This window comes from Ferrimonas sp. YIN67, assembly GCF_057219095.1.
This window is the reverse complement of sequence record NZ_JBXVVJ010000010.1, coordinates 1-56,477: the sequence shown is the minus strand read 5'-3', so window position 1 is coordinate 56,477 and position 56,477 is coordinate 1. Positions and strand designations below refer to the sequence as shown.

General features: G+C 54.8%; 57 protein-coding genes (1 of these 57 running past the window's edge). 48 read left to right on the top strand and 9 right to left on the bottom strand.

Going from position 1 to position 56,477, the window contains the following annotated elements; genetic code table 11:
- The 6 genes from AC2D8U_RS18190 to queE form a co-directional block, all read left to right on the top strand.
- Positions 1-670 carry the 3' portion of a polyprenyl-phosphate transporter gene (locus AC2D8U_RS18190; protein WP_484620497.1) on the top strand. Its footprint begins 266 nt before the window's first position, so the window shows 670 of its 936 coding nt (coding positions 267-936); its start codon lies off the left edge, out of view; it ends in the stop codon at positions 668-670.
- A gap of 505 nt (positions 671-1,175) precedes the next feature.
- Entirely contained in the window at positions 1,176-2,063 is an 888-nt protein-coding gene (locus AC2D8U_RS18185; RefSeq protein WP_484620496.1) for an aspartoacylase, read from the top strand.
- Between the two features lie 401 nt (positions 2,064-2,464).
- A complete protein-coding gene (gene htpX / locus AC2D8U_RS18180) occupies positions 2,465-3,337 on the top strand; it encodes a protease HtpX (protein ID WP_484620495.1) in 873 nt (290 codons plus the stop codon).
- A 165-nt stretch (positions 3,338-3,502) separates the two neighbouring features.
- A complete protein-coding gene (locus tag AC2D8U_RS18175; RefSeq protein WP_484620494.1) occupies positions 3,503-3,817 on the top strand; it encodes a cytochrome c3 family protein in 315 nt (104 codons plus the stop codon).
- A gap of 210 nt (positions 3,818-4,027) precedes the next feature.
- Positions 4,028-4,324 carry a cytochrome c3 family protein gene (locus AC2D8U_RS18170; RefSeq protein WP_484620493.1) on the top strand — a complete coding sequence of 99 codons (297 nt, stop codon included), beginning with the start codon at positions 4,028-4,030 and terminating at the stop codon, positions 4,322-4,324.
- 107 nt (positions 4,325-4,431) lie between these two features.
- The gene (gene queE / locus AC2D8U_RS18165) at positions 4,432-5,103 is read left to right on the top strand and encodes a 7-carboxy-7-deazaguanine synthase QueE (protein ID WP_484620492.1); all 672 of its coding nucleotides are present in this window, start codon (positions 4,432-4,434) and stop codon (positions 5,101-5,103) included.
- 37 nt (positions 5,104-5,140) lie between these two features.
- Here queE and queD read toward each other — a convergent pair whose 3' ends face one another.
- On the bottom strand, positions 5,141-5,506 hold the full coding sequence (queD, locus tag AC2D8U_RS18160) for a 6-carboxytetrahydropterin synthase QueD (RefSeq protein ID WP_484620491.1): 366 nt from the start codon (positions 5,504-5,506) through the stop codon (positions 5,141-5,143).
- Between the two features lie 209 nt (positions 5,507-5,715).
- Between queD and AC2D8U_RS18155 the strand changes: the two genes are divergently transcribed.
- The 5 genes from AC2D8U_RS18155 to AC2D8U_RS18135 all read left to right on the top strand — a co-directional run bounded on the left by AC2D8U_RS18155 (position 5,716) and on the right by AC2D8U_RS18135 (position 9,719).
- Positions 5,716-5,925 carry a hypothetical protein gene (locus AC2D8U_RS18155; protein ID WP_484620490.1) on the top strand — a complete coding sequence of 70 codons (210 nt, stop codon included), beginning with the start codon at positions 5,716-5,718 and terminating at the stop codon, positions 5,923-5,925.
- Positions 5,926-6,049: 124 nt separating this feature from the next.
- Entirely contained in the window at positions 6,050-6,958 is a 909-nt protein-coding gene (locus tag AC2D8U_RS18150; RefSeq protein ID WP_484620489.1) for a bifunctional methionine sulfoxide reductase B/A protein, read from the top strand.
- Between the two features lie 19 nt (positions 6,959-6,977).
- The gene (locus AC2D8U_RS18145) at positions 6,978-7,517 is read left to right on the top strand and encodes a heme NO-binding domain-containing protein (RefSeq protein WP_484620488.1); all 540 of its coding nucleotides are present in this window, start codon (positions 6,978-6,980) and stop codon (positions 7,515-7,517) included.
- The gene (locus AC2D8U_RS18140) at positions 7,518-9,227 is read left to right on the top strand and encodes an ATP-binding protein (RefSeq protein ID WP_484620487.1); all 1,710 of its coding nucleotides are present in this window, start codon (positions 7,518-7,520) and stop codon (positions 9,225-9,227) included.
- 54 nt (positions 9,228-9,281) lie between these two features.
- Positions 9,282-9,719: a low molecular weight protein-tyrosine-phosphatase gene (locus tag AC2D8U_RS18135; protein ID WP_484620595.1), complete on the top strand. Its 438-nt coding sequence runs from the start codon at positions 9,282-9,284 to the stop codon at positions 9,717-9,719.
- Positions 9,720-9,813: 94 nt separating this feature from the next.
- Here AC2D8U_RS18135 and rne read toward each other — a convergent pair whose 3' ends face one another.
- Positions 9,814-13,281, bottom strand: a complete 3,468-nt coding sequence (gene rne, locus AC2D8U_RS18130; protein WP_484620486.1) for a ribonuclease E — start codon at positions 13,279-13,281, stop codon at positions 9,814-9,816.
- A gap of 558 nt (positions 13,282-13,839) precedes the next feature.
- Here rne and rluC point away from each other — a divergent pair.
- Both rluC and AC2D8U_RS18120 read left to right on the top strand, forming a co-directional pair.
- Positions 13,840-14,814, top strand: a complete 975-nt coding sequence (gene rluC, locus AC2D8U_RS18125) for a 23S rRNA pseudouridine(955/2504/2580) synthase RluC (protein ID WP_484620485.1) — start codon at positions 13,840-13,842, stop codon at positions 14,812-14,814.
- A gap of 2 nt (positions 14,815-14,816) precedes the next feature.
- Entirely contained in the window at positions 14,817-15,467 is a 651-nt protein-coding gene (locus AC2D8U_RS18120) for an HAD family hydrolase (protein ID WP_484620484.1), read from the top strand.
- Between the two features lie 90 nt (positions 15,468-15,557).
- Here AC2D8U_RS18120 and AC2D8U_RS18115 read toward each other — a convergent pair whose 3' ends face one another.
- On the bottom strand, positions 15,558-16,160 hold the full coding sequence (locus AC2D8U_RS18115) for a Maf family protein (protein WP_484620483.1): 603 nt from the start codon (positions 16,158-16,160) through the stop codon (positions 15,558-15,560).
- Positions 16,161-16,363: 203 nt separating this feature from the next.
- On the opposite strand from AC2D8U_RS18115, the gene yceD reads away from it, so the two are divergent.
- The 8 genes from yceD to fabF all read left to right on the top strand — a co-directional run bounded on the left by yceD (position 16,364) and on the right by fabF (position 22,497).
- Entirely contained in the window at positions 16,364-16,894 is a 531-nt protein-coding gene (gene yceD / locus AC2D8U_RS18110; RefSeq protein WP_484620482.1) for a 23S rRNA accumulation protein YceD, read from the top strand.
- Positions 16,895-16,911: 17 nt separating this feature from the next.
- Positions 16,912-17,082, top strand: coding sequence for a 50S ribosomal protein L32 (rpmF, locus tag AC2D8U_RS18105; protein ID WP_484620481.1), 171 nt, complete (start codon positions 16,912-16,914; stop codon positions 17,080-17,082).
- A gap of 10 nt (positions 17,083-17,092) precedes the next feature.
- A complete protein-coding gene (plsX, locus tag AC2D8U_RS18100; protein ID WP_484620480.1) occupies positions 17,093-18,118 on the top strand; it encodes a phosphate acyltransferase PlsX in 1,026 nt (341 codons plus the stop codon).
- Between the two features lie 6 nt (positions 18,119-18,124).
- Positions 18,125-19,087 (top strand): beta-ketoacyl-ACP synthase III, encoded by a 963-nt coding sequence (locus AC2D8U_RS18095; protein ID WP_484620479.1) that lies wholly within the window; start codon positions 18,125-18,127, stop codon positions 19,085-19,087.
- 25 nt (positions 19,088-19,112) lie between these two features.
- Positions 19,113-20,033 (top strand): ACP S-malonyltransferase, encoded by a 921-nt coding sequence (gene fabD / locus AC2D8U_RS18090; protein ID WP_484620478.1) that lies wholly within the window; start codon positions 19,113-19,115, stop codon positions 20,031-20,033.
- A 19-nt stretch (positions 20,034-20,052) separates the two neighbouring features.
- Positions 20,053-20,799, top strand: a complete 747-nt coding sequence (gene fabG, locus AC2D8U_RS18085; protein WP_484620477.1) for a 3-oxoacyl-ACP reductase FabG — start codon at positions 20,053-20,055, stop codon at positions 20,797-20,799.
- Positions 20,800-20,961: 162 nt separating this feature from the next.
- Complete coding sequence (gene acpP / locus AC2D8U_RS18080; RefSeq protein WP_067657665.1) at positions 20,962-21,195, top strand: acyl carrier protein; 234 nt, start codon at positions 20,962-20,964, stop codon at positions 21,193-21,195.
- Positions 21,196-21,258: 63 nt separating this feature from the next.
- Positions 21,259-22,497 (top strand): beta-ketoacyl-ACP synthase II, encoded by a 1,239-nt coding sequence (fabF, locus tag AC2D8U_RS18075; RefSeq protein ID WP_484620476.1) that lies wholly within the window; start codon positions 21,259-21,261, stop codon positions 22,495-22,497.
- Positions 22,498-22,581: 84 nt separating this feature from the next.
- On the opposite strand, the gene AC2D8U_RS18070 is transcribed toward fabF, so the two are convergent.
- Positions 22,582-23,196: a thiol:disulfide interchange protein DsbA/DsbL gene (locus AC2D8U_RS18070; protein WP_484620475.1), complete on the bottom strand. Its 615-nt coding sequence runs from the start codon at positions 23,194-23,196 to the stop codon at positions 22,582-22,584.
- Positions 23,197-23,596: 400 nt separating this feature from the next.
- On the opposite strand from AC2D8U_RS18070, the gene AC2D8U_RS18065 reads away from it, so the two are divergent.
- From AC2D8U_RS18065 to AC2D8U_RS18055, 3 genes are all read left to right on the top strand, one after another.
- Positions 23,597-25,669, top strand: a complete 2,073-nt coding sequence (locus AC2D8U_RS18065; RefSeq protein WP_484620474.1) for an LruC domain-containing protein — start codon at positions 23,597-23,599, stop codon at positions 25,667-25,669.
- Between the two features lie 5 nt (positions 25,670-25,674).
- Positions 25,675-26,124 carry a hypothetical protein gene (locus AC2D8U_RS18060; RefSeq protein ID WP_484620473.1) on the top strand — a complete coding sequence of 150 codons (450 nt, stop codon included), beginning with the start codon at positions 25,675-25,677 and terminating at the stop codon, positions 26,122-26,124.
- A 78-nt stretch (positions 26,125-26,202) separates the two neighbouring features.
- Positions 26,203-27,072 carry an NAD(P)-dependent oxidoreductase gene (locus tag AC2D8U_RS18055; RefSeq protein WP_484620472.1) on the top strand — a complete coding sequence of 290 codons (870 nt, stop codon included), beginning with the start codon at positions 26,203-26,205 and terminating at the stop codon, positions 27,070-27,072.
- 60 nt (positions 27,073-27,132) lie between these two features.
- Here the strand turns inward: AC2D8U_RS18055 and cdd are convergent, their stop codons facing one another.
- The 3 genes from cdd to AC2D8U_RS18040 all read right to left on the bottom strand — a co-directional run bounded on the left by cdd (position 27,133) and on the right by AC2D8U_RS18040 (position 30,222).
- The gene (cdd, locus tag AC2D8U_RS18050) at positions 27,133-28,020 is read right to left on the bottom strand and encodes a cytidine deaminase (RefSeq protein ID WP_484620471.1); all 888 of its coding nucleotides are present in this window, start codon (positions 28,018-28,020) and stop codon (positions 27,133-27,135) included.
- A gap of 101 nt (positions 28,021-28,121) precedes the next feature.
- On the bottom strand, positions 28,122-29,531 hold the full coding sequence (gene sbcB / locus AC2D8U_RS18045; protein ID WP_484620470.1) for an exodeoxyribonuclease I: 1,410 nt from the start codon (positions 29,529-29,531) through the stop codon (positions 28,122-28,124).
- A 79-nt stretch (positions 29,532-29,610) separates the two neighbouring features.
- A complete protein-coding gene (locus tag AC2D8U_RS18040; RefSeq protein ID WP_484620469.1) occupies positions 29,611-30,222 on the bottom strand; it encodes a TetR/AcrR family transcriptional regulator in 612 nt (203 codons plus the stop codon).
- Positions 30,223-30,357: 135 nt separating this feature from the next.
- Here AC2D8U_RS18040 and AC2D8U_RS18035 point away from each other — a divergent pair, with 135 nt between their 5' ends.
- Together AC2D8U_RS18035 and ylqF are read left to right on the top strand one after the other, a co-directional pair.
- Entirely contained in the window at positions 30,358-31,878 is a 1,521-nt protein-coding gene (locus AC2D8U_RS18035) for an acyl-CoA carboxylase subunit beta (RefSeq protein WP_484620468.1), read from the top strand.
- Between the two features lie 58 nt (positions 31,879-31,936).
- Positions 31,937-32,866 (top strand): ribosome biogenesis GTPase YlqF, encoded by a 930-nt coding sequence (gene ylqF, locus AC2D8U_RS18030; protein ID WP_484620467.1) that lies wholly within the window; start codon positions 31,937-31,939, stop codon positions 32,864-32,866.
- Between the two features lie 68 nt (positions 32,867-32,934).
- Here ylqF and AC2D8U_RS18025 read toward each other — a convergent pair whose 3' ends face one another.
- A complete protein-coding gene (locus tag AC2D8U_RS18025; RefSeq protein WP_484620594.1) occupies positions 32,935-33,429 on the bottom strand; it encodes a GNAT family N-acetyltransferase in 495 nt (164 codons plus the stop codon).
- Positions 33,430-33,496: 67 nt separating this feature from the next.
- Positions 33,497-33,979, bottom strand: a complete 483-nt coding sequence (gene msrA / locus AC2D8U_RS18020; RefSeq protein WP_484620466.1) for a peptide-methionine (S)-S-oxide reductase MsrA — start codon at positions 33,977-33,979, stop codon at positions 33,497-33,499.
- A gap of 196 nt (positions 33,980-34,175) precedes the next feature.
- Here msrA and astE point away from each other — a divergent pair, with 196 nt between their 5' ends.
- From astE to AC2D8U_RS17910, 22 genes are all read left to right on the top strand, one after another.
- Complete coding sequence (gene astE / locus AC2D8U_RS18015; RefSeq protein WP_484620465.1) at positions 34,176-35,177, top strand: succinylglutamate desuccinylase; 1,002 nt, start codon at positions 34,176-34,178, stop codon at positions 35,175-35,177.
- Positions 35,178-35,358: 181 nt separating this feature from the next.
- Positions 35,359-36,540 carry a thiamine pyrophosphate-dependent dehydrogenase E1 component subunit alpha gene (locus AC2D8U_RS18010; RefSeq protein ID WP_484620464.1) on the top strand — a complete coding sequence of 394 codons (1,182 nt, stop codon included), beginning with the start codon at positions 35,359-35,361 and terminating at the stop codon, positions 36,538-36,540.
- A gap of 2 nt (positions 36,541-36,542) precedes the next feature.
- Positions 36,543-37,520, top strand: a complete 978-nt coding sequence (locus tag AC2D8U_RS18005) for an alpha-ketoacid dehydrogenase subunit beta (protein WP_484620463.1) — start codon at positions 36,543-36,545, stop codon at positions 37,518-37,520.
- Positions 37,521-37,529: 9 nt separating this feature from the next.
- Complete coding sequence (locus tag AC2D8U_RS18000; RefSeq protein ID WP_484620462.1) at positions 37,530-39,011, top strand: dihydrolipoyllysine-residue acetyltransferase; 1,482 nt, start codon at positions 37,530-37,532, stop codon at positions 39,009-39,011.
- Between the two features lie 97 nt (positions 39,012-39,108).
- The gene (locus tag AC2D8U_RS17995; RefSeq protein WP_484620461.1) at positions 39,109-39,318 is read left to right on the top strand and encodes a hypothetical protein; all 210 of its coding nucleotides are present in this window, start codon (positions 39,109-39,111) and stop codon (positions 39,316-39,318) included.
- Between the two features lie 131 nt (positions 39,319-39,449).
- Positions 39,450-40,922, top strand: coding sequence for a L,D-transpeptidase family protein (locus AC2D8U_RS17990; protein WP_484620460.1), 1,473 nt, complete (start codon positions 39,450-39,452; stop codon positions 40,920-40,922).
- 376 nt (positions 40,923-41,298) lie between these two features.
- Complete coding sequence (locus tag AC2D8U_RS17985; RefSeq protein ID WP_484620459.1) at positions 41,299-41,487, top strand: Flp family type IVb pilin; 189 nt, start codon at positions 41,299-41,301, stop codon at positions 41,485-41,487.
- A 135-nt stretch (positions 41,488-41,622) separates the two neighbouring features.
- Complete coding sequence (locus tag AC2D8U_RS17980; protein ID WP_484620458.1) at positions 41,623-42,156, top strand: A24 family peptidase; 534 nt, start codon at positions 41,623-41,625, stop codon at positions 42,154-42,156.
- 13 nt (positions 42,157-42,169) lie between these two features.
- Complete coding sequence (locus AC2D8U_RS17975; protein WP_484620457.1) at positions 42,170-43,483, top strand: P-loop NTPase family protein; 1,314 nt, start codon at positions 42,170-42,172, stop codon at positions 43,481-43,483.
- A gap of 60 nt (positions 43,484-43,543) precedes the next feature.
- Positions 43,544-44,395, top strand: a complete 852-nt coding sequence (gene cpaB / locus AC2D8U_RS17970; protein ID WP_484620456.1) for a Flp pilus assembly protein CpaB — start codon at positions 43,544-43,546, stop codon at positions 44,393-44,395.
- Positions 44,395-45,867: a type II and III secretion system protein family protein gene (locus AC2D8U_RS17965; protein ID WP_484620455.1), complete on the top strand. Its 1,473-nt coding sequence runs from the start codon at positions 44,395-44,397 to the stop codon at positions 45,865-45,867. Before cpaB ends, AC2D8U_RS17965 begins: the two co-directional genes overlap by 1 nt.
- A 10-nt stretch (positions 45,868-45,877) precedes the next feature.
- Entirely contained in the window at positions 45,878-46,153 is a 276-nt protein-coding gene (locus tag AC2D8U_RS17960) for a hypothetical protein (RefSeq protein WP_484620454.1), read from the top strand.
- Between the two features lie 29 nt (positions 46,154-46,182).
- On the top strand, positions 46,183-47,550 hold the full coding sequence (locus tag AC2D8U_RS17955; RefSeq protein WP_484620453.1) for a TadE/TadG family type IV pilus assembly protein: 1,368 nt from the start codon (positions 46,183-46,185) through the stop codon (positions 47,548-47,550).
- On the top strand, positions 47,547-48,008 hold the full coding sequence (locus AC2D8U_RS17950) for a TadE/TadG family type IV pilus assembly protein (RefSeq protein WP_484620452.1): 462 nt from the start codon (positions 47,547-47,549) through the stop codon (positions 48,006-48,008). Before AC2D8U_RS17955 ends, AC2D8U_RS17950 begins: the two co-directional genes overlap by 4 nt.
- Entirely contained in the window at positions 48,005-48,502 is a 498-nt protein-coding gene (locus tag AC2D8U_RS17945) for a TadE/TadG family type IV pilus assembly protein (RefSeq protein ID WP_484620451.1), read from the top strand. Before AC2D8U_RS17950 ends, AC2D8U_RS17945 begins: the two co-directional genes overlap by 4 nt.
- A 15-nt stretch (positions 48,503-48,517) precedes the next feature.
- Positions 48,518-49,777 (top strand): CpaE/TadZ family protein, encoded by a 1,260-nt coding sequence (locus AC2D8U_RS17940; RefSeq protein ID WP_484620450.1) that lies wholly within the window; start codon positions 48,518-48,520, stop codon positions 49,775-49,777.
- Between the two features lie 15 nt (positions 49,778-49,792).
- Positions 49,793-51,121 (top strand): TadA family conjugal transfer-associated ATPase, encoded by a 1,329-nt coding sequence (locus AC2D8U_RS17935; protein ID WP_484620449.1) that lies wholly within the window; start codon positions 49,793-49,795, stop codon positions 51,119-51,121.
- 9 nt (positions 51,122-51,130) lie between these two features.
- The gene (locus AC2D8U_RS17930; protein ID WP_484620448.1) at positions 51,131-52,105 is read left to right on the top strand and encodes a type II secretion system F family protein; all 975 of its coding nucleotides are present in this window, start codon (positions 51,131-51,133) and stop codon (positions 52,103-52,105) included.
- Between the two features lie 2 nt (positions 52,106-52,107).
- On the top strand, positions 52,108-53,067 hold the full coding sequence (locus AC2D8U_RS17925; protein WP_484620447.1) for a type II secretion system F family protein: 960 nt from the start codon (positions 52,108-52,110) through the stop codon (positions 53,065-53,067).
- Positions 53,068-53,080: 13 nt separating this feature from the next.
- The gene (locus AC2D8U_RS17920) at positions 53,081-54,127 is read left to right on the top strand and encodes a tetratricopeptide repeat protein (protein WP_484620446.1); all 1,047 of its coding nucleotides are present in this window, start codon (positions 53,081-53,083) and stop codon (positions 54,125-54,127) included.
- Positions 54,128-54,225: 98 nt separating this feature from the next.
- On the top strand, positions 54,226-55,290 hold the full coding sequence (gene nadA / locus AC2D8U_RS17915; RefSeq protein ID WP_484620593.1) for a quinolinate synthase NadA: 1,065 nt from the start codon (positions 54,226-54,228) through the stop codon (positions 55,288-55,290).
- A gap of 69 nt (positions 55,291-55,359) precedes the next feature.
- On the top strand, positions 55,360-56,157 hold the full coding sequence (locus AC2D8U_RS17910; RefSeq protein WP_484620445.1) for a CHAD domain-containing protein: 798 nt from the start codon (positions 55,360-55,362) through the stop codon (positions 56,155-56,157).
- The last annotated feature ends 320 nt before the right edge of the window (positions 56,158-56,477 follow it).

The following is a 56,477-nucleotide window of genomic DNA, read 5'->3' as shown; positions in this document are numbered from 1 at the left end:
CTACCTTCTGGAGGCCCACCCCATCCCTTTGTGGAGCTTTTTCTTTGGCCTTATTACCATCTCATTGATCCATATCGCACGGCAGATCCCAGAGCATGACTTGGGCACGGCCGGTGCTGCCATTGTAGGATTTCTTTTGGCTTGGCTGCTGACGGTCAGCCATCCCCTGGCCCTGGAGCCGACGACAGTAAATATCTTGCTGGCGGGTATGCTGGCGATCTGTGCCATGATCCTGCCGGGGATCTCCGGCAGTTTTATTCTGCTGTTGCTGGGGATGTATGGTCCGGTGATCGGGGCCGTTAAGGGATTTGACCTGTCTATCCTGGCTGTCTTTGCTTGTGGCTGTGTATTGGGCCTGTTGAGCTTTTCCCATCTGCTCTCCTTCCTCTTGTCACGTTTTCGTTCCCTGACTCTGGCGTTTCTGTGCGGCCTGATGCTGGGTACACTTAATAAGGTCTGGCCTTGGAAGGTGGCTTTGACCACACGGATAGACTCCAAGGGGGTGACAGTTCCTTTGACTGAGCAGGCGTTAACCCCCTGGGGCTTTGAATCGGTCAGTGGTGAATCGGCTCAGATCATGGTGGCTCTGGCGGCGATGCTGCTCGGAGTTGGTCTGGTGTGGGGTCTGGAGCGTTACGCCGGTCAGGAGCGGAAAGCGGACGAGGCATAAGCGCTTGGGTGGATCATTAGTGAAGTAGATCAGCCCTCCCTCAGGGGACCTAGACTGAGCCGACAGCGCACGCGAAGATAAGGCGCATTGCTTCAGTTATGCCAATGACCTTTGGTGTTGATGAGGGCTAGTTGACGGCTTTATCCGTGATCGTCGCGCGCCTCTTTGCCGGGCTTTGGTTAGAGTCGGCGGTGATCATAAGGCCCACAAAAGGGAACTTTTGTGCCACGATGAGCTTGTTAGCTCAATGCTGGCACAGCCATCTGCCCTGTCCTTTTTATCAGGGGAGAGGTTGAACAAAAAAAGCGCAGCCATGAGAGGCTGCTGCGACGGGAAAGGAATGAGTTATCCACAGAGTTGCTACCAGATTTTGTGGGTAACCTTTTTACATGCCAAGTTTTGGCTTTTGCTTGAAATATCGACAGTTAGCCAAGTCGAACTTGTGCTCGGTCTGCATGGTAAGTCAAAATGCACGACTAAATAATCACGTTAAGGGAATGAATCCATGGCTCTGAGCAAGGTCGCCATCGTGGGGGGCACCCATGGCAACGAATTTTCAGGGATCCAATTGGTGAAACAGTGGCGGCTCAATCCGGAATCATTGTGTCGTCCAGGATTGTCCGTATCCACCGTTTGGGCCAACCCCAACGCCAATCAAGCGAATCGTCGTTATCTGGAACTGGATCTGAATCGACAATTTGAACCTGCCCGCTTAGCGGATCCTGAACTTCGTGAATATGAAGCCTTACTGGCCAAGTCGCTGGATCGTCAATTGGGTCCCAAACGGGATCCCAAAACCGATCTGGTGATCGATCTACACAATACGACCAGTAATATGGGCCCAACACTGATCCTGCTGGATGCGAGTCTCTGGTCGCGCCAGTTGGCCGCCTATGTGAAGGCGCGGATGGATGAGGCCGTGATCCTGCTCGAAGATGCCAAACCTCAGCAGGAGTGGGGGTACCTTTGTAGTGTTGGTAAGCGGGGGGTGATGGTGGAGGTGGGGCCTCAACCTCAGTCCGTGCTGCGTCAGGATGTACTGGAGCAGATGGAGAGAATGGTCGCTCTGATCCTGGACTATACCGCTTTGGAACTAGCGGGAGATCTGCCTCAGTTGCCAGAAAGAGTGGAAGCCTATCGTTACCTGGAAACAGTGCGTCTGCCACTGGATCCCCAGGGCAGGCCACTGGCCATGGTTCATCAGCGTTTAGAAGGTGCTGACTTTGAGCTCTTGCATCCGGGTGAGCCTATTTTCCAGTATTTCGATGGTGAGGTGGGATGTTTTGACGGTGAGGAGCCAGTCTACCCGCACTTTATCAACGAAGCGGCGTATTACGACAGCCATAATGCCTTCTCGACGGCACAGAAGGTGATCCTGTCGAGCCGCGACTGATGGATTAAGAGAACGATTCGTTATTTATATATAGCGAAGAGATCTGATGGCACAACATCTGGTAGTTGTTGTCTTGAATAAGTGACATATACTGAGTTTGCGTGTTGTTCGGATCCCAGTTCCGACCTATAAAAAGCTGCCTTCCCAGGGCGGCTTTTTTATCGCTCTAGTTACCGCAGGAAGAGGTGCTGTGCCTCAACAGGGATGTAGCTTGGTTGTTTCCTGATGTTGCGCGCCGTCACTCCGTGTTCAACGTTCTGATACGATTGGCTGTTTGTTCTTCCTCCTGAAATATCTTCATACAGAAGTTCACCTTTTGCATCTTGAAAATGGATCGGGTCGCCCCGATGATCTGTGACATAGCAGCGTCTTGGCGCTGTGGTGCTAATTTAGGAGAAGAAATGAAGCGCATCTTTCTGTTTATTCTGACCAACCTGGCTGTCATGGTGGTGTTCTGGGTTGTCTTGTCCATCCTGTTCTCTGTGTTTGGGGTTCAATATCACAGTGTGACCGGTTATGCCATGGTCGCCGTGGTGGTTGGCATGAGCGGCTCCTTCATCTCCCTGGCCATCTCTAAATGGTCGGCTAAAAAGTCCATGGGTCTGCAGGTGATCGAGCAGCCGCGCGATGAAACCGAAGCCTGGTTGATGGACACCGTGGCCCGTCAGGCCCAGCAGGCAGGGATCAAGATGCCGGAAGTGGCCATCTACTCTGCGCCGGAGATGAATGCGTTCGCAACCGGGCCAAGTAAAAACAACTCCCTGGTGGCGGTCTCCACTGGCCTGATGTACGGCATGAACCGTGACGAAGTGGAAGCGGTGTTGGCTCACGAGGTCAGCCACGTAGCCAATGGCGATATGGTGACCATGGCGCTGATCCAGGGCGTGGTGAACACCTTTGTGATCTTCCTGGCGAAGATGATCGCCGGTCTGGTCAGCGGTGCCCTGAGCAACGACGAAGAGGGCGAAAACTACGGTGGCATGACCTTCTTTGTGGTGGATCTGATCCTGCAGATCGTCTTTGGTATGCTGGCTTCCCTCATCGTCATGTACTTCTCTCGTCAGCGTGAGTTCAAGGCCGATGCGGGCGGTGCGGCCCTGGCGGGTCGTGAAAAGATGATTGCGGCACTCGAGCGTCTGCGTCACGGTCACGAGAGCAGCATGCCGCAAAACATGGCGGCATTTGGGATCAGCGGTAAGAAATCCATGTCTGAACTGCTGATGACCCACCCGCCGCTTGAGCAGCGCATCGATACCCTGCGTCGCGGGGCGTAAATCTGTCGAAAGTGACGTAAGGGCGGCCCGAGGGCCGCCCTTTTTGATCTTGCTTAAGATAGGACAGGGTGAAAGGCGCTAGAAATTGAGAAGTGTCTCAGGGTGAGCTAGTTTTGTGAGATTGTTTGCAAAAATGGCGCTGTTGCCGGAGCGGGAGAGTAAGTGATGAAGAAGTGGTGGTTAGTGGTATTGGGGTTGAGTCTACCTCTGGGGGCCGGGGCCGCCGACCTGTTGGCGGACATGCACGCAGATATGGCGGGGTGTGAGTCCTGCCACGAAGAGGGGGCGCCTTCGAGTGATTTTGCCTATGAGAATGAGCAGTGTGCCACGTGTCATGGTGGTATGGCCGACCTGGATGGTGATCATCATGCGGTCCATGACGGCATGTTGATGTGCTCAGATTGTCACAATGTTCATGATATGGAGGTGGGCCAGGCACCTGGCTGTGATGATTGCCATGATGATGGCCGAACGCCCTAAAGGGGTTACTCTGAGCCGGCCGTTTGCGCCGGCTTTTTTGAATCTGGTTCCGCAAACGCTTAAAAATTATCGGTTTAGCCAAGAAACTGAGATCCAAGCAACGGTTTATACTTAGCCATCCTGATAGAGTTCGCGCAGCCCCCGGTGTCTTAGGTTAGCACTTGAGCAGTCCTGTACTGAGCCGGGGTTCATATGTGTGAGGATGAGAATATGTTCAAAAAATTGCTGGTAGCCGTTTTCGGTATCGGTATGGCCTTTGGTGCCGCCGCTTCTATCGCTGACAACCACGCCGACATGGCCGGTTGTGAGTCCTGCCACGCAGACGGTATGCCGTCTGCCGATCTGGCCCACGAAGTTGAGCAGTGTGCTGCGTGTCACGGTGGTATGACCGATATGGACACACCGCACCCACAGCACGACGGCATGCTGAACTGTAACGACTGCCACGTTGCGCACGAGCAGGAGTCCGGTGCTGACGCCAACGCGAGCTGCGACACTTGTCACTAAGACAGGCTGTTTGATAAAACGCCGGCCTTTGGGCCGGCGTTTTTGTCTCTGGTGATTTTCATTCGGGTCCGGTCTGTCTAAAATGGTGCCGTCTTTACGGAGTAGCAATGCAGTATCCAGTTAACGAGATCTTTGAAACCCTGCAGGGGGAAGGCGTCCATACTGGCGTGCCGGCGGTATTCCTGCGTTTGCAGGGGTGCCCAGTGGGATGCGCCTGGTGCGACACTAAACATACTTGGTCGTGTAACGAATCCGATCGGGTCGAACCTGATCAGGTGATCGGGCTCTCTGGTGACAAGGTGCAGTGGAGCGACTGGCCCTTAGCTCGGTTGGTCGAACACCTAACGGGGGGGACCTACCATGCCCGTCATCTGGTGATCACGGGCGGTGAGCCGTGCCTGTATGATCTGCGTGCTTTGACTCAGGCGATGGAGGAGCAGGGTTGGCAGTGCCAAATTGAAACGTCTGGCTGTTTTGAGATCCGGACCTCATCGGCTTGCTGGGTGACGGTTTCGCCGAAAGAGGGAATGAAGGGGGGACTGGATCTGTGCCCTCAGGCACTGGAGCGGGCCGATGAGATTAAGTATCCGGTGGCGACCCAGGTTCACATCGATAATTTGCACGCCTTGCTTTCGGGCTTACCCGATAATCCAAAGCGGGTGGTGGCGCTACAACCGATCAGTCAACGGCCCAGAGCCACTGCACTATGCATTGAGCAGTGTATCCGCAATAACTGGCGGTTATCCGCGCAGGTGCATAAATACCTGGCCATCGATTAACGGCTGAGAGGACAGCCCTTGGGCTGCCCTTTCGCGATCAGGCATCACCGGTAAAACGGCAACCGGATGTGCAGGTTTCCATGATCTCAACCGCGCTGAGTTGAGGGAGATCCGGTTTCAGTTCGGTCCAGATCCAGCGGGCCAACACTTCACTGGTGGGGTTCTCCAGTCCGGGAATGTCGTTGAGATAGTGGTGATCGAGGCGCTCCCAGATGGGTTTAAATACGGCCTTAAGATCACTGAAGTCCATGATCCAACCGGTGCGGGGATCCACCTCTCCGCTGATCGCGATACGAACCTTGAAGGAGTGCCCGTGCAAGCGTCCACATTTGTGCCCCGTCGGGACGTGGGGCAATTTATGGGCGGCTTCGAAGTAAAACTCTTTGTAGATCTCAGTGGCCATGGCCTTTACCTCATGAATATTCAGCGCGGCAGTGTGCCACGGTGTCAGGCCCCTGACAATCTTTGCATCAGCCCTCCTATAATCGCACTCGAAGGCTATTCGATTCGGAAAAACAATGGTATTTTCCGTTTTATAAACGATTGGACCGAGCTGACATGATCCGGTAGAAATGATGGGTCTGTCCCTATCACCCTATGCAGGAGAAAAATGTGAAAAAAACGCTATTGGCCTTGGTAACCTTTGTACTTGTTGGTTGTGGCGGCCCGGAAGCCATCTGGGTACACGACAGCAAAGATACGCAGGGCTTTATGACGGATAGGGACTTCTGTAATCGACGCATCGATCCGGCCGAGGCCGGTTTTAACGAGCGCTTTGATCGCTGCATGGGCCAGTTTGGCTGGCGGAAGGAAGCGAAGTAATAACAAAGGGGCCGCAAGGCCCCTTTGTTATCTTGGGACTAACGACCTGCGACGGATACTGCTCTAACTTGTCCGCAATCCATTCTCATTGCTATCTTGGCACTATCCCTATCAGGAGATTGCCATGAAAGTCCTCCCCCTGAATCAAGAAGAACAACGTGTGTTGGAGCAGCAGGCAACGGAAAAGCCTTTCTCCGGACGTTTTCTCTACCTGGATAGCCCCGGGCACTATCGGTGCCGTCGCTGCCAGGCACTCCTCTATCGGTCTGAAGACAAGTTTGACAGTGGATGTGGTTGGCCGGCTTTTGATGATGCCATGGAGGGGGCGATCCGTTGTCGGCAGGATCCGGATGGTCGCCGCACCGAGATTGTGTGTGCTGCCTGTAATGGGCACCTGGGGCATCTATTCGAAGGGGAGCGGTTAACGCCGAAAAATGTGCGGCATTGTGTTAATGCCTTGGCCATGGACTTTTTACCCAACTCCCAGGAAAAAGTGGCGACGGCAATATTTGGCGGGGGATGTTTCTGGTGCCTCGAAGCCTTGTTTCAAAGGGTCAGGGGAGTGAGGAAGGTCTGCAGTGGCTATTGTGGTGGTACGGCGGAACAGGCCGACTATGCCAGCGTCTGTCGGGGTGACAGTGGCCATATTGAAGTGATCCGGCTGGAATATGAGCCAAGCATCATCAGTTTTGGCCAACTGTTGGAGTTGTTTTTCGACTGCCATGATCCGACCAGTGAAGACCAGCAGGGTGCTGACAGGGGAAGCCAGTATCGCAGTGTGGTGTTTTGCCAGGATGATGATCAGCTACAACAGGTACGGGCTTACAAAGCCCGGCTAACGGCTTCGGGCCAGTACCTGGGTCCTTTGGTGACGGAGATCCGTCAAGCCTCAACTTTTTATCCGGCAGAGCCGGGCCATCGGGACTACTTTAACCAAAACAGCGAGCAACCCTATTGTGCTTTGAACATCAAACCAAAGTTGATAAAGCTGGCAGGGAAGTATTCGGATCGTATCGATATATCCAAATTATAAACGGGCAGAGGAAGCAGGTATGAAAGGAATGATCTACACCGAGTTTCTTGATCTGGTCGATAGGCAGTTTGGTCTGGAGATCACCGAGGCGATGTTGGAACAGGCGCACCCGGCCAGTGGTGGCGCCTACACGGCGGTTGGTGATTATCCTCATAAAGAGATCATCGGCCTGGTTGCGGTTTTATCCGATTTGGTTCAGGTGCCGGAAGAGGACTTGCAATTGGCGTTTGGCAAGGTTCTGTTTTCTCGCCTGGTGGCATCTCATAATCTGGATTTGGCGAACTACAGAGGGGTGTTTGATTTTTTGCACCAGGTGGAATCCGATATCCATCGTCATGTCCGCAAACTGTATGATAAAGCCGCTCCCCCAACTCTGGAGTTTGATGAGCATACTGCAGAGCGCCTTGTGATGCGCTATTTGAGTCACCGTGGTATGTACGCTGTGGCCCATGGACTGATCCTGGGTTGCGTGGCTCAGTTTGGTGAGTCGCTTACGGTACAGTGTGAGCTGTTGGCACCGGATGGCACAGAAGCCCGTTTCGTACTGGAGCGTGACTAAATGGGGATAGATTGGCAGCGGCGCTGTGAACGTGAGCGCCAGGCCCGCCTTTCTGCAGAGCAGATGCTAGAGGTACGCAGTGAGCAGTTGTATGAGGCCAATCGAGCCCTGATCCGAGCGAATGAACAACAAAGCTCTTTGCTGGCCGATCAGTCTACGGAGTTAGCCCGTAGACGCTTTTATGAAGGAACCTTGAACCGGATCTATACCCTGTTGCTGGACAGTTCCTTCCGCCAGGCCCGTCAGGCCATATTAAATCTGCGTGACGTGATGCTGGAGGTGTTGTCCAGTGGGCAAGTCTGGATCTATTGGCAAGGTGAGTGGCTAGGACGAGATCAAGCGCATTCCGATCCCTGGCGGGAGCAGGAGTGGCAAACTCTTAGTTGCGGCGACCCCGAAGTGCATAATAACGGAATGCACAGCGGTGTCTGGATAGCGGATCAGAAGCAGAAACTTGCCCTGGTGATCCTAAGCGAGAAAGAGGAAAACTGGGGTGAGGTCGAGGCCTGGTACCTGCACAGCATTTTGGCCTGTCTGAGGGGCTATCAGACAAACGTTCGGGCTTTTTACAAGATGCAACAGGCGGAAAGGGAGACCAAGCGGATGGCTCAGATCCGCTACCGTTTCCTGGCATCGGTGACCCATGAGCTTCGCACGCCCCTCAATGGCATGTTGGCCGGTACAGAATTGTTGCTCGCGAGCGAGTTATCGACAGAGCAGAAGCAACTGCTTGAGATCATCGACCGGTCGGGCCAGGGATTGCTTGCATTGATCAACGATGTACTGGATTACGCCAAGATTGAAGAGGGGCGTTTTTCCCTCTGCCCCAGCCCGACACGGGTCGACCAGTTGTTACAAGACTGTCTGACGACCGTTGAGGCTACCGCCCAGGAGAAGGCGTTGGCCTTGACGTTTGATTGGCAGGGACCCCGGCCTCTCTGGCTGGAGGTCGATCCGGTACGTTTGCGTCAGCTGTTACTCAATCTACTGGGCAATGCCATTAAGTTCACCGACGAAGGGGAGGTCAGGCTTGAGGGACGGTGGGAGCAAGGCGCTTTAAAACTGGTGGTCAGCGACAGCGGCTGCGGCATGGCACCCTCCCTGATCAGCCAGATCTTCAAGCCATTTTCGCAGGCCGAGACGGCCCAGCACCGAGGCACGGGTTTGGGCTTGGCGATTTGCCATCATCTGTGTGAGGCGATGGACAGTGATATTGAGGTGGTGTCAGAGCCAGGCACAGGCACCGAGTTTCGCTTAACTATCCCCCTTCAGCCCTGCGTGGCAAATGATCACGGTCAGCCCACAGCTGTGCCGGAAGCGCGCCATGGTCACATTCTTTTGGTCGAAGATACTCAGGCAAACCAAGTGGTTGCCAAACTGATGTTGGAGCAGGCCGGTTATGAGATCACCCTGGCGAATAATGGTGAAGAGGCACTAGAATTGTGCCGGAGCGTGAGGTTTGATCTCATCTTAATGGATTGCCGTATGCCAGTGATGGATGGATTCAGCTGTACCCGTCGTCTACGTAAGCTGGATTATCCTGCGCCCATCCTGGCTTTGACAGCCACTACGACGGATGAAGCGATGCGCCAATGTCGCTTGGCTGGGATGGACGATGTCTTGCATAAGCCCTTTCAAAAGCGTGGCCTATTGGCGAAAATCGATCATTGGATGCAAAAGGGGAGCTTCCCCAGTCAAATACAGGAGTAAAGGGTGCAATCGGATCATCAACTTCGTCACGTTCGTTCAATTCTTTTAGTCTGCATGGGCAATATCTGCCGTTCACCGACCGCGGAGGCGGTGTTTCGCCACAAGGCAAAGGCGATGGGGCTCGACGTGTTGATTGACTCGGCGGGAACCATAGATTATCACGTCGGAAAAGGGCCCGATCCACGTTCACAACAGGCAGGTCGACGTCGAGGCTACTCGTTTAAGGGGATCCAGGCTCGACAGTTCCATCGCCGAGACTTTGCTGTTTTTGATCTGATCTTGGCTGCGGACCATCAAAACCTGGCAGATTTGAGAGCTCAGGCAAAAAGTGATGAGGAGCGGGCCAAGTTGGGGTTGATCCTGCAGTGGTCTGATAGAGAGGAGTTGGAAGTGCCCGATCCCTACTATGGCGGCGAGCAAGGCTTCGAAATCGTGCTGGATCTGATCGAAACATCGGCTGAGCAGTTACTGCAAAAGATCCGTGGTTACTAACAGGCGCTGACCATTTTGGCTTTGGATCTCCAAAGGTGACAGAGAATATAAAAAAGGCCACCCGATAGGGTGGCCTTTTTTGCGTCTCTCGCGATTATTCGGTAGGACGGGTCATGTTGGCGTTGACCATGCTGCTGTAGCGGTTTTTGGCAAAGTCATTGCGCTCTGCTTCAACTTCAGCGACCTTGACCTCAGCCAGAGGCTTGAGCTCAGCGCTCTCCTTAGGCGTGGTCATCTCGGACTGGGCACCGCGGCTCAGATCAACCAGGCCACTGCGGCCTGAATCAACCTTGGCCTCTTCGACCTTGGCTTCAACCTGAGTCTCTTCGACCTTGGCTTCTTCTACCTTGGCTTCAACCTGAGTTTCTTCGACCTTGGCTTCGACCTGAGTCTCTTCGACCTTGGCTTCAACCTGAGCCTCTTCGACCTTGGCTTCAACCTGAGTCTCTTCTACCTGAGCCGCTTCGACTTTGGCTTCAACCTTGGCTTCAACCTGAGTCTCTTCGGTCTTGGCTTCTACCTGAGCCGCTTCGACTTTGGCTTCGACCTGAGTCTCTTCGACCTTGGCTTCAACCTGAGTCTCTTCGGTCTTGGCTTCGACCTGAGTCTCTTCGACCTTGGCTTCGACTTTGGCTTCGACCTGAGTCTCTTCGACCTTGGCTTCGACCTGAGCCGCTTCGATCTTGGCTTCGACCTGAGTCTCTTCGATCTTGGCTTCGACCTGAGTCGCTTCGATCTTGGCTTCAACCTGAGTCGCTTCGACCTTGGCTTCGACCTGAGTCTCTTCTACCTGAGTCTCTTCGACCTTGGCTTCAACCTGAGTCTCTTCGACCTTGGCTTCGACCTGAGCCGCTTCGATCTTGGCTTCTTCGACCTGGGTGGCGGGGGCCTGAACCTCTTTCACCTCATCTGCTGGCAGGTCGATCTGCAGCTGTACTTCCTGCTGAGCTTCAGCTTCAGGGTAGCGGGCGTTGATCGGATCCTGATCGTTCTCTTGAGCCACTGGCTTGTCGAACTGAGACTCTCCGTCGCGGTGCATGCGACGACGACGCTGACCAGCGGCGCGCAGGTGGCGCGGGCTGCGACGGGAGCGACGGTGAGCCTGACGCTCATTATCGGTCAGAGTCAGATCGTCCCCTTTAACCGGCTGAGCCATTTGCTCTTTGCTCTGAACCTCGGCTTCGACCTCAGCGAATGCTGAAACCGATTGCACGGACTGCATCGGCTCGGCTGGAGCAGTCTCTGGAGCCGCGACGGTATCGATCTTAGTCTGACCAGACTTGTCCAAGCGAACAGAGCGCTCAAGCTGGCGACGATTGCGGCGCTCACGCTTAGGCTTCTCAACTTGCTCGTCGGCTACCTGTGGTTGCTCCTCACGGGGCTGTTTGGCTTGACGCTCTTCGCGACGGCTTTCTTCGCGCTCAGTGCGACGATTGTCGTCACGACTGATTTCTTCACGCTGAGGGCGACGATTGTCATCACGACGGCCCTCTTCACGCTCGTTACGGCGGCTGTCATCACGACGGCTTTCCTGGCGTTCGCCACGACGGCCTTCGCCTCGCTGTGCATTGCGGCGCCCTTCCTCTTTACGCTGTTCGCCCTGCTCGCTCTTGGCTTCATCGGTACGATCACGGCGGTCACGACGCTGACGACGGCGTTCTTTGTTCGCTTCCAGTTGTTGCTCTTTCTCGGCATCATCACGCTTTTCATTGCGTTGACGTCCGCGGCGGTTGCGATCACTGCGCTCTTGGCGTTCGCCACGTCGGCGATTTTGGGAGCGGCGACCCTTAGGTTCAGGCTTAACCTCCTCTTCACTGCTAAACAGCCCCTTGATGGCGCTGGCTAGACGGCTTAGCAGGCCGGACTCTTTGGCTTTAGGTTCAGTTTTGGTTTTGCGTTCCTGACTGCTTTGGCGGCCATCTTTCTTCGCCGGGGCAGTCTCTTTTTTCAGCGTCGCTTTGCTTTCTGCTGCGGCAGGGGAGGCCAAACCGCTCAGTGCAGGCTTATCGCCTAGCTGACGCTCCAGCTTGCGCGGTTCGTAGAGTTTGGCTTCCGGGCGCTCGACTAGGCTGTAGCTAACCTCTGCGATGGTGTCATCTTTGCGGTGGCGCTCTACCTTATAGGCCGGTGTTTCCATGTGCGGATGGGGGATCACATACACTTCGACCTTGTGGCGCTGCTCGATGATACGGATCGCTTTACGCTTCTCGTTCAACAGGTAGGCGGCGACATCGACGGGCACTTGGGCTTCGATCTGGGAGGTGTTCTCTTTGATCGCTTCCTCTTCCATCAGACGCAGGATGGACAGGGCTAAAGATTCGGTGCCACGGATGGTGCCCTGACCGCTACAACGGGGACACAGGTTGGCCGCAGATTCTCCCAATGAAGGGCGCAGGCGCTGACGGGACATCTCCAGCAGACCGAAACGGGAGATCCGACCGATCTGCACGCGAGCACGGTCCTGGCGTACGGCATCACGAAGGCGATTTTCCACTTCACGCTGGTGGCGCACCGGGCCCATATCGATGTAGTCGATCACGACCAGGCCACCCAAATCGCGCAGGCGCAACTGGCGGGCGATCTCGTCAGCCGCTTCCAGGTTGGTTTGCAGTGCCGTTTCTTCGATATCGCCACCCTTGGTTGCACGGGCGGAGTTGATGTCGATGGCGGTCAGCGCTTCGGTCGGATCGATCACGATGGAGCCGCCGGAAGGCAGGCGCACTTCCCGTTGGAAGGCGGACTCAATCTGAGTTTCAATCTGATAATGAGTAAAGAGCGGTACTTCACTCTGGTACAGCTTCAGTTTGGATACCGCGTCCGGGCGAACCAGGGAGATATGCTCTTTGGCCTGCTCGAAAATACGTTGGTGATCGATCAGGATCTCACCGATGTCGCTGCGCAGATAGTCGCGAATGGCGCGGACAATCACGTTGGATTCCTGGTGGATCAGGAAGGGTGCCTGACGGGATTCTGCGGCTTGCTTAATGGAATCCCAGTGATGCAGCAGCACATTGAGATCTTCTGCCAGCTCCTCGGCGGCTTTGCCGACCCCGGCAGTACGGACAATCAGGCCCATACCTTGAGGCACGGTCAGCTTGGACAGTGCGTCTTTAAGTTCGCTGCGCTCATCCCCTTCGATACGACGGGAGATCCCACCGGCCCGAGGGTTGTTGGGCATCAAGACCAAGTAGGAGCCCGCCAGGCTGATAAAAGTGGTCAGGGCCGCGCCTTTGGTGCCGCGCTCCTCTTTGTCCACCTGAACGATCACTTCCTGACCCTCTTTGATCGCTTCCTTGATGGTAGGGCGGCCTTTCTGGGTCGGATTGATGAAGTATTCGCGGGCGATCTCTTTCAGCGGCAGGAAACCATGGCGATCGGCGCCATAGTCAACGAAGGCGGCTTCGAGGGAGGGCTCTACTCGGGTGATTTTCCCCTTGTAGATGTTGGCTTTTTTCTGTTCGTGACCTGGGCTTTCGATATCCAGATCGTACAAGCGCTGGCCATCGACCAGTGCAACACGCAACTCTTCGGATTGAGTTGCGTTAATCAGCATTCTTTTCATTGGGTGACTGAGTCCATTTTCGGTCACCGCACAGGTATGACGGTTGTGACTCCCGCGCCCCACAAGCGCTCACAGCCTCACGGCTGGTACGGGGGGAGGGAAGGCTGATGGCGAAAACGCCATACGCAAGAGCAGGCTGCTGCAGGCTAGCTGCAGATGTTCTATTGCCTGGTAGGCCTCATTGTCTGGTGTGGTATCACACCACCAGGTCGCCCGAGGGCGCCCTGGTAAAAATTCTCAAGCCGGAGTTTTTGCCGGCAAACCTGTAACGGTAACAATTACCTTAAGTACGTTAATTGGGGGGAGGGTTCGTCAATGACCTATGTTGTCTGGATCGGGCCGCAATAGGGTCGAGCTGCGGGCTTATCGACCTGACGAAGAAGTGCGAGACACTCACTAAAACTGCGTAGCTGTCTGGCGTTCCCTTGCCCCGTCGAATGGCAGCAAGGCGCGTAAACGCGTTTGCTGACCGGTTCGATGCGACAAGGATAGCAATAATGAAATATACGGGCAATCGGCTTTCGACTTCATTTGGGCTGTTTGGCGATAGCGGGTACAATGTTTGCCATGAAAGTATCCGATCCTCAAACATCCGCCAAAGTTCAGTGGGTGGACATTACCGACGACCACGCCGGCCAACGCATCGACAATTTTCTGATCACCTTCTTGAAAGGCGTGCCTAAAAGCCTGATCTACCGCTTGTTGCGTAAAGGCGAAGTGCGGGTCAACAAAAAACGAATCAAACCGGAATATAAGCTGTGTGATGGGGATCAGATCCGCATCGCACCGGTTCGGGTCGCCGAGCCTAAGCCTGATGCCCTCCCCAGCGCCAAACTCAACAAGGTCGCGGCACTGGAAAACCATATCGTGTATGAAGATAAGGTGATGATGGTGATCAACAAACCCTCGGGGATCGCGGTCCACGGGGGAAGCGGTGTCAACTTCGGGGTGATTGAGGCGCTAAGGGCGCTAAGGCCCCAGGAGCGTAGTCTTGAGCTGGTGCACCGACTCGATCGGGCCACCTCCGGCCTATTGATGATCGCCAAGAAGCGCTCGGCACTGCGCCACCTGCAGGATCAGTTGCGGGCCAAGACCATGCGCAAGCAGTACCTGGCGCTGGTTAAGGGGAACTGGACGGCGAAGCGTCGGGCTGTGCAGGCGCCGTTGCTGAAACTCGAGCAGACCACGGGGATCCGCGCCGTGGTGGTCTCCGATAAAGGCAAGCCATCGGAAACCCGTTTTCGCATCATGCAAAATTTCGCCGAAGCGACGCTGGTGGAGGCCAGTCCCATAACTGGGCGCACCCACCAGATCCGGGTTCACACTCAACACGCCGGCCACCCTATTGCCTGTGATGAACGCTATGGCGATCAGGAGTTCGATCAGCGGATGAGCAAGGCTGGCCTCGATCGGCTGTTCTTGCATGCATTCCGTCTCAAGTTTACCCACCCGGTGGAGGAGACCACCATAGAGCTGGAGGCACCTTTGGAGCCTAAGTTGATCAAGGTATTGAAAGGATTAAAAGGAGCTTAAGGATGTCGACACACTATGGACTGGTGATCTTTGATTGGGATGGCACCGTGATGGATACGGTAGGCCGTATCGTTGAGAGCTGGCAGGCCGCCTCCCGTCAGATGGCACTGCCGGTGGCCTCCGTCAACACCATCCGAAGCCTGATTGGCTTGTCGATGGAAGCCTGTATTGAACGGGTGGCACCTCAGATCAGCGAGGCCGACAAGCTTCGTTTTCGGGACAGCTACCGCAATCACTATCTGGCAAGTGAGGCGGTTCCGGCCCCTCTGTTTGAGGGTGTCCCTGAGTTGCTGGATCAGATCCGCAGCCGGGGTCATACCCTGGCGGTCGCCACAGGAAAGGCCCGTCACGGCCTTGAACGGGTACTCGACAGCTCCGGGCTACGGCCTTTCTTTCCTTACACGCGCTGTGCCAGTGACACGGCTTCCAAGCCTCACCCCGATATGGTGCTGGAATTATGCCAGGAGGCGGGGGTATCACCCGAGCGCACCTTGGTGGTGGGTGATGCCTGGTTCGATATGGAGATGGCCCGGCGGGCCGGGGCCGATGCCATAGGCGTCAGCTACGGTGCGGGGGAGCGAGAGGCACTGCTGACGGCATCGCCGCGGGCGGTGATCGATCGTCCCCTGGAACTGCTCGATTGGCTTGATTGAGCCTTTATCACCTCCCGCACCCCGGGGCTAATCCTTGATGAGCCTCGGGGTGACCTGGTGGTAGCCCCGGGGCTGTGCTGAGGTTTGCCGCTATGACTTGGGCCTTTGGCTGAGCAGTACGTCGATCCCCTCTTCGGCCAACATCTCCCCTAGGGTGATCAATGGCAGACCAATCAGGGTGTTGGGATCTCGTCCCTCGAGGCGGTCAAACAGCATGATCCCCAACCCTTCGCTCTTAAAGCTTCCCGCACAGTTGTATGGGGTTTCCGCCAGGAGATAGCCCTCTATCTGGGCATCGCTCAGTGCTTTGAAATGCACCTGGAAGGGTTCGACCCGGGTTTGCGCCACGCCGCTGTCACTATTAACCAGGCTCAGCCCGGTATAAAAGGTGACGGCTTTACCCGCGGCGGCGCGCAGTTGGGCCACTGCCTTGTCATGGCTACCGGGTTTGCCGAGGATCTGACCGTCGACTACGGCCACTTGATCTGAACCAATGACCAAAGCGTTGGCATGTCGTGCGGCGACGGCCCGGGCCTTAGCTTCGGCCAGTCGAGCGACCAGGGCCTGTGGTGTTTCGTCGGCTTGCGGCGTTTCATCCACCTGGGGTTTATCACAGTCAAAGCTCAGGCCGAGCTTGGTCAGGATCTCACGGCGAAAGGGCGAGGTAGAGCCAAGGATAAGCTGCTTATGCATAGTAAAAAAACAGTTGAGTTGAGGTTGGCTGCAAAGGTTAACAAAGCGCATTGACAGCACCAAGCCAAAGACGTAAAAAGCCCCGTCTTGTGGATCCTTTCTGCAAGCTTGCGCTATGATCGTCAAACCGGCTTCAGCCGGGGCTTTGTGGGGGCCAAATTTGTTTTGACTCCCGTAGGCACACCCGATAATATGCGCGGCCTATGCAGAAAGTACGAATACCGGTTACGCTGAATCCAGCCCGATCCGCCCAACGTCAACTTCGTTATGATGGAAACATTCCGGCGAAGGTGATGAAGCGTGTCAATGGAGCCAGTGCCGGCGACTGCAAGGAAGTTGATGTTTCCGTGGAATGCGGCGTCGATGTTCAGGGGATAGTCTACCTCAAGGGGAAGGCTGTGACGGAGCTCACTCTGACATGTCAACGTTGTATGGAAGTTTATCAGCATCCTGTCGCGGTTGAATTCGCATTCAGCCCTGTGACTGATGATTCACAGATAGATGAGCTCCCGGATGCTTATGAGCCAGTCGAACTCGACGAAAATGGTGAGGTGCATCTACAACAACTGATCGAAGACGAGATCTTGCTGGCGTTTCCTATCGTGGCTGGCCACGATACTGACGACTGCACTATGGCGTCCCGAGATGTGGTTGTGGGTGAAATTAACACCAAACCTGCTGATGAGCGTCCGAAGAACCCGTTCGCGGTGTTAGAAACTCTTAAGCGAAATTAAACTAGGAGATTGGGGCCATGGCCGTACAGAAAAGCAAAGTAACCCGTTCCCGTCGTGGTATGCGTCGTTCTCACGATGCACTGACCAACGTACAGCTGTCTGTTGACGCGACTTCCGGTGAGAAGCACCTGCGTCACCACATTACTGCTGACGGTTTCTACCGTGGCAAGAAGGTAATCAACCTGTAAGGTTACCAGCTTGTCTAATCTAACCCTTGCGTTAGATGCAATGGGGGGCGATCATGGCCCCCATGTCACAGTGCCTGCAGCTTTGCAGGCACTGTCGCATTATCCCCACCTAAACATCATACTGGTTGGCGATCGTATCGCGGTTGGTGAGCAGCTTCACCAGCACAACGCATCTGACAATCCTCGCCTCCAACTGCTCCATGCCGAGCAGGTGGTTCCCATGTCTGAACGCCCCATTCAGGCATTGCGCACTCGTCGGCAAAGCTCGATGCGGCTGGCACTTGATCTGGTGCGAGACGGCCAGGCTGACGCCTGTGTCAGTGCTGGCAATACCGGTGCTCTCATGGCGATGGCGAAGGTGGTGATCCGAACCCTCCCTGGTATTGACCGACCAGCTCTGGTCGCACGTCTGCCCACCCTGACTGAACATCCTGTCTATCTCCTGGATCTTGGCGCCAATGTGGTGTGTGATTCCGAAACCCTGTTCCAGTTTGCCGTGATGGGCTCGGTACTGGCCGAGTGTGTTGGCCAACGCCCTCAGCCACGCTTGGCACTGCTCAACGTCGGGGCGGAGGAGATCAAGGGCAATGACCAGGTTCAACAGGCTGCACAACTGTTGCAAGCGACGCCCCAACTGAACTATCGAGGTTTTATCGAGGGTGATGGGATCTTCACTGGGGCGGTTGATGTGATTGTCTGCGATGGTTTTGTTGGAAATGCCACGCTCAAAGCTTCTGAGGGGATCGCCCGCTTGTTGGTGCAGCAGCTTAAACTGGGGATCGAAGGCAGTCTTCTGGCTCGCGCCCTGGCCTGGTTGTTGAAAGGGCGGTTGCGTCGCCTTAACCGTCAGATGAACCCCGACCAGTATAATGGTGCCAGTCTGTTAGGATTGCGCGGTATTGTGGTCAAGAGTCATGGCAACGCCGATACTGGCGCTTTCTATCGCGCAATTGAAGAAGCGATGGTCGAAGCACAGCGGCAGGTGCCACGGCGGATCAAGGACCGGCTCGAGTCGGTATTAATGGATAAGTCTTAGTCTTCTATGCATACAAAAATTTTGGGCACCGGCAGTTATCTGCCTCCCCTGGTGCGCACCAATGCCGATCTGGAACGCATGGTCGACACCAGCGATGAATGGATCTTGGAGCGTACCGGTATTCGTGAGCGCCGGATCGCGGCTGCCGATGAATCGGTCAGCACCATGGGCCATCAGGCCGCGCTCAAGGCGCTGGAAGCCGCAGAGATCGATGCCGAACAGCTCGATATGATCATTGTCGGTACCACCAGTGCTGAGAATGTCTTCCCGGCGGCCGCCTGTGAGATCCAGGCCCTGCTGGGGGTGAATGGGATCCCAGCCTTCGATGTGTCGGCGGCCTGCAGTGGATTTCTGTTTGCCCTCTCGGTGGCCGATCAGTTTGTCAAATCCGGCCAGTGTCGCAACATCATGGTGATAGGTGCCGATGCGCTGACTCGTCAGTGTGATCCGGATGATCGTACGACCATCATCCTGTTTGGTGATGGTGCCGGTGCCGCCGTGGTTGGTGCCAGCCAGGAGCCAGGGATCCTCTCTACGCATATCCACAGCGATGGCCGTCAGGGCGATCTGCTGAAAACTGCGATGCCTAGCCGCAGTAAATGCCCCGAGCCCCGTCAGGATGATTACCTGGTGATGAAAGGCAATGAGGTGTTCCGCCATGCCGTGACCCGATTGTCACAGGTGGTAGGAGAAGCTCTGGAAGCCAATAATATGGCCAAGAGTGACATTGACTGGCTGGTGCCCCATAACGCCAACTACCGTATTTTGAAAGCCACGGCCAAGAAGCTGGAGATGCCCATGGAGCAGGTGATCCTGACCCTGGAGCATCATGGCAACACCTCGGCTGCATCCGTGCCAATCGCCCTGGATATCGCTGTGCGTGATGGCCGGATCCAGCGTGGACATACCCTGTTGCTGGAGGCCTTTGGTGCCGGCTTCGCCTGGGGTGCCGCCGTGGTGAAATACTGAATTCTCCGTTTCAAGGAATTAGATCATGAGCAAAACCGCATTTGTCTTCCCGGGTCAGGGCAGCCAATCCGTTGGCATGTTGGCCGATCTGGCCGGTGAATACCCTGTAGTGCAGGAGACCTTTGCCGAGGCGTCTGACGCCCTGGGTTTCGATCTTTGGCAGATGGTGCAGGAAGGTCCTGCTGAAGTGCTGAACGAGACCCACAACACCCAGCCTGCGCTGCTGACCGCCTCTGTGGCGATCTGGCGAGCCTACCGCCAAAACGGCGGCGCGGCACCGGCCGTTTTGGCCGGTCACAGCCTGGGCGAGTACTCGGCCCTGGTCTGTGCCGGCGTGATCGATTTCAAAGCCGCCGTTAAACTGGTCGCTTTGCGTGGTCAACTGATGCAGGAAGCGGTTCCTGCTGGTGTCGGTGCGATGGCCGCGATCATTGGCCTGGATGATGATGCCATTGCCAAAGCCTGCGCCGACAGTGCCCAAGGCCAGGTGGTCTCTCCGGTGAACTTTAACAGCCCGGGCCAGGTGGTGATTGCTGGGCACAAAGAGGCCGTAGAGCGCGCTGGTGCCGCCTGTAAGGAAGCCGGTGCCAAGCGGGCACTGCCTCTGCCCGTCAGTGTACCGTCCCACTGTGAGCTGATGAAACCGGCGGCTGAAAAGCTGGCGTTGGCACTGCAGGAAATTGAGTTTAACGCACCAGAAATTGCTGTGATCAACAACGTGGATGTGGCCAAGGCCGAGTCCAGCGATGCGATCAAAGAGGCTTTGGTACGCCAGCTGTACTGCCCTGTACGCTGGACAGAAACTGTCGAGGCCATGGCGGCGGACGGCGTTGAAAATCTGCTGGAGTGCGGTCCGGGTAAAGTCCTGACCGGTCTGGCAAAACGGATTAACAAGTCCCTGTCTGCGGCCGCCGTGAATACACCGGCTGCTCTGCAGTCAGCCTAACCATTTAGGGAGAAGGAATATGGGCGTAGCCCTGGATTTAACTGGTAAAGTCGCTTTGGTCACCGGCGCCAGCCGTGGGATCGGTCGTGCCATCGCTGAGCAGTTGGTTGCTGCCGGTGCTAAAGTCGTGGGAACCGCGACCAGCGAACGCGGTGCTGCTGCCATCGCCGAGTATCTCGGTGAGCAGGGGACTGGCCTGGTTTTGAACGTGACTGAGCAGGCCTCGGTTGATGCACTGTTTGCCTCCATCAAGGAGCAGTACGGTGATATCGATATCCTGGTGAACAATGCCGGGATCACCCGCGATAACCTGATGATGCGTATGAAGGAAGATGAGTGGTCCGATATTATCGATACCAACCTGACCTCCGTGTTCCGCACATCCAAGGCGGTGTTGCGTGCCATGATGAAGAAACGTCATGGCCGGATCGTCAATATCGGCTCCGTGGTCGGTACCATGGGTAACGCTGGTCAGGCTAACTATTCGGCAGCGAAAGCCGGTTTGTTGGGCTTTACTAAGTCTTTGGCCAAAGAAGTGGCCAGCCGTGGGATCACCGTCAATGCAGTGGCCCCTGGTTTCATTCAAACTGACATGACCGATGAGCTCACCGATGAGCAAAAAGCGGGGATCATGGGCCAGGTTCCAGCAGGACGTTTGGGCCAGGCACAGGAGATCGCCGACGCCGTGCTGTTTTTGGCGTCTGATCGCGCCGGTTACATTACCGGTGAAACCTTACATGTGAATGGCGGCATGGTAATGGCGTAAGCCAAACCTGCGGCTAAAGGCGGTGAAATTGGTTCGATAAGTGACGATTACGTTTATATTTTCGTGGTTTGACCACAAAGCTAAATGCTTGCATTGTCACTGGAATCGAATACACTAACCGCAAATCAACGCATCTGCGTACTTGAACAGGAAAGTAATAACATGAGCAACATCGAAGAACGCGTAAAGAAGATCATCGTTGAACAGCTGGGCGTTAAGGAAGAAGACGTTAAAGCTGAAGCCTCTTTCGTTGATGATCTGGGTGCCGACTCCCTGGACACCGTTGAGCTGGTTATGGCTCTGGAAGAAGAGTTCGACACTGAGATCCCAGACGAAGAAGCAGAGAAGATCACTACCGTTCAGGCTGCGATCGACTACGTTCAGGCTAACCAGTAAGCCGAACCGATTCATTTAAAACAGGCGGCCTTGGCCGCCTGTTTTGTATTTGGAGGTTATACCGTGACCAAACGTCGCATCGTAGTTACCGGCCTCGGGGCAGTGACCCCGGTGGGTAACGATATTGAAACTACCTGGAATAACCTATTGGCCGGGCAAAGTGGGATCACGCCGATCACCCATTTTGACGCCAGCGAATTTGCCGTGCGTTTTTCCGGGTCGGTGAAGGACTTCGATGTTGAGGCCTACCTGCCCAAGAAAGAAGCCCGTAAGATGGATCTGTTTATCCAGTACGGCCTGGCGGCCTCCATCCAGGCGATCAAGGACTCTGGCCTGACCATCGATGAGCAAAATGCCCACCGTATTGGTGCCGCCATCGGTGCCGGGATCGGCGGCCTGCCCCTGATCGAGGCTAACTACGCTCAGTACCAGAAGTCCGGTCCGCGTCGGATCTCACCTTTCTTTATTCCCTCCACCATCATCAATATGGTGGCCGGTCATCTGTCCATCATGTATGGATTCACCGGACCGAACATTGCCATCACCACGGCATGTACCACGGGTGTGCATAACATTGGCCATGCCGCACGGATGATTGCCTATGGTGATGCGGACGTGATGATTGCCGGTGGCTCTGAAATGGCGACCACGGCTCTGGGTGTGGGGGGTTTTGCCTCCGCCAAGGCCCTATCGACCCGTAACGATGATCCACAGAAAGCTTCTCGTCCCTGGGACAAGGATCGGGACGGCTTTGTCATTGGCGACGGTGCCGGCATGATCGTACTGGAAGAGTATGAGCATGCGAAGGCGCGTGGTGCCAAGATCTACGCCGAGTTGGCCGGTTTTGGCATGAGTGGCGATGCTTACCATATGACTTCGCCACCGGAAGATGGTCGGGGCGGTGCTGCGGCCATGCGTAATGCGATCAATGATGCGGGCATTGCTCCTGAGTCTGTGGGTTACATTAACGCCCACGGGACCTCGACCCCTGCGGGTGATATCGCCGAAGTGAATGGCGTGAAGGGCTTGTTTGGCGAACATGCCTACAAGTTGATCATGGGCTCCACCAAGTCCATGACCGGACACCTGCTGGGTGCTGCCGGATCGGTTGAAGCCATCTTCACCATCCTGGCGCTGCACAACCAGGAAGTCCCACCGACCATCAACCTGGAGAACCCCAGCGAAGGGTGCGATCTGGACTTCAACACGGGCGGCGCCCGCAAGGTTGAACTGGATTACGCCCTTTGTAACTCCTTTGGCTTTGGTGGTACCAACGGCTCTTTGCTGTTTAAACGCAGCTAAGAGGCGTTGGGCAAAAAAACGGCACCCAGTAGGGTGCCGTTTTTGTTTTCTTCTCGCCCGGGGCCACAGGGATCGAGTTCCGGCTTACTCAGCTTGCCTGCCCATCGCCAGGTAGTTCAACAGGGCCGTCAGAGCCTCCTCTGAATCGATCTCTTCCAGGTTGACCCGGTAGCGGCCATTCACCATCAGTGCCGGTACGCCACGGATCTGGGCATCTTCTCTGAGCTGCTGTTGCTGGCTGAGGCTAGCCTGGATCTCGGGATGGCGAGAGAGTCTCTGGTACTGTTGAACCGGGAGATCTAGCCCTTTGATCAGCTCAAGGAGCTCAGTGGGCTCAGAGAAACTCATCCGCTTTTCATGGATGGCATCAAACAGGGCATGCTTGATCTGATCTGTTTGTTGGAGCTTGTCGGCTACGATGAGGGCAGTGGTGAGCTGCGGGCCCTGAGGGCCGATAAAGTCGACGTGGATCTGCTCGAATTGGACCCCTTGCTGCAATCCCGCCTTGATCGTTGGCAGGCCCTTTTCAAATTCGTAGCAGTGGCCGCAATAGAGCGAAAAGAACTGGGTCACTGTCGGCACTGCAGTGGGCTGGGCCCCCTCGATCACTGAATAATGGGTCCCTTCGGCGTAGTGGACTGGCCCCTGCTCACAGGCCATCAGCAAGCAGCTTAGGGTGATCAAAAAGAACGATTTCATTCTGTTAGCCGGTTTTGGATTCATTGAATCAAAGTTGGCACTGCTTTGACAAAATTGCCAATGGAACGGCTCGCCAAAATAGCTCTTCTTAAGTCGGCTCCATTTTCAAGGGCGCCTTTGGCGCAGCAGCTGCGTTGTGCTCTTAAGATCCGGGAGCGGTCCTAAAAGCCCGGCTCCCCAAGCCTGGGCACATTCACAGTTTGTCGGGTGGCGCACCATTCGGAGCGATGATTTAGCCGAGGTTCAATGCTGCGGAGTTGCCAAACGCCGGAATGATCAGGACTTTTGCATTTCGCAATAAGTTAGGAGGGCTCATAAAAAAATAGCTTTTAAACAAGGTCTTATAGTTTGGCGCAAAGTTTGCTTTAGGCAGAAACCTATTGCAGAGGAGAAGCCCTCTATGCGCCACTACGTCTTGTTGCTCAGCCTGCTGCCCGGAACGCTTTGGGCGTTACCTTTCGAAGAGTGCCCCACGGAAGCGTTTCTATTTCAGGATCCGACCACATTGGTCTACGGAGTGGATCTGGTTACGGGGTCGTCTGAGCTGTTGGCGCCCAGTACCGGGATCAGTGGGACGATCAATGCCGTCGGATTCAATGAAACCGACCGTTATATCTACGGATTTAGCAAAGTTCGCCTGGATGTGGTGCAGATTGGCAGTGATCTTCAGGCGACTCCCCAAGGGGTGAGCGGCCTACCTGCCGGGGTCCACTTCTTTGTTGGGGATGTTGCCGGGGACACCTACTGGATCTACAAAAAGAACCTCGGGCTCTTTGCCATTCCTCTGTCCGGAGCGGGGCGAATGCAGGCGACCCAGTTGCAGGGGGCCGATCAAAGCCTCAATCTCACCGACTTTGCCTTCCATCCTGGCGATGGCATGCTCTATGCGCTGGATAACAGCACGGGGATCCTGCACCGCATCGATATTGTTGACGGCAGTGCCACGGCGGTTGCCAATGCGGGGATCACGGGCACTTTTGGCGCTGGCTACTTTGAAAAGTCTGGGTATTTTTATGTGTCCCGTAATCAGGACGGGCAGATCTATCGTCTGGATCTGCGGGATCCCAACAATATCCCCGATGGGGCCACCTTGTTTGCCTACGGGCCGAGTTCGGGTCAAAACGATGGTGCCCGTTGTGCAAGCGCGCCAGTGGTCGCCAGCAATACGGACTTTGGCGACGCCCCGGACAGCTATGGTACGACCCTGGCCAATAATGGGGCACGGCATGCCTTGAGTGACTCGGGACCTCGTCTGGGCAGCCTGGTGGATGCGGACAATGACGGCTACTTGGCGCCCTTTAGCGATGACAGCACGCAGTCGGATGATGAAGACGGGGTAATGGTGATGACCTCGCTGCAAAGCGGTCAGGATGCGTTGCTGTTGATCACGGTATCCGGTCAGGGCGGCTACTTGCAGGGGTTCTTTGACTGGGATCGTGACGGGCAGTTTGCGCCAGAGGGAGAGCAGGCGTTGACCGACCGTTACCTGGATCCTGGCGAGCACCGGATATTGATCCGGGTGCCGGACGATGTGTCTCAAGGCAGCAGTTATGCACGCTTTCGGATCAGCTCAGTCACTGGGATCGGTCCCAATGGCGGTGCCGGGGATGGCGAGGTGGAAGATCATCCCATCGAGTTGTCCCAGATCCCCTTGACCTACAGCTACTACCCGTCTGCCAGCAGTTGGGCCACCTTGGCCTTTGAGGATCATTGGCCCCATCAGGCGGATTACGACATGAATGATCTGGTGATGGCGATCCGCACGACGGAAGTTCGCAGCAACGGCAGCCTGATCCGTATCGATCTCAGTGGGGTGTTGCTGGCAGCCGGTGCCGACTACCACAATGGTTTTGCCTGGCACCTTCCTGGCATGCCCAGGGCGTCGATCGACGCGGACAGGATCAAGTTAAGGATCAATGGAGTCGATTCCGTCGCGACCGGCTCGTTGGAGTCGGGACGCAGTGAGGCGATCGTTCGGATCTTTGACGATGCACATGGCTTGCTTGAGGCCCCTTGTCGGTACTACCGAACGCAGGCGGGGTGTGACGATGGGCTGCAATATCAGTTTGAACTGAGTCTGCCCGTAACTCAGGTGCCCGGCACTCTTCCTCCCATGCCCTATAACCCTTTCCTGTTTGCTTCAGAGAACACTTTCCGAAAGGGCTTTTCGCAGCCGCCGGGTCGCGGTCTGGAGATCCATCTGGCCGATCATCCTCCGACGGAAGGCGCGGATCTTGGGATCTTTGGTACCGAGCAGGATCGCAGCCAGCTCGGCGGTAGCACCTATCGAAACGATAATAATTTGCCTTGGGGGCTGTTGATCCCCCAGGGCTGGAGTTGGCCACAGGAGTTTGTCGATCTGCTCCAGGCTTATCCGGATTTTGCCCCCTATGTGGAGAGCGACGGCACCCTTAAGAGGGACTGGTATCAGCGCGAAAATGCCGTGACCACGCAACTGTTTGATCAGGAGTGATGATGATGAAATCTAAAACAGGCTTGTGCCGCTTAGGGCTGATGATCTGGGCACTGCTCCTTTGTGGTTGTGGCGGCGGTGGTGGCGAGGATGTCGGGCCTTCAGCTGAAACGAGTGCTGAGCAACCGGCTCCCCTTGAGTCGCCGAGCCGAAGCATGGCGGAGCTGATCGCATCCCCGGAGATGGACTTTAACGAGGACCGGCTGGTGGACGTTTCGGTTCGATACGCCGGTGAAGGCACGGTCTGGCTATTTCCCCAGGGGAAGTTGGAACGGCCGCAACGGGATGCGCCCCTGGCGTTTGGGGCCCTGGTTGATGGGGGGTTCTCGGTGCAACTCCGGCTCTCGGATCAGACCAGCCGGGTGGTGATGGAGATCTGGTTTGCCGATCCCGGGCTTGAGCCCTTGCAGCAGACGTTTTCCCTGATGGACAGCACTTTGGTCTGGCAGCCCTGAAGGCGCAAGGCCGGGCTGGTATCTGCCGCCATGATCAATGACAATACTGCAACGCATTGATAGTGGGAAATAAAGTGTATGAGCAAGGTCGCTTTTATAGGTCTTGGGGTCATGGGTTACCCCATGGCTGGTCATCTCCTGGCAGCGGGTCATGATGTCTGTGTCTTTAACCGCACGACGGCCAAGGCGCTGCAATGGACCGAACACTATGGCGGACGCAGCGCACAAACCCCGGCCTTGGCCGCGGCCGGCGCCGACTTAGTGTTTGTCTGTGTCGGTAACGACGATGATCTGCGAGCCGTGGTGCTGGGCGAGGAGGGGGCCTTGGCCGGAATGGCCGCGGGTTCGGTGCTGGTGGATCACACGACCGCCTCGGCCGATGTGGCCCGTGAATTGGCCTTGATCGCCGCGCAGCAGGGGAAGCACTTTCTCGATGCGCCCGTATCTGGCGGTCAGGCCGGTGCGGAAAACGGTGCCCTGACCGTGATGGTCGGTGGTGAGCCCGAGGTGTTTGAACGGGCCAAACCTGTGATCGACAGTTATGCGCGGAGCGTGGCACTGATGGGCGCGGTAGGCAGCGGCCAACTGTGCAAGATGGTGAATCAGATCTGCGTTGCCGGCGTGGTGCAGGGATTGGCAGAAGGCTTGAGCTTTGCCCAGAAGGCGGGACTCGACGGAGAGAAGGTGGTCGAGGTGATCAGTAAAGGGGCCGCCCAATCCTGGCAGATGGAGAACCGCTCTCACACCATGCTGCAGGGCGAGTATGATTTTGGTTTTGCGGTGGACTGGATGCGTAAGGATCTGGCCATCGCCCTGGAGCAGGCGCGTCGCAATGGTGCGTCCTTACCAATGACAGCCCTGGTTGACCAGTTTTACCAGGAGGTACAGGCCTTGGGCGGCGCTCGCTGGGACACCTCATCGTTGATGGCGCGGCTGACCCGGCGTTAAGCCAGTGCCTTGTTCTTGCCAAAGTGACCAAGCCCATCGTGATGATGGGCTTTTTCATGCCTACAGACTGATCACGTCCAGCTCAACCTGACTCACTGAGCCCAAGGCCGCGATGGAGGCGTGGCGCTGATCGAGCTGAGCCCCGGCTTTTTGGCACAGCAGGGCACGTGCGATCTGGTTAAAAGGCACCCGGGCCAGGGCCATGGCGCTTAACGCCATCTGCATCGGCGGCAGGCTGGGGTTGAAGGCGGCATTTTCGGCGTAGCGTCCGGCAAAGGTGCGACCATCTTTGCTCTGCAGGACGATGGCCGACGGGCTATGGGAATAGGGGGCGTAACTGGCGTTGGCGTGTTGCACGGCAAGGCTTAGCAATGGATCTGCCTCCGACCCTGGTTGGGGCAATCCATGATCCATGGGGGCCATCAAACCGGTTTCCACTCCGAGATCGGCGGGACCGAAGGCATAGGGCAGGTAATGGGACAGTGCCTGACTGCCCTGTTCCGGCAACACCACGTGGAGTTGATCCGCAAACTGCAGCTCGTTCATAAATTGGCGGCAGTGGCCACAAGGGGAGGCGTTGATCACCATGGCCGCCAGACCGGTTTCACCGGACAACCAGGCATTGCTGATGGCAGATTGTTCCGCATGAACGGAGTGAAACAGGGTTTGTCCTGCCAGCTCCAGGTTGGCACCCAAGTAGAGGGCACCGGAGCGACCTTCGGCAATGGCGCCCACATGAAAATGGGAGATGGGGGCCACGGACAGGCTGGCGGCCAGGGGCAGCAGGGCCATCACCAGTTCCTGCTCAGCCATGCCAGTAGTGTGTTGCAGTTGCTGACGCTGGTCGGCCCGGATCACGCCGTGAAACTCGGGGGTAAGCAGGGGGCTCACGGCAGCTGCCAGCGGCGCGGGCAGTTGTTCAAGAGCCGATTTTAGATCGTGTGTCATAGGAAGATCCCGTACAAAGCCTGAGCCAAAGTGTAGGGCTTTGCGCCGCGAGTGAGTGTGCGTCAGCTCACGGCGTTGAGTCAGCAGTGACTGCATCTGACTCAGAGGCTCTGTAAATAGTGTCCCAGGGCCGTCAGCAGCCGGGTTTTGGTTTCATCGGAACTGTTGTGCTCAATCAGCTGTTCCAGCTTATACAGATATTCGGGGTTGTTTAAGGCGCTGCGGCAGTGATCTTGCCATTTGTGCTGCTCCGTTTCGCTCAGGGTATGAGGATAGTTTCGTGCTCGGTAGAGGAAGTAGAGAGGCGCCAGACGAGGATCGCTGAACTGGGGAGCCAGGGCCGCCAAGTGCTCCGGTGCCGTGGTTCGGACAAGCTCCATTTGGGCTCGGTCGGCATCGCTGAAGAAGCCGCCGTACAGTTGTTGATCCACCGGGCGGTCAGTTTCAGGCGGTGCCGAATCGGCAAACAGGCCGTGGAGTTTTTCCCGGATCGTCTTGTGGTGCTGCTTGAGCAGGCGGTAATGCTCACGGCATTGAGGCTTATCCAGGCCCAGGCGCTGGGCATTGGCGTCATCCAGGGTACTGGCTGGAGCAATAAAGGGGCTGCGATTGAGGTGCACCAGCTTCACTGGGACCCTGGGCTCTCCGTCGGGTCGTTCACTGGCTTTGAGGTAGAGCTTTTCTCTGAGGGTCTGGATATCCCATTCGAGCAGTGGGGTGGGATCCAGGGTCATGTCGACACAGGCGACGGCATTTTTGTTCTCCGGATGCCACGCCATGGGCAGTACCAGTGCCGCACAGCCTCTGGCTGCGGGAAAACGGGAGCTGATATGCAGCAGAGGCTTGAGTGCCAGGATATCGATCTGTTGGGCGACCGCCTGCTTGCGACGCAGGGAAAAAGCCCACTGATACAGCTTAGGCTGCTTCTCTTTGATCAACTTGGCCAGGGCGATGGTGGCCTTGACGTCGGAGACGGCATCATGGGCGCTGTCGTGACCGATCCCGTTGGCAGCGGTCAGGTGCTCAAGCTTAAAACTGGGCACGCCCTCTTCCCGCTCTGGCCACTCGATCCCTTCCGGCCGCAGTGCATAGCAGGCCCGAACCAGATCGATGATATCCCAGCGGCTGTTGCCGTTTTGCCACTCGCGGCCGTAGGGATCGAAGAAGTTCCGATAGAGGCTGTAGCGGGTCACTTCGTCATCGAAGCGAATGGAGTTGTAGCCGACGCTGCAGGTGCCGGGGCGAGCCATCTGCTGATGAACCTTGGCGATGAATTCCGCCTCGACGCTGCCTAGCCGGTTGGCTTTTTGCGGCGTGATCCCGGTGACAAAGATCGCTTCAGGCTGGGGCAGGTAGTCGGTGGGCAGTTGGCAGAAGAATTCGACCGGCTCCTCGATGATATTCAGCTCGAGATCGGTGCGGATCCCGGCAAACTGGGCAGGCCGATCGGCGGCCGGATCGGCCCCCCAAGTTTCATAGTCGTGCCACAACAGGCTCTGATCTTGCTTCATCGTGTGTTCGAATAGAGGATAAAGACCAATTGTAACAGATGTTTGATCCCGTCGGCCTGCCTGCTCGAATGAAAGTCGGTCAGGATACTGGGGTTTCTTCTGACGAGGCACCGGTGTGGCGGCCGAGATCCTCCACATAATCATCCAGGATCGTCATCACTCGCTTGCGGTGATAGTTCTTGGGATCAAACAGGATCCTCATGCTCAATCCCAGCAACAGGTTGAGCATGGCTTCGGCGGCCACCTGGGCATTGAGATCAGGGCGCAGGTGACCCTGAGCCTTCTGTTCGTTGATGATGTACTCCAGAGTATCCTGCGCATACCCCATGGACTCGGCCAATTCGCCCTTGAGTTTAGGCTGGACCATGGTACGCCCCCAAAAGGAGATCCGGACCCACCACTCGGTTCGTCGGATCGCATCCAACGGCAGGGTGGCTTCCAGCGCTTTACGCAAAGAACGATTGCGCAGCAGGGCAAAGCGCTCCGCCGCACGTTGGTCGACATGAGAGAGGGCGGCCCGCATCAACTGATCTTTATTGTCAAAGTAATGCCCAACCAGACCGGGGGTAAAGCCTGCCTCCACCGCAACATCCTTCAGGGTGGTGTTCTCCAATCCCCGTTGGGCGATAACATTGGCTGCGGTGGCGGCGAGGATCTGCCGACGAGCATCGTGGTCTACAACTTTTGGCATCGGGTTTCCTTACCGAACTGTCTTTCCCATCATTTTATGCATTTATCTCAATAAATCAGCTTTTTCTGCTAGGCGTGATATTTGACAGTGTCGCAAGGTTTTTTTATTGTTTGGTTATTCAATAAAGGGGGCGTTATGGATAACCAAGGGATCACCCAGGAGTGGCAGGCAACCATGGCTCAGTGGCAGAGCCGGCAGCAGGCTGCGAAGGCCATGGGCGGAGAGCGGAAACTGGAGCAGCAGCGCAGGAACGGAAGGCAGGATGCCCGTCAGCGTATTGCTGCCCTGGTGGATCCAGGCAGTTTTCGCGAGTTCGGTACCTTGGTGGGAGGAATATCCTGGGATGGACTGCCGGCGGCTCCAGCGGATGGGATCATCACGGGTTTCGCCCGGATCGAAGGGCGGCCCGTGCTGGTTGGAGCGGAGGATTTCACCGTACAAGGGGGCTCCATCGGCTTTGGAGCCCACGCCAAACGATTGCGCCTTGCCCAGCTGGCGCTTCAGGAGCGCTGTCCTCTGATCCTTTTGCTGGAGGGCGCCGGGGAGCGGGCCAGCAATGGATTGCAGCGCCATCCCTATGGGGCCAACGATCTGCAGCTGCTGGCCCAGCTTAAGGGCAAGGTGCCCACGGTGGCTGTGGTGATGGGCCCCTCGGCGGGTCATGGTGCGCTGTCGGGCGTGCTGCTGGACTTCATCATCATGGTGGAGGGCAGCGCCCTGTTTGCCGCCGGCCCCCCTTTGGTGGCACAGGCACTGGGCGAGCACGTCACCCCGGAGCAGTTGGGCGGGGCGGAGATCCATACAGTACACTCCGGCGTGGCCCATAACCGGGTGGTCAGTGAGGCAGATGCGTTTATTCAGGTACGTCAATATCTCTCCTACCTGCCAAGCAATGCGGATCAAGCCGCTCCCCACCTCGAGCAGGGACAGGATCTGGGACCGCGCAGTCTGGATCGGATCTTTGAGCTGGTGCCCCGTAACCCGATGCGGGGCTATGACATCAAGAGGGTGATCCGCGAGCTGGTGGATAACGGCGATTACCTTGAGCTGCAGCCGGATTATGGGGCAGCTATGGTGATCGCCCTGGCCCGGCTGGGCGGCCGGTCTGTAGTGCTGGTGGCTAACCAGCCTCAGGTGATGGCGGGAACCATTAACCGGGCTGCAGCGGAGAAGGCGGCCTATTTCCTCGAATGGGCCGGCGAACTGCGCCTTCCTGTGCTGTTCCTGGCCGATAACCCCGGGGTTTTACCCGGCAGTGCCTCGGAGCGGGCCGGGACGCTGGCGGCGGCGGGTCGTATGTTCCTGGCCCAATCCCGCCTACGAGGCCCCAAGCTACACGTCACCCTGCGCAAAGCCTATGGTTTTGGCAGCTCGGTGATGGGCATGAATCCCTGTGATCGGCAGACCCTGACCCTGGCGTTCCCGGGACTGAGCCTGGGGGGACTGCCCAGTAAAGGGGGGAGCCAAGCGGCGGGCATGAGTGACGAGGAGGCTCAACGCATGGCCCAGGCGGAAGCCAATGCGGCCTGGGGAGCGGCGGATACCCTGGCCTATGACGAGGTGATCGATCCGCGTCAGCTGCGTAATGCCTTTCTGGATGCTTTGGCAATGAGCCAGGGAGGTGAACCTGTGAGATCGGAGAGAGGCCAGCCATGATCTTTTTCGGCAATCAGGCTACACTGCGCGGATCCCAGTTGTATTAAGAGAATTTGCTATGGCGATCCAATGGTTTCCCGGCCATATGAACAAAGCGCGGCGTGAGATCAAGGAGGTGATGCCGCAGATGGATGTGATCATCGAGGTGCTCGATGCGCGCATTCCCTACAGCAGTGAGAACCCCATGGTGGCACAGCTGCGCCGGGACAAGCCGGTGATCAAGATCCTGAACAAGGCGGATCTGGCGGATCCCACCATGACTGAGCAGTGGATGGCCTATCTGGAGCAGGAGCAGGGTGTGAAAACTCTGGCGCTGGATACGGACAAAGCCAGCCAGGTGCATAAGATCACCGAGCTGTGTCATAAGCTGGTGCCGAATAAGGTGGGTCAGGATAAGCAGATCAAGGCGATGATCATGGGCATTCCCAATGTGGGCAAATCGACCCTGATCAATACCCTGGCCAAACGTGTCGTGGCCAAGACAGGTAACGAGCCGGCGGTCACCAAGGCCCAGCAGCGGATCAAGCTGGAGCAGGGGATCATGCTGTACGATACCCCGGGGATGCTCTGGCCCAAGCTGGAAAACGAGCACTTTGGCTATCGCCTGGCGGCCATTGCCGCGATCCGCGACACCGTGGTGGATTATGAAGATCTGGGCAGCTACGTTTCCGAATACCTGATGCGGATCTATCCTGAGCGCTTGATCGAGCGCTACAAGCTGGATCACCTGCCGGAGCAGGATTGGGAGTTTATGGAGATGGCGGGGCGCAAGCGCGGCTGTATGCGCGCGGGCAATCGGGTTGATTTTGCCAAGTTTGGTGCCCTGCTGATCAATGAGCTGCGCAGCGGTACTCTGGGGGGGATCACCCTGGAGACACCAGCCATGGCCGAGGTCGAGAAGGCCGAGCTGGAAGAGGCTCGGCGCAAGGCCGAGGAACTGAAAAAAGCCCAAGAGGAAGAGAAGCAGCGGCGCAAGCGCAGTCGTTGAAGGGCTTTCTTGCAAAGGAACCGGGGCTTGCCCCGGTTTTTTTACGAGAAAAAATGAACTCGTCTCGCTCAGGCTTGTGTGATGTGCCTGAGATCCAAGCAAGTGAATAACCCTTCACCCAGTTGAGGGAAGGGGGCATGCTGCTTGAGCAGACCAAACTCGACAAAACCACAGCGTTTTAATACCTCTATGCTGGCGTAATGCTTGTGATAGGGATGGGTCCGGATCTCGCGAAAACCGCGATGATTGAGCCAATTGACCCCGAGCGCACAGGCCTGTGTGGCTATCCCTCGGCCATGGAAGTCGGGTGATAGGCCAAAGTGGATCTCGGCGTAGTCTGCGCGAAAGAGAAACACCAGCAGGCCAATTGCCTCGTCCGACTCCGGCGTGGCAATGGCATAGATCAACGACGTGGGCTGTTGCTGTGTGTAGTTGTCGATGCATCTGGCGATCAGGGCGTCCGTCTGCTTGACGTCGCTATGTACTTCACTGGAGACATATCGAGCGGCGTCGGGGCGACTCTTATACGTCTCGAACAAACTGAAACGGTCGGACTCAACCAGCTTTCAAAGCCTGAACGCCTTCATCTCAATTGGCATGTCGCGCTTTGCTGTCGTCATACTCATGCTGTCAGTAGAACGGCAGGTGGCAGCTGGGTTGATCGTTCTTGGCCAGATAATCCTGATGGTAGGTTTCGGCGCGCCAGAAGGTGGTTGCCTCGGTGATCTCAGTGACGATGGTCTTGTCTTTCCAATAGCCCTTTGCCTGTTGCGCAGCCTTGGAGTGCTCGGCGATCTCGGCCTGTTGTGGATTGTGGTAGAAGATCACGCTGCGGTACTGGCTGCCGTGGTCGACGCCTTGTTGGTTGGGAGTGGTGGGGTTGTGGTGCTGCCAAAACAGATCGAGGATCGCTTCATAGCTGGTTTGTTCGGGATCAAACTCGATCTGGACCACTTCGGCATGGCCGGTGTTGCCCTGTTTGACTTGAGGATAAGTGGGGTTATCCAGGTGGCCACCCATGTAGCCGCAGGCGGTTGCGGTGACGCCGGGCAAGGCCTTGATAAAGTGTTCGACGCCCCAGAAGCATCCGGCGCCGAGGGTAGCTGTAGCCATTATTATCTCCTTATTTTTGTATCGGTGCCGGTTAAGGCTAGCACTTGGTGTGGACGTTTGGATGTCCAGACGCCCAGAGCTTACGATAAAGGGATCCTTGGAGCAAGCGTCGATTTGGCCACATTGCATCCATAGGTAACAAAATGGTTACAATGGCGTGGAGTCGTGTCTGGCGTGCTTGACCAAGGAGTGATGCGTGTTTATCCAGGATCTGCTGTCCCATACATTGGTGCACGCCCAAAGCGGCTGTGCGCCTTGCCACAAGACCTTGCCTGATGGTACCCAGGTATTTCTGGATCAGGTGGGGATCCTTCGTGTTGAACCCCCCGAGCCTGGTGGTATTGATCTGGTGCTTTCCGCCGGGATCCACGGTAATGAGACCGCGCCTTTGGAGCTGCTCAATCAGCTGGTGAGTGAGCTGTTGGAGGGCCGCTGGCCGTGCCGCAATCGGCTGCTGGTATTACTGGGCAACCCCTTGGCGATGCGACAGGGAGTCCGTGAAGTGACCCACAATATGAACCGCATGTTCAGCGGGGCTCACCGGCACTATGAAGGTCCCGAAGCCACCCGAGCCCAGACTTTGGAGCAGGCGGTCACGGCCTTTTTTTGCCGAGAGGGGGTGCAGCGCTGTCACTATGATCTGCATACGGCGATCCGCGACTCGCGGCGAGAGCGTTTTGCCATCTACCCCTTTCGTCATGGCAGACCCTGGCGGCGTCAGCAACTGGCGTTTCTTGATGCTGCCGGGATTGACGCCGTGCTGCTATCCCATACTCCGACCAGCACGTTCAGCTACTTCAGCTCCAACCGCTTTGCTGCCGATGCCTTTACGCTGGAGCTGGGACAGGTGCGCCCCTTTGGCGACAATGATCTCAGCCGTCTGTCGGCACTTCGCAGCCAGTTACTGGGCCTGATCCAGAACCTGCCCCTGGATCTGCCTGCTAACCCAAAGATCACTGTGTTTGATGTGGCTCAGGTGATCGACAAGCACACGGAGCATTTTGCCCTGAACTTTGCCGATGATCTGGCCAACTTTACTCCCTTCCCTCAAGGGGCCTTGCTGGCCACGGATGGAGCGATTGAGTATAGCGTCCAGGCCAGGGAGGAGGCGATCGTCTTTCCCAATGCTCAAGTGGCTAACGGGCAACGGGCCTGCTTGACCGTGGTGCCGGTGGGCGACGATCAACCCTTCGAGTAGCCTGGATGCTGGCTAAGCACCAGGTTGTAAATGCCTTTGTACAGTCCACGTTCATCGATAGGGGGTGGGGAACCGGCCTTTTGTTGTGACGCCGTTTACGCAGAGGTAGCTTGTTGCCAATACTAGATAACAGCAATCAGGGCGTTTGAGCCACTCGAATGCCACGACAGGGGGCGTAGCGATGACAGATCAGTCCACGGAAGTTGAAGAGAGTCACCAGGCCCGGCTGCTGGATCCCAAGGACAGGGTGATCCCCACAGTCAAGATCCTCGATGCCGAAGGGGCGCTGTATCCTGGCGCGGTTCCTCCAGAGATTGATAAAGAGCTCGCTTTGCAGATCCATCACAGTGCCGTCTTTACCCGGGTGCTGGATGAACGCATGTTATCGGCTCAGCGCCAGGGGCGGATCAGTTTCTATATGACCTGTACCGGGGAGGAAGCGGCGGTCCTGGGCGCGGCGGCGGCGCTGGCACCCCAGGATATGATCCTGGCTCAGTACCGGGAGCAGGCGGCCCTGAGGTTTCGTGGCTTCACCACCGAACAGTTTATGAACCAGATGTTTTCCAATGATAAGGATCTGGGGAAAGGCCGGCAGATGCCGATCCACTACGGCAGTCGGGCATTGAATTACATGACCATCTCCTCTCCCCTGGGGACACAGATCCCTCAGGCGGCAGGTTATGCCTATGGCCAGAAACTGCAGGGGGAGAATGCCTGCACCCTCTGTTTCTTTGGCGAGGGCGCGGCATCGGAGGGCGATTTTCATGCGGGGCTGAATATGGCGGCGGTGCATCAGGCTCCGGTGATCTTTTTTTGTCGCAACAATGGCTATGCGATCTCCACCCCGGCCAATGAACAGTATGCCGGGGATGGGATCGCCGCTCGTGGGGCCGGTTATGGGATCAAGACCATACGGGTGGATGGTAACGATATGCTGGCGGTGCTGGCGGCCACCCAACTGGCTCGGCGCGAAGCTTTGGCCAAACAGTGTCCTGTGCTGATCGAGGCGATGAGTTATCGCTTGGGGGCCCATTCCAGTTCGGATGATCCCAGTGGCTACCGCAGCAGGGAGGAGGAAGCCAAATGGCGGGCCTATGATCCTGTGAGACGTTTCAAACTGTGGCTGGTCGCTCAGGGGTGGTGGGACGAGGATCAGGAAGAGGCCCTTTACAGCAGGTTTAGGAGTGAGGTCCTGGCGGCAGTCAAGGAGGCGGAAAAACGGCCTATGCCTCCGTTGGAGACTCTGGTAACGGATGTCTACGATAGGGTGCCCGCCCATCTTGAGGCTCAGCTCGAACAGGTCAAGGAGCAGGTACGCCTTTACCCCGAGCAGTATCCGTTGACCCGGGACAGGGAGAGTTGAACATGCCACAGATGAATTTGTTGCAGGCGATCAATGATGCACTGGATCTGGCCATGGGCAATGATCCACGGGTGCTGGTCTTTGGCGAGGATGTGGGCCATTTTGGTGGAGTGTTTCGTGCGACGGCCCAGTTGCAGGATAAATACGGCAGGGAGCGCTGCTTCAACACGCCCTTGACGGAGCAGGGGATCATAGGTTTTGCCAATGGCCTGGCGGCTCAGGGAATGCGGCCTGTTGCGGAGATCCAGTTCGCTGATTACATCTTTCCCGCGTTTGATCAGATCGTCAACGAGTCTGCCAAGTTTCGCTATCGCAGTGGCAATGAGTTTAATGTGGGGGGACTGACGATCCGTACGCCCTATGGCGGCGGGATCGCCGGTGGTCACTATCATTCCCAGTCGCCGGAAGCCTACTTTACCCATACGGCGGGACTCAAAGTGGTGGTGCCCCGGGATCCTTATCAAGCCAAAGGCCTGCTGTTAGCAGCGATCCGGGACGATAACCCCGTGGTGTTCTTTGAGCCCAAGCGTCTCTATCGGGCCAGCGTCGGTGAGGTGCCCAAGGAGGATTATGAGCTTCCCCTCTCTGAGGCAGAGGTGATGCAAACCGGCAGTGACATCAGTTTGCTGGGGTGGGGGGCGCAACTGGAACTGATTGACAAGGCTGCCCAGCGAGCTGCCCAGGAGGGGATCAGTTGTGAGGTGATCGATCTGCGCACGTTGCTGCCCTGGGATCAGCAGACGGTGATCCAGTCCGTAAAGAAAACCGGTCGTTTGCTGATCAGTCATGAAGCCCCCCTGACCGGTGGGTTTGCCGGGGAGATCGCTGCCACCATACAGGAGCACTGCTTTTTGCACCTGGAGTCTCCCATTGCTCGGATCTGTGGTCTGGATACTCCTTATCCCCTGGCTTTGGAGCAGGAGTATATGGCCAACGAACATAAGATCTACGAGGCCATAAAGGCCTGCGTCAATTTCTAAGGGGGATTGATGATCAAGGAATTTATCCTGCCAGACATTGGCGAAGGCGTGGTGGAGTGTGAACTGATCAACTGGTTGGTTGATGAAGGGGACAGGGTCACAGAAGACCAGCCCGTCGTCGAAGTGATGACCGATAAGGCGATGGTGGAGATCCCGGCGCCATACAGCGGGGTGATCACCAAGCTGCACTGCCGCCAAGGGGAGATCGCCAAGGTGCATGCTCCCCTTTTTGAAATAGAGGTAATGGAGGAGGGAGAGGCGGAGGAGTTCGGCTTGAAGGTTTCACCGATCACCTGTGACGGTGAGTTGAAGGAGTTTCTTTTGCCGGATATTGGCGAGGGGATCGTTGAGTGTGAGGTGATCGACTGGCTGGTCGAGGAAGGGGATAGCGTCGTAGAAGATCAGCCGATCTGTGATGTCATGACCGATAAAGCCTCGGTCCAGATCCCGGCGAAAGAGACGGGAACCATCGCCAAGCTGTATTACCGTAAAGGGCAGTTAGCCCGAGTGCATGAGCCTCTGTTTGCCATGCGGGTTAGAGCCGAGTCCGGTGGCGTGACTCAGGCCGGGGCTCAACAAGCTGAGAAGGTCGGGGAGGCCAAACAACAGGGTAAAGCCCTGGCCAGTCCTGCGGTGCGACGGCTGGCTCGGGAACATCAGCTGGATCTGAGCCTGGTTCCCGGTACGGGTAAGCACGGCCGGATCTACAAGGAAGATATTCACCGCTATCTGGAGGCAGAGTCAAAGGTGGTGTCTGGCTCCGTGTCAGTGACTCCTCCATTGAGTGAGAACCGAGTCGAATTGATTCAAGGGGTGCGGGCTGCCATGGCTCGGCAGATCACCGCTTCGGTACAGACTATTCCTCACTTTACCTATTGCGATGAACTGGATCTGACTGAACTAGTCGCTTTGCGGAGCAGGCTGAAGAGCCAGTATGCCGAGAGCGGCATAAGGCTGACCCTGATGCCTTTCTTTGTTAAGGCACTGTCGATGGCGATGGACGCCTTTCCCTTGTTGAACAGCCGAGTCAATGAGGACTGCACCGAGCTCACCTACTTGTCTGATCACAACATAGGCTTGGCGGTGGATGGCAAGCTGGGGCTGATGGTACCCAACATTAAACGGGTGCAGGATCGCTCCATTTTAGAGCTTGCCAAAGAGATGGCTCGGCTGACGGATGCAGCGCGCAACGGCAAGGTGGCCCAGGCCGATCTCCTTAACGGGACCATCTCCATCTCCAATATCGGTGCTCTGGGGGGGACGGTGGCGACGCCGATCATCAACCAACCCGAGGTGGCGATTGTTGCTCTGGGCAAACTCCAGGAGTTGCCCCGTTTCAATGATCTGGGCAGTGTTGAAAAAAGGGCAGTCATGCAGATCAGTTGGAGTGGGGATCACCGAGTGATTGATGGGGCCACCATGGCGCGGTTTTGCAACCAGTGGAAAGGGTATCTCGAGAGCCCGGAACGAATGCTGCTCCTCTTAAGATAGTTTGGGCACGGTGTCGCTATTCGCTGAGGAGAGGCCTTGTATCTCACTTGTACAGGCGTTAGGTTCAGGACTGGCCATATCAAAGGAGATCACAGGCATGGTGGTCATGTTGATAGCGACGGTATTGAATGTGCTGGGCTCGGTGATGTTGCTGGCTCAGCCTGCCCAGGGCTGGGCCTGGGTATTGGCTGCTGGCTTATTGCTGAGCCTGGATCCCTGGATAAAGCAGTTGCTGGGACGGGGTTGGGTGGGGGGGCTTCATGCTCTCGCACGTTTTGCCGGGCAAGAGCTGAAGCGTCGCTCTTAAGCTTTACTCATAGGGCGCTTTAGGATCCTGGATCTGGCCTAATCCCAAGATCTTATGTTGCCAACCTGAGTCAGATCTTGCCTATACTCAAAGCAACTTTTGGGATCTTGAGGCGAAGATCTGCCGTGTGCATGAGACGTTGGTACCAACCAACTGGTATCAGCCCGGCCTGCATATTTAATGTTTGGGGATACGTTTTTCTCTCCTGTTGTACGTCCATATGGAAGGCATCACTGATATCGCTGTTGTTGCTTTTTGGGGTACAGGCTCACGCGGTTGAGCCTGGGACACCGGACTGGCTGCAACCGACCGTCGCCCATCGACTGCCGTCATGGCAGGCACTGCTGGTGGATCTAGGGCTGCTGGAACCGGCGCACCTCAACGGCTCTGCCACACAGCAAAATATCGACATTACCGAGGCAACCCGTCAGCTCCTGCGATTGCGTGCCACATTGCGAGGCGAGTCCGCAGCGGATCTATCCATGGTGCTGCATAGGGAGATGAAGGCCGAGGCGATGATCCGGCTTATCGAGGAGCTGACACCCAACTACGCGGCTTTTGAGCGTTTGCGACAGGCGTTGCATGATGAGCAGGCTCGGTATGCGATCCCGCTTCCAGATCTGGATCCCTTGATAGGTTTGTCTTTGGGACAAAAGCACCAAAATGTTGCACAACTACGCCAGGTCTTGGCGCAAAGGACGGGGCACTCCTTACCGCCAGCACTGCTTCGAAGGTCAATATGGGATCCGCCCTTTATTGCCTTGTTGGAGAGCTATCAGAAGCAGCATGGATTGACGATCAGTGGCAAGTTGGATCCCATGACGCGTCAAGCTCTTGAACAGAGCAATGCGGCTCGTGTTGCCATGATCCAGTTTTCACTCAGACAGTGGTATCAACTTCCTGAGCAGCTCCCCAGCCACACGATACTGGTCAATATCCCTCACTACCAGATGTTGGTTATGGAGCAGGGGAGAGTGAAGTTGGTGTTGCCTGTCGTAGTTGGCAAAGCCAGCTCACCCACACCAAGAATGAATACAAGCTTTCGCAGCCTTACCCTGGATCCAACCTGGACCCCGCCGACAAGCATTGTCAGATCAGAGTTATTGCCTCGACTTCAAAGTCAGCCCAAAAGTCTGCAGGCTGAAGGTTTTGAGTGGGTAGGGGGAGCGGACTCGCCCCCCCTGAGCTGGTCTGAGTTTGACAGCCGATCATTGGAGTGGGTGCTGGGGAACTACCAACTTAGGCAAGGCCCGAATTTGGCTAACCCACTGGGCCGAGTTCGCTTAAACTTAGTAAAAAGCCAATCTATTTTTCTCCATGATACCAATAACAAAGCTGTTTTTAGATATGAAAATCGGGCTTTAAGCCATGGTTGTGTTCGGGTTGGAGAAATTGAAAAGTTAATTGAATATATCGGAGCGATTGAGAGCAAATATAACAAATTGCAACCAGTTGGGTTAACTCGGCGAAGAAGCACATTTCATCAAGTTTTAAGTGATAAGATCTCGGTTTTTATGGTTTACATGCCAGCGTGGGCAGCCTCAGATGGTCAGATTTTTCTGATGAAAGATATCTACGGTTGGGTCGGCGCTGACGTTGGCTAACTTTTGTTCACACACGAAGGTTTGGTTATTAAGATCTTGTTATTAAAGAATATGCTTCCAATCGCTCCCCTGGTTCGGTGCTAGGCCAGATCAGTTTTTTCATTCTAATCAAGGACGGTGGGATGTGAACCTCAGTGAAGTAAGATTTTAACATTATCCGTTTTTTGCGGTAATTTTAATTAACTGCTTATATATCTGGCCATGACGAGGTTTTGGCTTGCAGGTGTTTATTTTTCCTTTTTTTTTGATCCAAGTTGTATGGTCTTAAGTTCAGTGACTATAGTTAGTTTGCTCTGGGTCGACAGGACGTCTCTCCACCCTCCACACGGATGTTTAACCCGTTGCTCAAGTCAAAATATTTTGGTTGGAGGTTACGATGATTAAGCAATATCTAGTGGATTTTTGGAAAGATGAGTCTGGCTTGACGGCTGTCGAGTATGCCATCGCCGGTGGTTTGGTGGTAGGCGGCATGATCGCAGCGTTTGTTACCTTGGGTGACAACGCCACCGCCAAAATCGAATGTCTTGGCAGTGCCGTGAATGGTGCCTCTACCGATTGCAGCTAAAGTGCCAGCCAGGTTACCAAAAGGCCTCGGAGTACAGCCTGCCGGTCTCGGCCGGCAGGCTATCTCCAACCCAGGTTGACGAGCCGTGCATTACGTCAACGTTAGGGATTCTTTCACTGAACGGCACGGAACACCATGGACACAATGAGCCTGATCCAGACCCTGTTGACTTGGACGATCCCGCTAGGGTTCAGCCTTGCGGTTTTCAGTGATCTGCGCACTCAAAAAATCCCCAATACACTGTTTCTGTGGTTATTACTGCTAGGTCTGTTGCTCAACGGGATCGCTGCAGGCTGGCAGGGATTGGGTTTTGCCCTGTTGGGCAGTGCATCGGCTTTGGTGATGTTGCCGCTTCATATCAAGCGTTTTATTGGTGCCGGTGATGTCAAGCTGATGCTGGGGATGGGGGCTGTGATGGGGCCCATAGTAACGCTCTGGGTGATTGCTCTGGGTGTTACCGTCGGTGCGCTTCTGTCGCCCCTCCTCGCCGTTTTTGACGTGGGTTGGAGCGGTGTAGCAAGAACCCTGAAGCGCTATTACCAGTGTGCGGTAACACGGACCTATTTTCGTCCGGAGTCAAATGAGGCTGCCGGAGTTCGAGTGCCCTATGCACCCTCATTGGCGGTGGGGTGGGTTTTGACACTGGTTTTGCCTCTACCAGGAATGTAACAGGGTGGGTGATATGTTTTTTAAAGATATGGTCTCCCAAAGCACGGGATCTCATTGCGACACGCCGCCTTTGGCGGTAAGCCCAACCCGGCTGGATGGCACAGGGCTGGACCCTAACCTTTTGCTCGGTTTGGCGTTGAAACACCTGTATGACGGTGATGCACTGACCTTAATGCAACTGAGTCAGCGGTTAGCGTTGCGAGGGACTGTCACCCAGCAACTTTTGAGCGAGGCCAAGGAAACCGGCTTGGTTGAAAATCGGCAGGTAAGTGGCACTGGCCAGCAACGATTTGCCTTGAGTGGTGTCGGGCGGCGGCAGGCACAAGCTTTGTTTGCCACCAGCGGATACCTGGGGCCAGCTCCGGTTCCTTTGGAGCAATACGCTCAGATCTGTCGACAGCAATCGAGCCGTCATCGCGAAGTGACGAAAATCGATTTCAATCGGGCGATGGAAGATATCGTTGTACCGGCTGGCCTGCTTGAACAGTTGGGTCCGGCACTGAACTCCCGCCGCCCTCTGCTGATATATGGCCACCCCGGGACAGGAAAAAGTTATCTGTGTCGTCAGATCAACCGCATGTTTGAAGACGATGTCTTGATCCCCCACGCCATTGCTGTGGGTAGCCATATTATTCAGATCTACGATCCCCACTTTCACCAGCGCAGGGACCTGTCTGACAGAGACAACTCTGAATTGGTCGCTGACCAACAGGATGCTCGCTGGTATCGCTGCCGTCGTCCTCTACTGATGGTCGGAGGCGAACTGACACTGGAAATGCTCGATGTCAGTTATGACAGCAACAGCCGAACATTTCGTGCGCCGATTGGACTGTTGGCCAATAACGGCATTCTTCTGATTGATGATTTAGGCCGTCAAACCGTCTCGCCGAAGGCAATATTCAACCGTTGGATCTTGCCATTAGAAGAAGGGCGCGATTTTCTGTCCCTGCCCAGTGGTGAGCATTTTGAAGTGCCTTTTGAACAGTTGCTGTTGTTCTCCACCAATCTGCAGCCAACGGAACTGGTGGATGAGGCGTTCCTGCGCCGCCTGGGATACAAGGTGCATTTCGGCCCATTGGACAGGGATACCTATCTTCAGATCTGGTCTCAAAACTGTGCAACTTTCGGTTTGAGTGAGGAGGCCGGGCTGTGTGACTGGATGCTTGAGCACTTATATCGTAATTCGGACACCCCTCTGCTGCCCTGTCATCCCAGGGATCTGCTCTCTATCGTTTCAGATCAAATCAAGTTCCATGCTGTCGAGGAACAGATCACCAAAGAGCTGCTGCAGCGGGCGTGGGATCTCTATTTTGTTCGGGGCCAGTAAACGACTGACCAAGGTTAATAAAAAGCCGGCGCCAAGGGCGTACTGCAAGGAGTGATAACGATGCGATCTATGATTTTTATCCTTATCTCCATCGGTTTCGGGATCGGGGCCGTGTTGCTGGCTCAGCGTTGGCTTGAGCAGGGCCAACCGGCCGACGCGAACGGGGAACAAACCCCGGTGGTCACGATGGCGGTGGCGGTTCCTTCGGGAACCATACTGCAGGAGAAACATTTGGCACTGAAAAGTGTGGTGAACGAACTTGTTCCGCCGGAGGCGGAGGTCGAGATCGCACAGGTCGTGGGCAAGGTGACCAAATACCCCTTAATCGAAGGTGACCTGCTTAGCCGGAAAAAACTGGCTGACAAGGGTGAGGGCAGCGTTCTTGCGAGCCTGATTGGACCCCAGATGCGGGCCGTCACCATCCGCGTGAACGACGTTGTGGGCGTTGCGGGCTTCCTGTTGCCGGGAAATCGAGTGGATGTGCTGTTGACGGTTAAGAAGTCGCGCAATAACGACCGCTCTGGTTTGCAGGACACTACCGAGGCTGTACTGAGCAACCTGAAGGTCCTGGCGGTAGATCAGAGAGCCAATCAGGAAACAAACCAACCGGTAGTGGTTCGTGCCGTGACATTGGAGGTCACCCTGGAACAAGCCGAGATCCTGATGAGCGCGCGAAATCGAGGCACCATACAACTTGCCTTACGCAACCCGAATGATTCAGAGGAGATCGAGGTAGTGAGCTTGGATGAGACGGAGGTTGAGCCTGTACCTGCCGTTGTGGCTCCGACGATACAACCTGTGCTCAAGCCGCAGCGGGAGCGCAAGCGTTTCGAGGTGATCCGCGGAACAAAGCAGCAGGCGGTGACCATTGATGGGACTCAGTCAACCACATTGGCGCAAAAGGACGGATGATGATGAAGATACAACTACCTAATGTATATGCGCGTTTGCCGGTCTGGTTTACGGGTTTGGTACTGAGTTGTTTGCTGGCATTGCCGATATCAACGGTTGCAGGCGGACGCAGCGGTGTCATGCCCCACAGTTTCCCTGTGCCGATATACAAGTCCAAGACCATGTCGCTGGACAGTTCGGCAGCCCGAGTGTCCGTGGGAAAACCCGAGATCGCCGATATCCTCCTGATCAACCCGACTGAGTTGTATATTCTGGGGCGCCAGTTGGGCAGCACCAACATTATGGTCTGGGATGGTAATGATAATCTGGTGGACATTATCGATATTGAGATCACCCATGACCTCAATGGCTTGAAGGAAAAGCTGTATCGCTTCCTGCCGGATGAGCCCGTAGAGGTTCATTCATCCCAAGGTCAGTTGGTGATCGGAGGACAGATCTCAAACCTCGATAAGATGAATATGGCGCTGGATCTGGCCAAAGGGTATGCCATTGCCGCAGACAACTCTGATAACAAGAGCCAGGTACTTAACCTTATGTCTGTTGGGGGCGGTCACCAGGTGATGCTGGAAGTGACAGTCACCGAGGTGCAGCGTGAGTTGGCGCGCACTTTAGACTCTGATTTTAATATGCTGTTTGGCGATGGTCTGACGGACCCAACCGACGGTTTTATTGGTGGTCTGCTCGGTGGGGATGGGGTGATTGCTAATAAGGGAATATTGGGCAGCTATTTCAGCGACGACTTTATCTTTCAGTTTGCGATGGATGCAGCTAAACAACAGGGCTTAGCAAGAGTCCTTGCTGAGCCAAACCTTACGACACTCAGTGGTCAGATGGCGGAGTTCCTGTCTGGTGGTGAATTTCCTGTTCCAGTGCCGGATCGCGATGGAACAACCATTAAATATAAAGAATTTGGTGTGGGCATTAAATTTGTACCAACGGTGCTCAGCAGCGGTCGTATTAATTTAAATCTCAATGTGCTGGTGAGTGAGCTGAGCAATACTAACGCCATTGGGATTACACCTTTTGGCTCGACCACCTCGTTGGTAACGCCATCCATTACTAAGCGCAGTGCTCAGTCAACGATTGAGTTGGGCGACGGTCAGACCATTGCCATTGCCGGCTTGCTAAGCAATACGGTGAGGGAAAGTATGGATGAACTGCCAGGGCTGGGTGAAATCCCCATTTTAGGGCAATTGTTCAGCAGCCAGGAATACAGAAATGGTGAAACGGAGTTGGTGATCCTGGTAACCCCACGCCTGGTAAGGCCCATCAATAAAGATGAGCTTGTGCTTCCGACGGACGGTTTTGTCAATCCAACGGATCTGCAATTTTATCTGATGGGACGCATGTCTAAGCGCGATAGGGATAGGGATACCGATACCAGTCCCAATGCAGCCGTTAGTGACCCATCGCCCATAGTGACGGTTCCTGAGGGCGGCGGTACCCAAAATAAGTACGGCCACACACTGTAAGGGGAAGAGCATGAAAAAGTTAATGTTAAGCAGTATGGCTCTGGTGCTTCTGTGTGCCTGCGAAAGTAATAATGTCATGAAGCAGTTTGACATGGGAGGCGCGGTTGCTGGCGTTAAGGAACAGACGATTTTGGATCCGGATGCATCACGCCGAACAGAAGGAAAAATGGTTAATGTCGACGGTCAAGTCGGTGCCAAGGTGATGGAGAATTATCGAAAAGCTACCTACGCGCCTCAGACTGGGCGGGGAAATATTAACAATTTCTCGGTTGGAGGCAGTAACTGACAGGGTAACTGCCGAAGGAGGAGTAACGTATGTGGTCGAAAGGCAAGTATTTAAGTGCAAAGCGCACCCAGCGTGGGGCCATCGTGTTGGTGATCACCATTGCTATGTTTTCCATCCTGGCGCTGGGGGCTTTAGCCTTGGATGGGGGCCACATGTTACTGAATAAAACCCGGTTGCAAAATGCCGTGGATGCGGCGGCCTTAAGTGGTGCTGTCAGCCTGGATCAGGGCGAGGCATTGGACACCGCGCGTGCTGATAGCATGGCCATTTTCAATGCGTCGCTCGGCCAGTCTGACTTTGGCGAGCTTAATGCCAGCATCGATGTCAGTGCGATGAACTTTGCGTCTGACTCGGTCGCGCCTCAGATCACCATAGAGTTCTCAGAAAGGCCCGACCCTTTCATTGCGACAAGTGACCCATCGGCCAAGTACATTCGAGTCACGGTGTTGGATGTGCCCTTGAATGCTTTTCTTTCGCAGATCATGGGGTTTGACAAGGTGATTGGTGCCTCTGCGGTTGCCGGTCCCAGTACGCCGACGCCGACCTGCTCGACAGATCTGTTACCTATGATGGTATGTGCGGCTGATCTGACGGATTCAGATTATGGCTACCCTAATAACCAGATGATGGCCATGAAGATATCTGCCGACCAATCATCGCCCATAGGGCCGGGTAACTTTCAACTGATCCGCCTAGGGGATAGCTCGGGAGCCGCCGATATTCGCGCGGCGATGGCCGGGGAGTCCACATCCGATGGCTATTGCTTCAGCCATGACTCGAGCAGTCCTGATTCGATGGTGGAAACCGAGCCAGGCAATACCGTTGGGCCGGTGGCCCAGGGCCTCAATACCCGCATGGGCCGATGGAATGGGCCGGTAAACCAGGTTGATCACCCAAAAGATGAGGATACCTGTGTCGGAGAGCCCCTGGACGTTGATGAGAACGGCAATGTAACAGCTGCGGATGGCAGTGCTGTTGGAACCGTGCCGGGGGAAGCTGATACGGATGACTATTACTCCTCTCCCGATGGTTACTATGAAGGCTACTACCATCATGGTCATTATTCGTCGGGCACTGGTTGTTCGAGTAATGAGTTCAGTGACAATGCCACGGACACTCTGGCTAACAGTCGAGCGAATCGGCGTGAATTTTCCATTGTGGTGGCGGATTGTGGTACCGGCAACAATAACGGGCAAAACTCAATGCCCTTCGTTGGGCTTGCCTGCTTCTATCTGATGCAGGAAGTGATCCAGAAAGGCAACGATGCCTACGTTGTCGGGGAGTTCCTTGAAGGGTGCAGTAACGATGCAGGCGGGATCTCTGAAACTCCTGATACAGATATCAATGGACCCTATCGTATTGTGCTGTACCACGATCCGGCGAGTGAGGACTCATGATGAAGACTCTACACAATGGGATCAGAAGACAACGTGGGGTGGCCGCTATCGAGGCAACACTGGTTTTGCCTATCCTGTTTCTGGTGTTTTACGCCGTAGCTGAATTTGGTCGTGTGCTTTATCAGTACAACCAGATCAACAGTCTGGCGCGTAACGCTGGAAGATATCTGATCAGTTATACCTCAACCAACTCCACCGGAAATCTCGACGTGTCACAGGCGACACTGGATGCGACACGCAACTTGGCAGTTACGGGACAATTAAGTGGTGGAACTCCTTCTTTACCAGGCTTAACCACCCAGGATGTCAACATCATCTTCGTGAGCCGTGATGAGGCAGTGGTCTCCGTGACCTATGATTGGACTCCACTGTTTGGTGAGAGTATTCCGGGGTTTGTGGGGGATGCTGTTGATCTGAGCTGGGACATTACCGCAACGGTAACCATGAGGCCACTATGAAAAGAACAGCACAAAAAGGGGTGTATGTGGTTGAGTTTGCCATTGTCGCTTCCGTGGTTTTTGTCATGTTGTTTGCCTGTCTTGAGGCTGCTCGTTTGATGTATAGCTTTAACGTGATCACCGAAGCATCACGCCGAGCAGCGAGGCTGGCTACAGTATGTTCCCCGGATCTGACTTCGACGCCCATTGCTTTTGCTGATATGGAAAATTTGGCGTTGTTCGATGGGGAGCAATTGGTAACAAATCTATCGACGTCGAATTTGATGATTGAATATTTAACGGAAGCGGGTACTGCCGCGGCAAGTATCGAGGAGATCCGCGCAGTGCGTGCAACCATTTCGGGTTATCAGCACCAATTTATTGTTCCAGGATTGTTTATTGAAATTAATTCACCGGCATTCAGTACGGTGTTGCCATCAGAAAGCTTGGGACAAACTCCGTTTCCTGATGCAAATACGGGCCAGACGGTCAATGGCGTCACTTTTTGCAGCTAGCCGAGGAGGCGAAACATGAATGCACCCAATTCATCGTTCAACCGTGAAGAGCCGTTTCCCGCAGAAATTGGCAATGTGGAGAAACTCGAGCGGTTGCAACGCAAGAAGGGCCTTCCTGTTCTTTTGCCAACCTTACTGATCTCCCACAGCGAAGAGGGGGCGGCCACTGTAGCTGAGCAGTTGTTGCAATATCCAAACCTGCAGCTGACACAGAGTATCGATGCGGTAGGGCAATCGGCACCGGAAGGGAAGTATCGTTTACTGGTTTTGCATCTACCCAATGGGATTGAATCAGGCCAAAGCCTGTTGTCCAAGTATGCCGGAACCGCTGAGTTTTGCTTGGTTATGGGGAATAACCCAACGCCGGAGCTATTGCGTGATGCCATGAAGGTGGGAGCTCAGGACTTTATTAAGGTGGATGCGCCACCGGAGGAGCTTGAGAAGGCCCTCTTTGAGATTGCCCAGGTGGTTGCGGATTCGGTGACCTTGGCCCCATCCATCGTTGTATTAAATAGTAAAGGGGGATGTGGCACCAGTTTCTTAAGCAGTGCGATTGCTGACCAACTGGCATGTCGAGATCCGAACATGCCGGTAGCCCTGTTGGATGGTGATCAGGTTCAGGCAGGTCAATCTCATCTACTGAATGTTGATCCCGAATACTTTTTTCATCATGCATTGGAGCAGGCTGAATCACTTGACGATTCTGCGTTGTCGGGAATGATGAGTCAAATGGGCAATTTGCACTTGATGCCTTCGGCTCCCTTTAGTCAGCAGGAGCTTGGTAACACCAACTATCTTCAACTACCCCAGTTGATGTTCAAGCTGCGCAGTCATTACAAGGCCGTGGTGACGGATCTCTCCCGAGGGCCGGAAACTTGGGCAAATGCTCTTTTGGTCGATGCATCCGCGATCCTCCTGGTGATCCAAGACAGTCTTGCCTCGTTACGAAGTGCGACAGCGACGGTGCGACATCTGGTGTTTGACCTTGGTATTAGTAAAGACAGAATCCATCTGGTCTTTAACCGTTACAACAGAAGCAAAGGGGTGATCTCCCTCTCCACTGCGAAAGAGACGTCCGGCCTGGAATCGACGTTTACTGTTCGCAACGATTTTAGGAGAGTCAATACATGTCTTGATGAAGGAAAACGCCTTTCTTTGTTTGCGGCAAACGAGCCCGTAACCAGAGATGTCGTGCACATTTGTGAGGCATTGATCCCGACTCAAGGCAAGACAAAGCGGACTGGCTTTTGGGGCGCATTTTTGCGTTCAAACTAGTGAGGAATCACGATTATGGGAATCGTACAAAATACAAAAGACGCGTTGCAACAACAGCTGCTGAATCCGCAGGAAGCGGAAATTAAGCATGAGTTGTACCATCGACTGCTTGATATGTTGGATGTTTCCAAACTGGAGGTTATCCCAGAGCAAGAAGCGAGGCAGCAGATCGGGCGGCTTTGTAATCAGATTCTCAGTGAAACCCCAAAGCCAATCAGCCTCTCCTCTCGTGAAAGGATCATTAAACAGATCAATGACGAAGTTCTAGGATTAGGGCCCCTGGAGCCGCTATTAGCCGATCCGAGCATCTCAGATATTCTGATCAACAATGCTCAAACCGTGTTTGTCGAGCGTTTTGGTAAGCTCGAGTCCGTACCTGTGGCGTTTTATGATGAGCGTCACTTGATGAATATCATCGATAAAATCGTATCGAGTGTCGGTCGCCGGGTCGATGAGTCTAGCCCTATGGTGGATGCTCGGCTCGCAGATGGCTCTCGAGTGAATGCCATCATTCCGCCTCTGGCACTGGATGGCCCCAGTATGTCTATACGTCGCTTTACGGTCGATAAATTAACTGCCGAGCAGTTGATCGATTATGACGCGATGACCCAAGACATGTATGAAGTACTCAAAGCTATTGTCCAAGGCAAATTGAATGTTCTTATTTCTGGCGGAACCGGGACGGGTAAAACGACCATGCTTAACTGTCTGTCCGGCTATATCCCGTCGGATGAACGTATCATCACCATTGAAGACTCAGCCGAACTCCAGATGCAGCAGCCCCATGTAGTGCGTTTAGAGTCTCGGCCAGCCAACCTTGAAGGGCGGGGTGAGGTGACACAGCGTGACTTGGTGCGAAATAGTTTGCGGATGCGTCCTGACCGCATTGTGATCGGTGAGGTCCGGGGGGCTGAAGCACTGGATATGCTGACGGCGATGAATACCGGACACGAAGGTTCGCTGACTACCCTTCATGCGAATTCAACCCGGGATGCCCTGAGCCGGCTTGAAAACATGGTCTGTATGGCTGGTTTTGATATGCCGGTTAAAAACATCCGTACCCAGATCGCGTCGGCGATTAATGTGGTCGTGCAGCTGGAGCGCCAGGAAGATGGTCGCCGTAGGGTTGTCAACATCTCGGAGATCACAGGTATGGAAGGGGAGGTGATCACCATGTCCGAGCTTTTTGTCTTCCGGCGCAAAGGGCGAAAAGAGGATGGTTCGATCATTGGCGAGTTCGAAGCCACTGGAGTCATTCCTCAGTTCTTCGATGAATTGGTGAGCAAAGGGATCCCCCTCTCTCATGATTTGTTTGGATCGGGGCGGAATTTTGAGATCATTTAGGAGCACGCTATGAACGTAGAACTGACTTTCTTAGTTTGTGTATTTCTGGCGGTTCTTTTGTTGTCCCAGGCTTTGTTTATACCCGTCTACCGGCCCAAGCGGGGCGATACCCGTATTGTACGCGAGCGCTTAAATCGCTTGGCGAAAGAGTCCGGAGCAGAGGGAGAGGTCGTTTCAATCGCCATGGAGAACCGCCTTAGGAGAGCATCATCCTGGGGCCGAATGCTTGAGCGTAATGCTTTTGTGGCGAATCTATCGTTTAAACTGCAGCAATCTGGCTCTAAGTTACTTGGATACCAGTTTGTGGTAATAGCTTTGGTAACATCATTAGCGGCGGTTTTTCTGGTATGGTTCTGGCGTAATGATTGGTTAGTGGCATTATTGGCAGGGGCTATTGTTCCAGTTTTGTTTAATGTTAAATTAAACAAAGACTTTAATAAGAGGATGGAAAAGTTAGAGGAACAATTTCCAGAAGCTCTTGACATTCTCAGGAGAGGGTTGCAGGCCGGATATTCATTCACCGATTCGGTTAAGTTAACCTATGAAGAGATGGATGGTCCTATTGCTCACGAATTTCGAATCATGTTTGCCGAGATTAATGTGAGTAAGGATGTTCGACGTGCCTTGTTGCACTTGATTGAACGGGTCCCTTCAGTATCGGCCATGGCATTTTCAACGGCGGTTCAAGTTCAGAAGGAAACCGGTGGAAATTTGGCGGAAAATATTGAAAACCTGACTAGGATCATACGTCAGAGGTTTCGTTTTCAACGTCAAGTTAAAACTTTTTCTGCTCAAGGACGCATGTCAGCCTGGGTCTTGGTTTGTGTTCCTCTCGCGCTATTTGGTTATCTCTACCTGTCTACGCCTTCCTATGCGAAAGAGTTGACTGAAACTGAGCCAGGTCTAAAACTCCTAGTGATAGCCGGAATTGGTATGCTGATTGGGATTTACTGGATCTCACGGCTAATAAAAATAGAGGTGTAATCATGGACTATCTCTTGGGGTTGGTTAATGAGCTCCTGGACAACCGTGAGCATTCTGCTTATTTGATTTATGCCATTGCAGGGATGGCCGGAGTTTTGTTTGCAGTAGCACTCAACCTATTATATTCGGGGTTGTACTCGCCGACCAAGTTAAGGCTAAAGGGTTTAAAAAAGGACTCCTCTACTGAAAATAATCATTTTGATGATGCGCTGGAGCATGATAGTAAATTAAAAAGTGGTGTTCTGAAGCACCTGACCTTTGATAGTAAAGGTTCTCGGCAGCGCTTGATTCATGCTGGTTTTCACTCAAATAAGGCGCTTGCAGCATATAATGGATTGAGACTGATATCTTTTTTGTTCATGTCCATTGTTTCTGTTCTGGTTCTTCAAATGATGGCCGAGGAGTCGACACTTTGGCAGGTCTATGTACTGATTGTGTTGCTCAGTTTGGGTTTATTACTCCCCAGTTTTATTCTTGATCGCTTGGCGAATCGGCGCATGAAGCGGATCCGTGCTGGCTTCCCTGATGCTCTAGATCTTCTAGTGGTCTGTTGTGAGTCTGGCCAGGGGTTGATGTCAGCGCTTCAGCGAGTCAGCCTAGAGTTAAGAGTTAGCCATAAGGAATTGGCTGAAGAGTTAATCTTGGTTTGTCAGAAGAATCGAGCAGGTATAGATCTCCCTGATGCATTGCGTGAGTTTTCCGAACGAACCGGTCTGGATGATATTCGTGGGTTGAATGGGGCGATATCACAGAGTCTTCGCTTGGGTACAGGCATCGCGGAGACGCTCAGAGTTTATGCCGATGAGTACCGTGATAAGCGGATGCAGGCGGCAGAAGAGATGGCGGCAAAGCTTGGTGTAAAAATCATATTCCCAATGTTGACCTGTATTTGGCCATCGTTTTTCATCGTTGCCGTTGGGCCAGCTATTATTAAGGTTATGGCAGTTTGGCACTTGATTTAATTAGGGATATATCATGAAGAACCTGCTTGATGGGACGATGAGAAAGTTCACCCTTATACTGTTAGCCCTTTGCTTATCCGCATGTCAGACGACCCTTCCAGAGACCGTTAAGGCGGATGAAGGGCAATTGTTAAGCCAAGCCAAGCGGGCGCACCATCAGGGTCAGTACTCGACGGCTCTGAAATACTATCTTGAGCTACTTGAGTTAGCCCCTGACAATCCTGATATCGTGTTTTGGATTGGGCAAGTTCAAGCGAAACTCAAGCATCACACTCAGGCGATATCGGCGTTCCAAGATGTATTGAAAGGCAAACCCGACGATGGGCCAGCGCTTGCCGCATTGGCCTTGGTGTATCTAGAGCAGGGCGATAATGGTCGGGCGAAAAGCTATCTGAGTAAGGCCATTGAACTCGATCAGGCTCGATTGCGCGCCGGGGACGTGGCATTAAAGGTCTTGGTTGGTGAACCGGATGAGCAACCAATGCAACGGTTGGATCTACAATCGCCTCTCGATGCCTACCTGGCATTGGGGATCTTGACGGATCTCGATGCGCATTATGAGCAGGCCCAAGAGCTTTACCGAGCGGTATTGGCGGTCGATCCGGGACAACCGAGGGCACTGACGAATCTTGGCTACTCCTATTATCTGTCCGGAGATTTGGTTCGTGCAGAAGTTTTGTTACGTCAGGCGGTGCAGCAGCAGCCTGACTTCGAGCGAGCCTGGCATAATCTTGGGCTCGTTTATGTGAGGTTAGGTCAGACAGAGCGAGCCTTTCAGGCCTTAAAACGGGTTATGAATGAAGCCGATGCATATAACGATATCGGCTACTTTGCTATGCTTGACGGCCAGTATGAGCTGGCAGAACGGATGTTCGTAAAAGCCATCGATGCAGCACCACTGTACTTTGCCAATGCACAAGATAATCTTCGAGCGGTTCAGGCTTTGATGGTCCGGAGGAATACGTTGGCGATTGGCATGGGACGGCATGATCTTAGGGAAGCAAAGCTCAAGGCGGAGTTGCAGTCTGAGGCTTTTAGGGTGGTTGACTCAAACGACTGATTTAAAAGACAAATGGTTTGGTTATTCCTTTGATGGTTAACCTGAGGGGGCAGTTGCCGTATAATGACCTTAGTTTGTTTATGAGGTTCGACCCTGAAATGATTGAAGCCCCTGTCGTTGACGATCAGCACTATCCCTTCCCGCCGAAGCCACAGCCCCTGAGTGATCAGGATAAGCAGGCAACAAAGGCCCGCATCAAGCAACTCCTGAAGGAGAAAGATGCGGTGCTTGTTGCCCACTACTACACCGATCCTGAGATCCAGGCCCTGGCCGAGGAAACCGGCGGTTGTGTGGCAGACTCATTGGAAATGGCTCGCTTTGGTAACGATCATCCTGCGTCGACCCTCTTGGTAGCCGGTGTCCGCTTTATGGGGGAAACCGCGAAAACTTTGACGCCAGAGAAGCGCGTCCTGATGCCGACGCTGGAAGCGACCTGTTCCCTGGATCTAGGCTGCCCGGCAGATCAGTTTTCGGAATTTTGCGATGCTCACCCTGACCATACTGTCGTCGTCTACGCCAACACCTCCGCCGAAGTCAAAGCGCGGGCCGATTGGGTCGTGACCTCCTCGATTGCCTTGGAGATTGTTGAGCATCTGGACAGTGAAGGCCATAACATCATTTGGGGCCCTGATCGCCACTTGGGTAGCTATATTGCTAAGCAAACCGGTGCGGATATGTTGATGTGGCAAGGTGCTTGTATCGTTCACGACGAGTTTAAAGCTAAGGCTTTGCTGGAACTGAAGGCACAAAACCCGGATGCAGCGGTTTTGGTGCACCCCGAGTCACCTCAGGCTGTGGTGGATGTTGCTGATGCTGTAGGTTCCACCTCACAGTTGATCAAAGCAAGTCAGGAGATGGCTAACGAGAAGTTTATCGTCGCGACAGATAAGGGGATCTTTTATAAGATGGCCCAGCTGTCACCGAACAAGACTTTTATCGAGGCGCCCACCGGTGGAAATGGCGCTACTTGTCGCAGTTGTGCCCACTGCCCGTGGATGGCGATGAATGGCTTGGTCGCAATTGAGAAGGCACTCTCTGCCGAAGATAAGAGTGAACATGAAGTGTTTGTCGATGGATCCCTTGCACAACGGGCCATGGTGCCACTCAATCGTATGCTCGACTTTGCCGCAGAGCTTAAATTGAAGGTAAAAGGCAACGCCTGATCCTGTCCTGCCTATACTAAAAACGCCGCATCTGCGGCGTTTTTTCGTTCGGGGATGTCAGGAGGAAGAATGACCGAGGGACTGGTGAGCGGTTTGCGCTATCGGGTAAGAGATCTGTATGAGTTGGCGATGTTGCAGTTGCCGGCTATACGGGAAGGTCGGGACATTGATGCGCTCCATAAGTATCGAGTGTGCTTACGTAAATGTCGCTGTTTGTTAGAGCTATTTACCGATCAGCTATGGCATACACCCGCATGCGGACTTGCGGCAAGCTTTGCTGCACAAGCTAAGCTGGGCAATAGAGTGCGTGATTTGGATGTGTTTTTATATCAATTGACGGATCCTGATATACGTCAATATGTTATGCAGCTTCGAGCCGTGCGACATCAGAATCTGGTGGAGCAGTTGGTACTGCTGGAACGAGAGCAGCTACTTTGTCAGGCACTGCTGGCATTAAAGTGGCCAATGAATCAGTTACAGTTGGTTGACGCCGCCTTGGAGTGTAGCGAAGCCCTGAGACTCCGTGTTATTACCCAATGTCAAAGAGCACTGCAAGGTACTAAGAGTCGGAATTGGCATCAGTTGAGGATCTTAATAAAGAAGCAAAGGTATCTGGTTGATTTATGCCTGCCAATGGGGCGCAGTGGCCTAGCTCAGGAGTGGCAAGATCGTCTTGGCCAATTTAGTGATAGCTGTTGCCAGATCGAGATCATAGATGAGTTGGCTCAGCAATTTGATCAGGGAATGGTGGTTGGACTGGATGAGATGAGGGAACGTTTGGTTTTGGAGAAAAAAGCCCAAAAACTTGCATTGAGGACACTGGCTGCTCAGGAGTTGAAGAAAAAAAGCGCATTCAGTCATTTGTAGTAAGAAAAGCATTGACCATTTGGGGGCTTCCCCCTAATATGCGCAACCCGTAGCGGGGCTGAGTTCCGGTATGGATTGCAACGCGATGGAAAGTCGACGAGGCCGTGGTAGCAACACGTAAAAGCAATAATTTAGAGGTCAGGTGTCCGAGTGGTTGCTCGGAGGCAGGGCCGACAAACTGTCCGCGCATCAGGCGTGTGACTCAGCCACGACTCGGAGTTCATTTCGAAGTGGCCGTGGTAGCAACACGTAAAAGCAACAATTTAAAGGTCAGGTGTCCGAGTGGCTGAAGGAGCACGCCTGGAAAGTGTGTATACGGC

Coding starts and splice junctions, on each gene's coding strand:
- AC2D8U_RS17925 (WP_484620447.1), top strand. CDS start 52,108: ATGGACTATCTCTTGGGGTTGGTTAATGAGCTCCTGGACAACCGTGAG.
- rluC (WP_484620485.1), top strand. CDS start 13,840: ATGTTTGCCATGAAAGTATCCGATCCTCAAACATCCGCCAAAGTTCAG.
- ylqF (WP_484620467.1), top strand. CDS start 31,937: ATGGCGATCCAATGGTTTCCCGGCCATATGAACAAAGCGCGGCGTGAG.
- AC2D8U_RS18095 (WP_484620479.1), top strand. CDS start 18,125: ATGCATACAAAAATTTTGGGCACCGGCAGTTATCTGCCTCCCCTGGTG.
- msrA (WP_484620466.1), bottom strand. CDS start 33,979: ATGGCTACAGCTACCCTCGGCGCCGGATGCTTCTGGGGCGTCGAACAC.
- AC2D8U_RS18055 (WP_484620472.1), top strand. CDS start 26,203: ATGAGCAAGGTCGCTTTTATAGGTCTTGGGGTCATGGGTTACCCCATG.
- AC2D8U_RS17980 (WP_484620458.1), top strand. CDS start 41,623: ATGGACACAATGAGCCTGATCCAGACCCTGTTGACTTGGACGATCCCG.
- queD (WP_484620491.1), bottom strand. CDS start 5,506: ATGGCCACTGAGATCTACAAAGAGTTTTACTTCGAAGCCGCCCATAAA.
- fabD (WP_484620478.1), top strand. CDS start 19,113: ATGAGCAAAACCGCATTTGTCTTCCCGGGTCAGGGCAGCCAATCCGTT.
- nadA (WP_484620593.1), top strand. CDS start 54,226: ATGATTGAAGCCCCTGTCGTTGACGATCAGCACTATCCCTTCCCGCCG.
- AC2D8U_RS18175 (WP_484620494.1), top strand. CDS start 3,503: ATGAAGAAGTGGTGGTTAGTGGTATTGGGGTTGAGTCTACCTCTGGGG.
- AC2D8U_RS18010 (WP_484620464.1), top strand. CDS start 35,359: ATGACAGATCAGTCCACGGAAGTTGAAGAGAGTCACCAGGCCCGGCTG.
- AC2D8U_RS18000 (WP_484620462.1), top strand. CDS start 37,530: ATGATCAAGGAATTTATCCTGCCAGACATTGGCGAAGGCGTGGTGGAG.
- AC2D8U_RS18060 (WP_484620473.1), top strand. CDS start 25,675: ATGAAATCTAAAACAGGCTTGTGCCGCTTAGGGCTGATGATCTGGGCA.
- AC2D8U_RS18135 (WP_484620595.1), top strand. CDS start 9,282: ATGGGCAATATCTGCCGTTCACCGACCGCGGAGGCGGTGTTTCGCCAC.
- AC2D8U_RS18070 (WP_484620475.1), bottom strand. CDS start 23,196: ATGAAATCGTTCTTTTTGATCACCCTAAGCTGCTTGCTGATGGCCTGT.
- AC2D8U_RS18145 (WP_484620488.1), top strand. CDS start 6,978: ATGAAAGGAATGATCTACACCGAGTTTCTTGATCTGGTCGATAGGCAG.
- AC2D8U_RS18185 (WP_484620496.1), top strand. CDS start 1,176: ATGGCTCTGAGCAAGGTCGCCATCGTGGGGGGCACCCATGGCAACGAA.
- rpmF (WP_484620481.1), top strand. CDS start 16,912: ATGGCCGTACAGAAAAGCAAAGTAACCCGTTCCCGTCGTGGTATGCGT.
- AC2D8U_RS17940 (WP_484620450.1), top strand. CDS start 48,518: ATGAATGCACCCAATTCATCGTTCAACCGTGAAGAGCCGTTTCCCGCA.
- AC2D8U_RS17950 (WP_484620452.1), top strand. CDS start 47,547: ATGATGAAGACTCTACACAATGGGATCAGAAGACAACGTGGGGTGGCC.
- AC2D8U_RS17985 (WP_484620459.1), top strand. CDS start 41,299: ATGATTAAGCAATATCTAGTGGATTTTTGGAAAGATGAGTCTGGCTTG.
- AC2D8U_RS18170 (WP_484620493.1), top strand. CDS start 4,028: ATGTTCAAAAAATTGCTGGTAGCCGTTTTCGGTATCGGTATGGCCTTT.
- AC2D8U_RS18040 (WP_484620469.1), bottom strand. CDS start 30,222: ATGCCAAAAGTTGTAGACCACGATGCTCGTCGGCAGATCCTCGCCGCC.
- AC2D8U_RS18120 (WP_484620484.1), top strand. CDS start 14,817: ATGTCGACACACTATGGACTGGTGATCTTTGATTGGGATGGCACCGTG.
- AC2D8U_RS18065 (WP_484620474.1), top strand. CDS start 23,597: ATGCGCCACTACGTCTTGTTGCTCAGCCTGCTGCCCGGAACGCTTTGG.
- htpX (WP_484620495.1), top strand. CDS start 2,465: ATGAAGCGCATCTTTCTGTTTATTCTGACCAACCTGGCTGTCATGGTG.
- AC2D8U_RS17990 (WP_484620460.1), top strand. CDS start 39,450: ATGAGACGTTGGTACCAACCAACTGGTATCAGCCCGGCCTGCATATTT.
- AC2D8U_RS17975 (WP_484620457.1), top strand. CDS start 42,170: ATGTTTTTTAAAGATATGGTCTCCCAAAGCACGGGATCTCATTGCGAC.
- acpP (WP_067657665.1), top strand. CDS start 20,962: ATGAGCAACATCGAAGAACGCGTAAAGAAGATCATCGTTGAACAGCTG.
- fabG (WP_484620477.1), top strand. CDS start 20,053: ATGGGCGTAGCCCTGGATTTAACTGGTAAAGTCGCTTTGGTCACCGGC.
- AC2D8U_RS18005 (WP_484620463.1), top strand. CDS start 36,543: ATGCCACAGATGAATTTGTTGCAGGCGATCAATGATGCACTGGATCTG.
- AC2D8U_RS17995 (WP_484620461.1), top strand. CDS start 39,109: ATGGTGGTCATGTTGATAGCGACGGTATTGAATGTGCTGGGCTCGGTG.
- AC2D8U_RS17920 (WP_484620446.1), top strand. CDS start 53,081: ATGAAGAACCTGCTTGATGGGACGATGAGAAAGTTCACCCTTATACTG.
- AC2D8U_RS17930 (WP_484620448.1), top strand. CDS start 51,131: ATGAACGTAGAACTGACTTTCTTAGTTTGTGTATTTCTGGCGGTTCTT.
- cpaB (WP_484620456.1), top strand. CDS start 43,544: ATGCGATCTATGATTTTTATCCTTATCTCCATCGGTTTCGGGATCGGG.
- AC2D8U_RS17965 (WP_484620455.1), top strand. CDS start 44,395: ATGATGAAGATACAACTACCTAATGTATATGCGCGTTTGCCGGTCTGG.
- AC2D8U_RS18140 (WP_484620487.1), top strand. CDS start 7,518: ATGGGGATAGATTGGCAGCGGCGCTGTGAACGTGAGCGCCAGGCCCGC.
- queE (WP_484620492.1), top strand. CDS start 4,432: ATGCAGTATCCAGTTAACGAGATCTTTGAAACCCTGCAGGGGGAAGGC.
- AC2D8U_RS17945 (WP_484620451.1), top strand. CDS start 48,005: ATGAAAAGAACAGCACAAAAAGGGGTGTATGTGGTTGAGTTTGCCATT.
- AC2D8U_RS18035 (WP_484620468.1), top strand. CDS start 30,358: ATGGATAACCAAGGGATCACCCAGGAGTGGCAGGCAACCATGGCTCAG.
- yceD (WP_484620482.1), top strand. CDS start 16,364: ATGCAGAAAGTACGAATACCGGTTACGCTGAATCCAGCCCGATCCGCC.
- AC2D8U_RS18115 (WP_484620483.1), bottom strand. CDS start 16,160: ATGCATAAGCAGCTTATCCTTGGCTCTACCTCGCCCTTTCGCCGTGAG.
- AC2D8U_RS17910 (WP_484620445.1), top strand. CDS start 55,360: ATGACCGAGGGACTGGTGAGCGGTTTGCGCTATCGGGTAAGAGATCTG.
- AC2D8U_RS18150 (WP_484620489.1), top strand. CDS start 6,050: ATGAAAGTCCTCCCCCTGAATCAAGAAGAACAACGTGTGTTGGAGCAG.
- rne (WP_484620486.1), bottom strand. CDS start 13,281: ATGAAAAGAATGCTGATTAACGCAACTCAATCCGAAGAGTTGCGTGTT.
- AC2D8U_RS17960 (WP_484620454.1), top strand. CDS start 45,878: ATGAAAAAGTTAATGTTAAGCAGTATGGCTCTGGTGCTTCTGTGTGCC.
- AC2D8U_RS17935 (WP_484620449.1), top strand. CDS start 49,793: ATGGGAATCGTACAAAATACAAAAGACGCGTTGCAACAACAGCTGCTG.
- AC2D8U_RS17955 (WP_484620453.1), top strand. CDS start 46,183: ATGTGGTCGAAAGGCAAGTATTTAAGTGCAAAGCGCACCCAGCGTGGG.
- sbcB (WP_484620470.1), bottom strand. CDS start 29,531: ATGAAGCAAGATCAGAGCCTGTTGTGGCACGACTATGAAACTTGGGGG.
- cdd (WP_484620471.1), bottom strand. CDS start 28,020: ATGACACACGATCTAAAATCGGCTCTTGAACAACTGCCCGCGCCGCTG.